The sequence below is a fragment of the Bacillus niameyensis genome, from assembly GCF_001375535.1.
Classification (GTDB): domain Bacteria; phylum Bacillota; class Bacilli; order Bacillales; family Bacillaceae_C; genus Lederbergia; species Lederbergia niameyensis.
This window is the reverse complement of the sequence record NZ_LN831197.1, coordinates 1455001-1507946: the sequence shown is the minus strand read 5'-3', so window position 1 is coordinate 1507946 and position 52946 is coordinate 1455001. Positions and strand designations below refer to the sequence as shown.

49 protein-coding genes, 4 pseudogenes and 1 riboswitch (1 of these 54 running past the window's edge) are annotated in these 52946 nt (G+C 35.1%); of the genes and pseudogenes, 44 read left to right on the top strand and 9 right to left on the bottom strand.

Features of this window, described 5'->3' with window-relative positions; all coding sequences use genetic code 11:
- The first annotated feature begins 420 nt into the window (after positions 1 to 420).
- The 13 genes and pseudogenes from BN1243_RS07420 (at position 421) to BN1243_RS07375 (ending at position 12934) form a co-directional block, all read left to right on the top strand.
- Positions 421 to 672 carry an HPr family phosphocarrier protein gene (locus BN1243_RS07420; protein WP_062105574.1) on the top strand — a complete coding sequence of 84 codons (252 nt, stop codon included), beginning with the start codon at positions 421 to 423 and terminating at the stop codon, positions 670 to 672.
- Between the two features lie 316 nt (positions 673 to 988).
- Positions 989 to 2227 carry a serine/threonine transporter SstT gene (gene sstT, locus BN1243_RS07415; protein WP_062105572.1) on the top strand — a complete coding sequence of 413 codons (1239 nt, stop codon included), beginning with the start codon at positions 989 to 991 and terminating at the stop codon, positions 2225 to 2227.
- A 561-nt stretch (positions 2228 to 2788) separates the two neighbouring features.
- Complete coding sequence (locus BN1243_RS07410; protein WP_062105571.1) at positions 2789 to 4849, top strand: DUF4179 domain-containing protein; 2061 nt, start codon at positions 2789 to 2791, stop codon at positions 4847 to 4849.
- A gap of 183 nt (positions 4850 to 5032) precedes the next feature.
- Positions 5033 to 5206, top strand: coding sequence for a hypothetical protein (locus tag BN1243_RS22515; RefSeq protein WP_230200124.1), 174 nt, complete (start codon positions 5033 to 5035; stop codon positions 5204 to 5206).
- Between the two features lie 3 nt (positions 5207 to 5209).
- Positions 5210 to 5417, top strand: a pseudogene (locus BN1243_RS22020) (hypothetical protein); the annotation flags it as partial.
- An 18-nt stretch (positions 5418 to 5435) separates the two neighbouring features.
- Positions 5436 to 5735 (top strand): annotated as a pseudogene (locus BN1243_RS23010) (SRPBCC family protein); the annotation flags it as partial.
- Positions 5736 to 5740: 5 nt separating this feature from the next.
- Positions 5741 to 6001, top strand: a pseudogene (locus tag BN1243_RS23005) (dihydrofolate reductase); the annotation flags it as partial.
- 64 nt (positions 6002 to 6065) lie between these two features.
- Positions 6066 to 6755 (top strand): FAD-dependent thymidylate synthase, encoded by a 690-nt coding sequence (gene thyX / locus BN1243_RS07400; protein WP_062105567.1) that lies wholly within the window; start codon positions 6066 to 6068, stop codon positions 6753 to 6755.
- Between the two features lie 105 nt (positions 6756 to 6860).
- On the top strand, positions 6861 to 7331 hold the full coding sequence (locus BN1243_RS07395) for a GNAT family N-acetyltransferase (RefSeq protein ID WP_062105565.1): 471 nt from the start codon (positions 6861 to 6863) through the stop codon (positions 7329 to 7331).
- A 111-nt stretch (positions 7332 to 7442) separates the two neighbouring features.
- Positions 7443 to 7925: an HIT family protein gene (locus BN1243_RS07390; protein WP_062105563.1), complete on the top strand. Its 483-nt coding sequence runs from the start codon at positions 7443 to 7445 to the stop codon at positions 7923 to 7925.
- 55 nt (positions 7926 to 7980) lie between these two features.
- Complete coding sequence (locus BN1243_RS07385) at positions 7981 to 8958, top strand: ribose-phosphate diphosphokinase (RefSeq protein WP_062105562.1); 978 nt, start codon at positions 7981 to 7983, stop codon at positions 8956 to 8958.
- 447 nt (positions 8959 to 9405) lie between these two features.
- Positions 9406 to 11184 carry an ABC transporter ATP-binding protein gene (locus BN1243_RS07380; RefSeq protein WP_062105560.1) on the top strand — a complete coding sequence of 593 codons (1779 nt, stop codon included), beginning with the start codon at positions 9406 to 9408 and terminating at the stop codon, positions 11182 to 11184.
- A gap of 1 nt (position 11185) precedes the next feature.
- Positions 11186 to 12934, top strand: coding sequence for an ABC transporter ATP-binding protein (locus BN1243_RS07375; RefSeq protein WP_062105558.1), 1749 nt, complete (start codon positions 11186 to 11188; stop codon positions 12932 to 12934).
- A 164-nt stretch (positions 12935 to 13098) separates the two neighbouring features.
- On the opposite strand, the gene BN1243_RS22505 is transcribed toward BN1243_RS07375, so the two are convergent.
- The 3 genes from BN1243_RS22505 to BN1243_RS07365 all read right to left on the bottom strand — a co-directional run bounded on the left by BN1243_RS22505 (position 13099) and on the right by BN1243_RS07365 (position 14111).
- Positions 13099 to 13278 (bottom strand): hypothetical protein, encoded by a 180-nt coding sequence (locus BN1243_RS22505; protein WP_230200123.1) that lies wholly within the window; start codon positions 13276 to 13278, stop codon positions 13099 to 13101.
- A gap of 256 nt (positions 13279 to 13534) precedes the next feature.
- A complete protein-coding gene (locus BN1243_RS07370; protein WP_062105557.1) occupies positions 13535 to 13882 on the bottom strand; it encodes a hypothetical protein in 348 nt (115 codons plus the stop codon).
- Positions 13872 to 14111, bottom strand: a complete 240-nt coding sequence (locus BN1243_RS07365; protein WP_062105554.1) for a helix-turn-helix transcriptional regulator — start codon at positions 14109 to 14111, stop codon at positions 13872 to 13874. The genes BN1243_RS07370 and BN1243_RS07365 overlap by 11 nt, the downstream gene beginning before the upstream one ends.
- 380 nt (positions 14112 to 14491) lie before the next feature.
- Between BN1243_RS07365 and BN1243_RS07360 the strand changes: the two genes are divergently transcribed.
- The 18 genes and pseudogenes from BN1243_RS07360 to BN1243_RS07285 all read left to right on the top strand — a co-directional run bounded on the left by BN1243_RS07360 (position 14492) and on the right by BN1243_RS07285 (position 30249).
- A complete protein-coding gene (locus BN1243_RS07360) occupies positions 14492 to 15037 on the top strand; it encodes a hypothetical protein (RefSeq protein ID WP_062105552.1) in 546 nt (181 codons plus the stop codon).
- Between the two features lie 501 nt (positions 15038 to 15538).
- Entirely contained in the window at positions 15539 to 16279 is a 741-nt protein-coding gene (locus BN1243_RS07355) for a metallophosphoesterase family protein (RefSeq protein WP_062105550.1), read from the top strand.
- 99 nt (positions 16280 to 16378) lie between these two features.
- Positions 16379 to 16888: a DUF402 domain-containing protein gene (locus BN1243_RS07350; RefSeq protein ID WP_230200122.1), complete on the top strand. Its 510-nt coding sequence runs from the start codon at positions 16379 to 16381 to the stop codon at positions 16886 to 16888.
- 149 nt (positions 16889 to 17037) lie between these two features.
- Positions 17038 to 17418, top strand: coding sequence for a hypothetical protein (locus tag BN1243_RS07345; protein WP_062105546.1), 381 nt, complete (start codon positions 17038 to 17040; stop codon positions 17416 to 17418).
- 105 nt (positions 17419 to 17523) lie between these two features.
- Entirely contained in the window at positions 17524 to 17622 is a 99-nt protein-coding gene (locus BN1243_RS21610; protein WP_084781842.1) for an NAD(P)-binding protein, read from the top strand.
- 265 nt (positions 17623 to 17887) lie between these two features.
- Positions 17888 to 18424: an oxidoreductase family protein gene (locus tag BN1243_RS07340; protein WP_230200121.1), complete on the top strand. Its 537-nt coding sequence runs from the start codon at positions 17888 to 17890 to the stop codon at positions 18422 to 18424.
- A 139-nt stretch (positions 18425 to 18563) separates the two neighbouring features.
- Entirely contained in the window at positions 18564 to 19223 is a 660-nt protein-coding gene (locus tag BN1243_RS07335; protein WP_230200302.1) for a carbon-nitrogen hydrolase family protein, read from the top strand.
- A 109-nt stretch (positions 19224 to 19332) separates the two neighbouring features.
- Positions 19333 to 19911 carry a hypothetical protein gene (locus BN1243_RS07330; protein WP_062105542.1) on the top strand — a complete coding sequence of 193 codons (579 nt, stop codon included), beginning with the start codon at positions 19333 to 19335 and terminating at the stop codon, positions 19909 to 19911.
- Positions 19912 to 20037: 126 nt separating this feature from the next.
- Positions 20038 to 20658, top strand: coding sequence for an NUDIX hydrolase (locus BN1243_RS07325; protein WP_062105540.1), 621 nt, complete (start codon positions 20038 to 20040; stop codon positions 20656 to 20658).
- Positions 20659 to 20704: 46 nt separating this feature from the next.
- Positions 20705 to 20872: pseudogene (locus BN1243_RS22500) on the top strand (radical SAM protein); the annotation flags it as partial.
- A 154-nt stretch (positions 20873 to 21026) separates the two neighbouring features.
- Positions 21027 to 21716, top strand: a complete 690-nt coding sequence (locus BN1243_RS07320) for a response regulator transcription factor (RefSeq protein ID WP_062105538.1) — start codon at positions 21027 to 21029, stop codon at positions 21714 to 21716.
- Positions 21713 to 22972 carry a HAMP domain-containing sensor histidine kinase gene (locus tag BN1243_RS07315; RefSeq protein WP_062105536.1) on the top strand — a complete coding sequence of 420 codons (1260 nt, stop codon included), beginning with the start codon at positions 21713 to 21715 and terminating at the stop codon, positions 22970 to 22972. The genes BN1243_RS07320 and BN1243_RS07315 overlap by 4 nt, the downstream gene beginning before the upstream one ends.
- Positions 22973 to 23408: 436 nt before the next feature.
- The gene (locus BN1243_RS07310; protein WP_062110474.1) at positions 23409 to 24173 is read left to right on the top strand and encodes an ABC transporter ATP-binding protein; all 765 of its coding nucleotides are present in this window, start codon (positions 23409 to 23411) and stop codon (positions 24171 to 24173) included.
- A 1-nt stretch (position 24174) separates the two neighbouring features.
- Positions 24175 to 26520, top strand: coding sequence for an ABC transporter permease (locus BN1243_RS07305; protein WP_230200120.1), 2346 nt, complete (start codon positions 24175 to 24177; stop codon positions 26518 to 26520).
- Positions 26521 to 27269: 749 nt separating this feature from the next.
- The gene (locus tag BN1243_RS07300; protein WP_062105534.1) at positions 27270 to 27608 is read left to right on the top strand and encodes a hypothetical protein; all 339 of its coding nucleotides are present in this window, start codon (positions 27270 to 27272) and stop codon (positions 27606 to 27608) included.
- Positions 27609 to 28110: 502 nt separating this feature from the next.
- Complete coding sequence (locus tag BN1243_RS07295) at positions 28111 to 28692, top strand: DUF4256 domain-containing protein (RefSeq protein ID WP_062105533.1); 582 nt, start codon at positions 28111 to 28113, stop codon at positions 28690 to 28692.
- 173 nt (positions 28693 to 28865) lie between these two features.
- A complete protein-coding gene (locus tag BN1243_RS07290) occupies positions 28866 to 29456 on the top strand; it encodes a hypothetical protein (RefSeq protein ID WP_062105532.1) in 591 nt (196 codons plus the stop codon).
- A 166-nt stretch (positions 29457 to 29622) separates the two neighbouring features.
- Entirely contained in the window at positions 29623 to 30249 is a 627-nt protein-coding gene (locus BN1243_RS07285) for an ECF transporter S component (RefSeq protein ID WP_062105531.1), read from the top strand.
- A 184-nt stretch (positions 30250 to 30433) separates the two neighbouring features.
- Here BN1243_RS07285 and BN1243_RS07280 read toward each other — a convergent pair whose 3' ends face one another.
- A complete protein-coding gene (locus BN1243_RS07280; RefSeq protein ID WP_062105530.1) occupies positions 30434 to 31645 on the bottom strand; it encodes an MFS transporter in 1212 nt (403 codons plus the stop codon).
- A 12-nt stretch (positions 31646 to 31657) separates the two neighbouring features.
- The gene (locus BN1243_RS07275; protein ID WP_230200301.1) at positions 31658 to 32077 is read right to left on the bottom strand and encodes a MarR family winged helix-turn-helix transcriptional regulator; all 420 of its coding nucleotides are present in this window, start codon (positions 32075 to 32077) and stop codon (positions 31658 to 31660) included.
- Positions 32078 to 32323: 246 nt separating this feature from the next.
- On the opposite strand from BN1243_RS07275, the gene BN1243_RS07270 reads away from it, so the two are divergent.
- From BN1243_RS07270 to BN1243_RS07255, 4 genes are all read left to right on the top strand, one after another.
- Complete coding sequence (locus BN1243_RS07270) at positions 32324 to 32917, top strand: class I SAM-dependent methyltransferase (protein WP_062105529.1); 594 nt, start codon at positions 32324 to 32326, stop codon at positions 32915 to 32917.
- A gap of 42 nt (positions 32918 to 32959) precedes the next feature.
- Entirely contained in the window at positions 32960 to 33895 is a 936-nt protein-coding gene (locus BN1243_RS07265; RefSeq protein WP_062105528.1) for an aminoglycoside phosphotransferase family protein, read from the top strand.
- A gap of 219 nt (positions 33896 to 34114) precedes the next feature.
- Positions 34115 to 34216, top strand: a riboswitch (purine riboswitch).
- 208 nt (positions 34217 to 34424) lie between these two features.
- On the top strand, positions 34425 to 35729 hold the full coding sequence (locus BN1243_RS07260; RefSeq protein ID WP_456061829.1) for an NCS2 family permease: 1305 nt from the start codon (positions 34425 to 34427) through the stop codon (positions 35727 to 35729).
- A 15-nt stretch (positions 35730 to 35744) separates the two neighbouring features.
- Positions 35745 to 37526, top strand: a complete 1782-nt coding sequence (locus BN1243_RS07255; protein WP_062105526.1) for an adenine deaminase — start codon at positions 35745 to 35747, stop codon at positions 37524 to 37526.
- A 297-nt stretch (positions 37527 to 37823) separates the two neighbouring features.
- On the opposite strand, the gene BN1243_RS22495 is transcribed toward BN1243_RS07255, so the two are convergent.
- Complete coding sequence (locus tag BN1243_RS22495; protein WP_268258081.1) at positions 37824 to 38372, bottom strand: LLM class flavin-dependent oxidoreductase; 549 nt, start codon at positions 38370 to 38372, stop codon at positions 37824 to 37826.
- Positions 38373 to 38632: 260 nt separating this feature from the next.
- On the bottom strand, positions 38633 to 39031 hold the full coding sequence (locus tag BN1243_RS07245) for a hypothetical protein (protein WP_062105524.1): 399 nt from the start codon (positions 39029 to 39031) through the stop codon (positions 38633 to 38635).
- A 327-nt stretch (positions 39032 to 39358) separates the two neighbouring features.
- On the opposite strand from BN1243_RS07245, the gene speG reads away from it, so the two are divergent.
- On the top strand, positions 39359 to 39874 hold the full coding sequence (gene speG / locus BN1243_RS07240; protein ID WP_062105523.1) for a spermidine N1-acetyltransferase: 516 nt from the start codon (positions 39359 to 39361) through the stop codon (positions 39872 to 39874).
- Positions 39875 to 39995: 121 nt separating this feature from the next.
- Here the strand turns inward: speG and BN1243_RS07235 are convergent, their stop codons facing one another.
- Entirely contained in the window at positions 39996 to 41900 is a 1905-nt protein-coding gene (locus BN1243_RS07235) for an endonuclease MutS2 (RefSeq protein ID WP_062105522.1), read from the bottom strand.
- A 692-nt stretch (positions 41901 to 42592) separates the two neighbouring features.
- On the opposite strand from BN1243_RS07235, the gene BN1243_RS07230 reads away from it, so the two are divergent.
- The 6 genes from BN1243_RS07230 (at position 42593) to BN1243_RS07205 (ending at position 50364) form a co-directional block, all read left to right on the top strand.
- Complete coding sequence (locus BN1243_RS07230; protein ID WP_062105521.1) at positions 42593 to 43033, top strand: hypothetical protein; 441 nt, start codon at positions 42593 to 42595, stop codon at positions 43031 to 43033.
- A gap of 56 nt (positions 43034 to 43089) precedes the next feature.
- Positions 43090 to 44361, top strand: a complete 1272-nt coding sequence (locus BN1243_RS07225; protein WP_062105520.1) for a hypothetical protein — start codon at positions 43090 to 43092, stop codon at positions 44359 to 44361.
- Between the two features lie 155 nt (positions 44362 to 44516).
- On the top strand, positions 44517 to 47561 hold the full coding sequence (locus BN1243_RS07220) for a beta-N-acetylglucosaminidase domain-containing protein (protein WP_062105519.1): 3045 nt from the start codon (positions 44517 to 44519) through the stop codon (positions 47559 to 47561).
- A 176-nt stretch (positions 47562 to 47737) separates the two neighbouring features.
- Complete coding sequence (locus BN1243_RS07215) at positions 47738 to 48634, top strand: M23 family metallopeptidase (RefSeq protein ID WP_230200118.1); 897 nt, start codon at positions 47738 to 47740, stop codon at positions 48632 to 48634.
- Positions 48635 to 48673: 39 nt separating this feature from the next.
- Positions 48674 to 49234 (top strand): GNAT family N-acetyltransferase, encoded by a 561-nt coding sequence (locus BN1243_RS07210; protein ID WP_062110466.1) that lies wholly within the window; start codon positions 48674 to 48676, stop codon positions 49232 to 49234.
- 44 nt (positions 49235 to 49278) lie between these two features.
- Positions 49279 to 50364, top strand: a complete 1086-nt coding sequence (locus BN1243_RS07205; protein ID WP_062105518.1) for a metallophosphoesterase — start codon at positions 49279 to 49281, stop codon at positions 50362 to 50364.
- Positions 50365 to 50427: 63 nt separating this feature from the next.
- On the opposite strand, the gene BN1243_RS07200 is transcribed toward BN1243_RS07205, so the two are convergent.
- Positions 50428 to 52104 carry a hypothetical protein gene (locus BN1243_RS07200; protein WP_062105517.1) on the bottom strand — a complete coding sequence of 559 codons (1677 nt, stop codon included), beginning with the start codon at positions 52102 to 52104 and terminating at the stop codon, positions 50428 to 50430.
- Positions 52105 to 52359: 255 nt separating this feature from the next.
- Here BN1243_RS07200 and BN1243_RS07195 point away from each other — a divergent pair, with 255 nt between their 5' ends.
- Positions 52360 to 52551 (top strand): helix-turn-helix transcriptional regulator, encoded by a 192-nt coding sequence (locus tag BN1243_RS07195; RefSeq protein ID WP_062105516.1) that lies wholly within the window; start codon positions 52360 to 52362, stop codon positions 52549 to 52551.
- On the top strand, positions 52544 to 52946 hold the 5' portion of the coding sequence (gene def, locus BN1243_RS07190; protein ID WP_062105515.1) for a peptide deformylase. The gene runs 188 nt beyond the window's last position; the window shows 403 of its 591 coding nt (coding positions 1-403); it begins with the start codon at positions 52544 to 52546; the stop codon falls past the right edge of the window. Before BN1243_RS07195 ends, def begins: the two co-directional genes overlap by 8 nt.

Here is a 52946-nt window from a genome sequence, read left to right as displayed (position 1 = left end):
GTTTCAGGGTTGGTGCTCATGCACATTGCCCCTTGTGGCGGGGAACACACCGCCGCTAGACCCTCGAACTTAAAAGTTTCTGGGTTTACGTGTCAGGATACTTTGGTTCAAACGGTTTCCCTGTTATTCGATTAACTAGGCTGAAACCTCACTTTTTCACCTTAACACTTACGTATAGAATTTTACCCAACAAACGATTCATTGTTGGAACCCTATATTCTATTGTACTTTCAAAGAACAATTGTCTTGAATATATTATAGCACAAGTGTTCTGGAGATTCAGCAACTTTGGCTAAAGCCAACTGAAAATTCATCCCATGTCTAAAGACGGGCTACTCCCTGCACGGGTGTTCTTTTCGGAAAATCATAATCTTTATAAAGCAATATATTATCATACATCTAGAAGGGAGATTACAAAACATGAAAGTCATTCGTTCAAAATCATTTACATATATGGAACCGGTTACTATAGAAAAAATTTATCAATTTTTTAATAAGCTGAAATCCTGCCAAGCTAACCTGTTTTTAAGTAAAAAAGGTTTACTTATAAATGGAAAAACTCTAGTTTCGCTCGTTTCTTTCTTCTTAATGTTGGAAAAAGGTGAGTCTTATATGCTCATATTTGAAGGAAAAGATGCGGATCAAGCTGTAGAGGTTCTTTCTGAGATATAAATTCTCTTGATATGAAATCAATCCGTCATTCGCTATAAGTCTATAAAGCTATGTTAAGCTAATCAAAAAGTCCTTCAGTACTGTAAAACTTAACAGTACTAAGGGACTTTTTATTTTATTATATGTCGTTTCCAACTTTCAAAACTATTTTCCCAAAATAGTATTGTAATATATTTAATTAGAAAGTATAATTGTGTTTATTAAAGAGACATTTGTATTTTCAGGGTGGAAAATTTAGTTTTGCTTTATATTTACTTCAGATTAAATACCTATATGGATTACTAATTTGTAGTCTTAATAATGGAGGAACAAATTCATGAGTAGTTTACTAAGTAAGTGGAATCGATTAGGATTAGTGAAACAAATCGTGATTGGTTTAGTGACCGGTGTTATTTTAGCTTTAATAATCCCAGAAGCAGGAAAGCCAATTATTATATTTGGTTCCTTATTTGTAGGCGCCTTAAAGGCTGTTGCACCTGTGCTAGTGCTCGTCCTAGTTATGTCGGCGATCGCTCAGCATAAAAATGGCAATAAAACGAATATGAAATCAATCATTCTCCTTTATCTGATAGGAACTTTTTTAGCTGGTTTACTTGCTGTTGTTGTGAGCTTTGTTTTTCCAGTAAGTTTAACGCTTGTAAATAAAGCTGAAGGTGTAACGCCTCCGAGCGGTGTTGTTGAGGTTCTAAAAAAAGTGCTGTTAAACATTGTGGATAACCCAATTAATGCAATTACTAGCGCCAATTATATTGGTATATTAGCATGGGCCGTTGTCCTTGGTTTTGCGTTAAAAAATGCAGCAGATTCCACAAAAACAATGATTGCTAATCTTTCCGATGCTATTTCAAAAGTGGTGACATGGGTGATTAAGCTTGCACCATTAGGGATCATGGGTCTCGTATATGAGTCTATTACGACAAGCGGGCTAGCCGCGTTACGCAGCTATGGTACATTACTAGTTGTATTAATTGGTTGTATGCTTATTGTTGCTTTAATTGTCAACCCACTCATTGTGTTTGTACTAATTAGACAAAACCCTTATCCACTTGTTTTTAAGTGTATAAAGGAAAGTGGAATGACAGCATTTTTTACCCGAAGCTCAGCAGCAAACATTCCTGTAAATATGAAATTATGTGAGGATCTCGGCCTGAATAAGGATAGCTATTCAGTATCGATTCCATTAGGCGCAACGATCAATATGGCTGGAGCTGCTGTTACGATTTCTGTTTTGACGCTTGCGGCGGTTCATACTCTTGGTATCCCAGTCGATTTTCCAACAGCAGTTATCTTAAGCGTATTATCTGCAATTTGTGCTTGTGGCGCTTCGGGCGTCGCGGGGGGCTCTTTATTACTAATTCCTTTAGCGTGTAGTTTATTTGGAATTTCCAATGACGTTGCTATGCAAGTCGTTGGCGTCGGCTTTATCATAGGTGTTTTACAGGACTCTTTTGAAACTGCGCTCAATTCATCGACAGATGTTCTATTTACAGCCGCAGCTGAATATAAAGAATGGCGAAAAGAAGGGAAAACAATTGAAATGAAAAAAATGTCATAAAAGGAAAGCAATTAGGAGCTGCACCCAAGAAGCTTAAAAAGCATTGGGTGCGGTTTTTTTATCAATAAATTTCTACAACATTATAGTTAAGGACTTCAGGTCTTGATCACCTTTAACCTGTATTTAATTATCTTAGATGAGGTTTAGTTTTAAAACTTATGTATGTTAGATGTAATAAATTTCTCCCATAGAATTTTCCAAGAATGAAGTTGCTTTTTAGTTAAAGCGATTGTACTTACGGGGGCATTAAGAAAAGAAGGATTAACGCTATTTTTGTCGAAACTATTGTACTAACGAGGCAGAAAGCTAAATAAAGTATGCTTTTTAGGAGTGGACACATTTTCACTCTCCTCTCAATTGAAGGGAAATTTAGAAAGAAGGATTAAAAGAATTTTATTCATTTTAATCATTGCGTAAATTCCAAAGGGTTATCTGCGATGTATCAGTCTTATAAAAGTAAGTTCCCTAAATTCCTTATCAAACCAATCATTGAAGTTTGCAAAATTTAAGATGTAAATATCGAAAATGACTAATAGAGTGTAAAAAGGGGGGATCACATTTATGATTCCAGAAAAAATAGATCCCATGTCAATAACCACAATTAGAGAAAATAATGTTGAATCTATCTTTGATTGGTTCGATCAGCACAAAAAATTATTCTATATACTCGGGTGGTGCAATTTAAGGAATCAGCAGCAAATCGAAGAGCTGTTTTATCGTTCCATTATAAAAGCAGAGAAGGAATTGTCTCAATTAAATAGAGGAACATCATTTGATAGGTCGATAGCGTCCATTTTTTTTGATACTTGCCAAGAGCTTTCTGAAGGTAGAAGTTTACAAGTTTCTAAGGAAGGCGAATCAAAACAAGAATTATTTAAAACGCTTGATCAGTTGAATGAACATGAGAAAGAAGCGGTAGTTCTTACATATGTAAAAGGAATCTCACGGGAGGAAGCAACAAATCTTCTTCAAGTTTCAGCGAAGGAAATGAAGGGGCTTTTATTTTCGGGGGTTCAGTCTCTTAGAAAGGAATGGGGGGACGGATCGTTCTTTAATGGATGTAAAGAGTATCAACCGAACTATATAGATTACATAGAAAGAACTCTAGAACGGCCGAAAAAGATTGATTTTGAGATGCATCTTTTTCATTGTGAAAACTGTCGTGAGGATTTGGGAACCTTTCAGGATGTTATATTAAACCTTACTGAAAGATTTGAAAACTTCAGTGTCCCATCTGCATTAATGAAGAATATCCAAGACAGATTGTCCGAACAGGAAAAGCGGAAACACCAGAATAATAAGAAGCGTAAAAGAATGGGGCTTATTTTTGTAAGTGTTTTCACTACCTTGATAGGATTAGGAGTTTTTACAGGATATTTTACAAATCTCTACTATACATGGACAGAAGAAGATGACCAATTGCGTGCCTTTTTGCAACATGGCCTAGGAGAAAGGCTGAACTTGGAGGCAGAAAGCAATGGGGTGAAAATCAAGATCAAAAGTGCGATTGCTGATGACTTGCAAACACTAATTTTTTACGAAATAGAAGATTCCGCTAATAATAATCAATATGTGTTGGATTATTATGATGGTATTTATCTGGAGAACGAACATGAAATCATGGATCAAGATATGTATCCAAGGTATTATCCTCCTGACCTTAAATTGGATGAAAATAATAAAGAAAAGAATGTATTTCATGGAAAGGTTAGTTTCCCTCCACTTAAAAAGGATGATGGAACAATTAAACTTAAAGTTTCAAAGCTTTTTACAGTGATTCCTGATTCCACTGATGGGACTAGTTTTGGGGTTTACGATAACATGGAATATGAAACAGGGGAGTGGAACTTCGAGATTCCTGTAACAAAAATGCCGTCTATCGAATATGCGTTGGATGAAGAAACAGAGGTCGAAGGGATCCCTGTTCGATTTGATAAACTAATTATTGCTCCAACGGCGACGATTCTGCATTCTGCATATCCAATCGACCTGCCAAAGATGCATTTAAATAGTCTTAATTTAGACAATCTAAAGGTAAACAATAAAATAGTGAAAGCTGATATGTTTGGCAATTCTTTTTTATATCAAAGTAACCATAGAATCTCTTCTCAAACATACTTTGACCCACTTTTTGAAGAAACGCCAAAAGAGATTAACGTTCAATTCCAATCAGTTAATGTAACAGTAGAAGAACAAAAAACCATTGAACTGGATGTTTCAAAGGCATATCCTCAAACCTTTGAATATGCTGGCAGTACAATCTCGATAGACAAGGTGGAAGTTGGACAGCCTACAAATGTTGTTATAAGTAGTCATGACATCGAGAATCGTGCATATGAGTGGATTCATTTTGAGTTTTTTGATGAGAATGAACGTCTTGTTAGTTCGATGGCGAGGAATTCTGAAGGCGTACTTGTTGATAAAAATGGCATTGCATACGATATGAATGAAATGCCTTCCGTATATAAAGAACTCGAGCAGCCTCGCTACTTTTTTACAGTGGAAAACTTAGAGTTATATAGTGATAATGCAGAAGAAAATGTGATTCCTAAAAAGCTGGAGATTTATGAATACCACACAACAAAATATTTGGATGATATTGTGAAGCTTTCGTTGGAATAATATTTGGTGCTTATATTATAAGATGATCAAAGTTGAGGTCACATTATGAACTCCAACAGTCTTTTGAAGGACAGAAAATTATATTGTAATTTTATAATTCGAAGAATTGCCTCAAAAGTTATGAATGAGTATATTTTTTAAAAGTAGGTGTAATTTTTGTCCAAATATATTTCCATTTTTTTCTTGACTATATTTGTAAGTATTATTTTCTTTTATATAATTAGTTTCGTATTTATGGATGCGGGCGATGCAACTGAGGCAGCGGTTTACATAATTGGAACGATAATTATCTTGTTGCTTTCGTTTTTAATTTCACAGGTTTACTATCTAATAGATTTAATTAAGAAGAAAAGGTAATTCCAAAATGCAAATGGTCTCCACTCTCGAATGGAACAATGAATAGACCTCTGTGGCTACTAAGTATCTCGACAACTACCTTACGTGGTCCTTGTTTGTAGATAGTTGTAGTAACGAAATCATACAATTTATCAAAGATTTTCTATTATCGCCATTTGGGGTGTCAGTTAATTGCGATATTTTATTCTCTTCTGTTTTCAACACCATATAAATGAAAGGTAAATTAAATATGCCTTTAATTAAACACGATATTTTTATCGATGCACCTATCAATGTTTGTTTTGACCTTGCGAGAAATGTAGATGTACACATAGAAACAACAAGTAAAACAAAGGAAAAAGCGATTGATGGTGTTATAGTTGGGTTGATGGAAAATGGCGATACAGTTACTTGGGAAGCTACTCATCTTGGAGTAAAACAAAAATTAACTGCTAAGATAATAGAGATGGAAAAACCTTATAAATTTACAGATGTTATGGTAAAAGGAGCATTCCACTCATTTACACATACACACGAATTTATTGAAGATGTATTGAATTGTGTAAAAATGAAGAGGAAATTTTTATATTCGGAGGCGAACAGATATATAACCTGTTCATGCCTTACACGGAGAAAATGTATATTACAAAAATCCATCATGAATTTGAAGGAAATACTTTCTTCCCAGATGTGATTTATGATGAATGGAATGAAGTGTCAGTTAAAAAAGGGATTAAGAATGCCAAAAATCCCTATAGCTACTATTTTCATATATACGAAAGAAAAACTAATAGGATGGAAATCACTCCTTTGTAAAGAGATTCGTTAGAAAAAAGAAGGCAAGTTCATAAAAATATTTTATGCGAATAGGGGATTAAGAATGGAAAAGAAAAAGATTGAGGTTTTGGATAAAGGATATGTAAGACTCGTTGATAAAATGGGTAATGATCTAACGGTGGCAAATGCTGCCCGTGTTTCATATGACAAGGAAAGCACCGAACTTTCGATAAAGGACGAGCGGTTAATTAAGTTTCTGGCGCGGGAGGGACATACATCTCCATTCCGTCACGCAATGCTGCAATTCGAGGTTTATGCCCCTTTGATGGTAGCTCGTCAATGGTGGAAGTATGTCGTGGGATCGGACCACGTTATGGATGGCTGGAACGAATCGAGTAGAAGATATATTACTGAAGAACCAACTTTTTATGTGCCTAAGGAAGATGAATGGCGTTCTGCACCATTAAATTCGAAACAAGGGAGTGGCGAGCCAATAAAACCCAATGAAGGTGTATTCTTAACTGAAAAATTACTAAAGTACATCGAGAAAGGCGAGAAATTATATAGTGAGGCATTAGAATTAGGAATAGCAGCTGAACAAGCACGTCTATTCTTGCCTAGCTACGGAATGTATGTAAGATGGTATTGGACATCTTCTCTTCAGGGGGTCGCTCATTTCTTATCACAACGTTTGGAGCACGATGCACAGAAAGAGATTCAAGAATATGCAAAAGTCGTTAAAATTTTAACAGAGGAACACTTTCCAGTCACTTTAGGTGAACTTTTGAAGTGAAGAGTATTTATCAATTAAAGAAAATTGGTAGAATATGGAAAAATGCACAGTTGTACATAATCGTGAGACTAATCTTCTAAATCTAGATTGATTGGCGGTGAGAATATGGAGATAAGGATAGAAAAAGCAACAGATAATGATGCACAATTAATTTTAGATATGCAAGTTAAATGTTTTAAACCATTGTTAGATAAATATAAAGATTACAAAACCAACCCAGCAAATGAAGCTATTGAAAAAGTCATAGCAAGAATAAATAATCCTAATGGTTGTTTTAATAAAATATTAGTTGATAGCAAGCTAGCCGGTGCTATATGCGTTTATTGGAAAGAAGAAGCACAATTTTGGATTAGCCCAATGTTTATTTTGCCTGCATATCAAGGAAAAGGAGTAGCTCAGAAGACAATAAATTTAATTGAAGAAACGTTTCCTCAAGCAGCCACATGGAATTTAGCCACAATATTAGAGGAAAAACGAAATTGTTATTTATATGAAAAAATGGGATACAAAAGAACAGGAGCTAGTAAGAAGTTAAACGATAACACAACGCTTGTTTACTATAAAAAGGCCTGCTGAGTTATAGATATTAACAGGGGAGCAGTGATAAAAATACAGGCACTGTTACGATAACATAGGTTAGCAAGATAGTTATATTTGTATTTTTGAAAAAAGGGGCTGGTAAAAGAGATGAAATTCTATTCACATAGTCCAGAAGACTACGAATGTCCATTTTGTCGGGTTGTGTCAGGTATAGAAAGGCCTAATAAGGGAACAAAACAAAAAGACATTATTTATCAAGATCAATATGTAACGGCATTTATCGCAAGTAAATGGTGGCCTAATAATAAAGGACATGTTCTTGTTGTTCCAAATGAACATTACGAAAATATATATGATCTTCCAGCGGAGATAGCTGGAGAAATTCATCGTACTGCCCAATTGACAGCGTTCGCAATGAAAAACACATATGGCTGTGATGGAGTTTCTACTAGACAGCACAATGAGCCTGCTGGAAATCAAGATGTGTGGCATTATCATCTACACGTTTATCCGAGATATAAAAACGATAACCTTTACCTAACGAAAGGTAGTTACTCTGAACCTGAGGAACGTCCTTACTATGCAGAAAAGTTACGTTCGTGGATCCAGGCAAATGACAGAAATCACTAGTTTGTAAATGAAATTTAGTATTTGAACTACTATTTGAACTTAGGGGGTTATCTTTTTGTCGAATAAAGAAATCAAAATATTTGGTGGAAGTACAGGAAAGTCTTTTGCACAAAAAATGTGTGATTATATCGGAATCGGGTTAGGTAAGTCAGAGGTAATTAAATTTTCTGATGGAAACATTTTTGTGAAAGTCAATGAAACAGTAAGAGATAAAGATGTTTATCTTGTCCAACCAATAGGTTTGAATCCAAATGATGAATTTACCGAAATTCTTTTCTGGATGGATGCGTTTAAAAGAGCAAGCGCAAGCTCGGTAACGGCCATTATTCCATACTTTGGATATGCAAAAGGAGATAAAAAAGATGAACCAAGGGTTTCTATTAGAGGAAGGGTTTGCGCAGAATGCATTGAGTTAGCTGGGGCTGATAGAATATTAACAATGGATTTACATAGCCCACAAATTCAAGGATTCTTTAAAAAACCAGTAGACCATTTGTTTGCGCTTCCGATTCTTTGTGATTACATAAAAAGTTTAAATATAGAAGATTTGGTAGTAGTTTCTCCAGATGTAGGCTTTGCCAAGCAAGCAAGAAATTTTGCATCAACACTAAAGGTGCCAGTTGCAATAGGAGATAAAATAAGGAAATCTCACGATGAAAAGGCAAAGGTATTGGAAGTGATTGGGGATGTAGAAGGTAAAAATACACTTATTGTTGATGACTTTAGTATTTCGGGCGGAACATTAGTTGATATAGCAAAGGGATTGAAGGAAAGGGGAGCAAAAAAAACATACGCTTTATTATCCCATCTTATGCTAAGTGAAGAGGGGGCAGAAAAGATAAATAATAGTCCAATCGAATTGGTTATTAGCACAGATTCTGTCTCTAATCAGTCCATCATCGACAAAAAAATGAAGATTATTTCAGTAGCGCCACTATTTGCAGAGGCAGTTGTAAGAATTCATAACAGGGAGTCCATTAGCTCCTTATTTGATTCTGTTCCACAATCTTTAAAAACATATTCGTCTTATTAATTTAAAGTTTTTATTATAGAATTTCAATGTTGTTTATTCTTTGAACAAAGGACATTTGAAATTCAGAAAGTTTGAACGAAGAAAAGAATGGATCTGAAGATGTTTAATTATTTAACTTAATTTTCTACTTGCATTAATGGGACTCAACATAACAAGGGGGAGAGTTAATTAGCTTAAATATCCAAAGATTCGCGCATATAATGTATATTTAAGCTTGCCAGATCCTAAGGAGATAATGTCAAACGAGGATCTATTACTTCAAAAAAATTAAAGTGCTGTCAAAATTAAATTAACACCTCGTAGATAATATGAAGATAGAGTGAAAACTTTATAATACCTTAACTACAAATATCAGAGTTAGCAGAAATTAATTCCAGAAAATAGTATGAGTGTTGGAAAAAATATTTGAATTTATCCAGTAATCCATTCTTGGAAAGGGGATAGTAAGTGGCTACTTATACGGAAGTTAATAGTTCTAATAGAATATTAAAACAGAATACTCTAAGAAACACATATATATGGACACTTTCTTTTTTACGTCCATATATCAAAGAAGTAATACTATTTATTGCTTTTAGCTTAATAATTACAGGTATAGAGATATCAATTCCTAAACTAATTCAATACTTTGTTGATGTAGTTGTTCCTCACCAACGGTCTCACATTCTATTCTATATTATTTTATCGTTGGTCTTCCTTCTGATTGGTATGTTTTTTTGCAATGCATTGTGTAATAGGCTACAGGTAGTAATATCGGAAAAAACAGCCAGAGATCTTCAGTTTGCTATGTTTGATAAGCTGAGAGCGCTTGGTTTTTCATATTATGAGAAACATCCAACTGGTGAAACGTTATCATTATTTAATACAGAAGTACGCGCTGTCCAGCAAATTTATCATCGCTATTTTCCGAGACTCGTAACTAGTATGATTCTAGTGATCGTTGCTGCCTGTTTAATGGTTAGTATACATATACCGCTTAGTTTGATCGTCATCCCATGCTTTTTATCCTATTATCTCATCGGCCCTTGTTTTGAAAAGCGGGCAGCAGAGTATGGTCATGCATCACAAGAAAAACGAACAAATTTTAATCAAAAATTATACGATAGTGTCTCCGCTTTACTTGAATTAAGAGCTTCGCGTCGTGAGGAATGGGATCATAAACAAGTAAAGCAAAAGCAAAAGGTAATGCACGATATGATATTAAAACAGTATTTAATGAATTATTCCCGTGGGCTTGTACGGCGCGTTACTGTACAATGGGGAGCGGTAGCCGTATTTGCATATGGAGCTTACCTAGTTTTCAATGATCAGTTATCAATCGGAGCATTTATTGCTTTTGTTTTTTACTATTTTTTAGTGATTAGCCATCTCACAACTATTGTAACCAATACAACCGAACAAAAAGTTCTTATGTTTCAAGCTAATAAGATATACCAATTTATGCAAGAGAAAGAAGATGTGAAAGAAGCGGAAAATCCTATTACCTTAGAAAGCATTGAAGGTCATCTAAAATTTTGTTCAGTGGACTTTGGCTATCCATCAATTCCGTGCGTTATAAATGATTTTAACATATCGATTAAAGCTGGTGAAAAAGTTGCGTTTGTTGGAACGAGTGGAAATGGAAAATCAACACTCATTAAGTTAATTGGCCGATTTTATGATCCGGGTAAAGGAGAAATATTATTAGATGGAGTGAAGTTGAAAGAACTTGCCTTGCAACAATTGCGAGAGTCTCTCGGCTTTGTATTCCAAGAGACATATTTATTCGGTGACACTGTGATGGAAAATATCCGGTTTGGCAATCCTGAAGCAACAGATGAAGAGGTACGCCAAGCAGCAAAATCCGCGTATGCTGATGAATTCATCAATGATTTACAAGATGGATACAATACCTATGTAGGTGAGCGTGGAATTAGACTTTCCGGAGGGCAAAAGCAACGGATTGCGATCGCCAGAATGTTTGTCAAAAACCCAAAAATCATACTTTTAGATGAAGCGACCTCTGCACTGGATAATGAAAGTGAATATGAAGTACAGCAAGCATTACAGAATTTGTTTCAGGGCAGAACCACCATAGCCATTGCCCATCGACTATCAACAGTTAGGAATTTTGACCGGATTGTTGTTGTTGATAATGGAAAGAACGTCGAAGAAGGTACATATGATAAATTACTTATGAAAAAAGGCTCTTTTTATCAACTCGTTAATGGGGGAGGAGTTGATTAATATGAGCAATACAAGATGGATTTTTCAGCAGGCAAACGGAATTAAAAGGATCATAATATTTGCGGCAATTTTATTTATATTAGAAGGCTTCGCGCTAGTGGCACTAACAGGAGTACAGAAATTCATTATTGATGATGCTTTTTTGGGAAAGCACTTTGATTTGCTGGTACCCCTTCTTTGTGCGTTAGCTGCATTTGCACTAATTTATAATCTCTTACATTTATATGCAGCACACGTTGGTCATACGGGCGAATTTAAGATGCAACAGAAACTAGTTGAAAAAATAAATCGTTATTTGTTTGTAATTCCTGTGCAGGACTTTTTACAGGAACGAACTGGTAAATATATACAGAATTTAACTGATGATGCCAACCAAGCTAGTAGAGTTATTGCTCAGACAATTCCACAGGGTGCCTTACAGCTTACAACTACCGTACTATTATGTATTATTATTGGTATTTCAAGTCCAGTGATTTTAGTTAGTACCCTCTCGATTAGCGCGCTCTATATTATGCTTGGACGCTATTATTCACCAAAATTGAGACGCGCAGCAAAAGAAAAAGTAGAGAAAAGAACGGATGTACTTGTTCACATGGAAGAAGGTATCTCTTCAACACGGGAAATAGTCGCATTCCATCGTAATAAGTGGGAACGAGCAAAATTTAAACATTTATTCGATCAATATTTTGACAAATCACTGGAAGAGAGCAGGTTGACGAACAAGCAACTGTTTATTTCTCAGCCATTGCGCTGGAGTATCACTCTTATTGTCTTTGCTTATGGAGGTTATCTTGTTCTTCAAGGAATTATGAGCATAGGTACGTTCGTAATTATTTATCAATTTTCGAGCCAGCTCTTAAATGCGATTCAAGGTTTATATAACTTTACGATGGGGGTATCTAGCAATGTTTCGGCAATCGAAAGAATTCGTGATGTAATAGAAGGCGAACAAGAAATTGACGGAAACTATCCATTAGACGGTCGGGTTGAACAATTGGAATTTGAACAAGTGGAGTTCCAATATGTAGAAAGTGATAAGTCAGTGCTTAAGCAGTTGGATCTCTCATTTCCAATTGGAAGAAAAATAGCTTTGGTTGGACAAAGCGGAGGCGGTAAATCTACGGTTGCACAGTTACTATTACGTTTTTACGAGCCAAACTCAGGAGAAATACGTGTGAATGGTATACCGTTAAATGAGATTCAGCGTTCCGAGTGGCTCGAACAAATCTCAATTGTATTCCAAGATCCTTATTTATTCCCTGGTACTATCCGAGATAATTTATTACTGGGTAGAAGGATTGGAGAAAATATCATGCAAGAAATGTGTAAAAATATGCATATTGATGATTTTATCACATCTCTTCCTCACGGATACAATACTAATGTAGGTGAACGAGGTATCAAGTTATCGGGGGGACAACGTCAGAGAATCTCTTTAGTTCGTGCTTTGTTAGGCGAACCTGAAATATTAATATTAGATGAAGCTACTTCAGCTCTCGACTTGGAAACCGAGCGGAAAGTTCAAAGTTACCTTGACCAGATTCGTAAAGGTAAAACAACTATCATCATCTCCCATCGATTAGCTACTGTCATAAACTCAGATAAAATATATGTAATCGCTGATGGATCTGTTGCGGAAAGCGGAACCCATGATGAATTAATGGCAAAAGGTCGTTTATATCATAAGTTAAACTTATATCAAGATGATAGGGGAGTTTCCAATACAGCTATTGCCAATAGTGCTCACTAATAATCAGTATGTATTGCACAATACTGTGTTTGTAGTTAAAGTTTTGAAGGTCAAAATCAATCCCCTTTTAGAGTGTGGTTCGTTCCCCTTTGGATGGACAGAAAAATGTTCACCCAAAGGGGAGGATTATTAGCACGAATTAGATAGACAAGAAGAAATAGGGATTAGAGAACATAAAAGATGTTTAATTGGGTTCGTCTTTCCGTATAATGCAAACCTAACAGCTCTTCATTATCCATATCCCCAGTAATTTCCAAAATCTCCTTTTCTTGAGAACGTTGTATAACATCGCTTATCGCATGTTCAAGTGATGATTCGATCCGTACGTTAAGAAGTATGATCAAAGTGCATTTGGAGAATTTTTTTGCAAACGAATCATTCGATTTCCTCTGTAAACGAGCCTAGCCTTCGATTTTTTTACTTTTTTTAAGGACAACCACAAACAAAAGAATTAGTGTTAGGCAGCCAATTAAATATTGTAGAAGTGAAAGCGGATTGGATCCGACCGTGATTGGATAGAAATATACGGGAAAGTTTTCAATCAACGCTGAAAGAAACTTGTTATGGATGACACCTTGGAAATTAGCCAATATATTTCAGTTAAAAAAAATCTTTCTTATACCGAACAGCTAGATAGATTCCTGAAGCAAGGAATGCAAGCGCGTATTTAAATAAGAAGAAAACTTGCCACATATATTCTTTCGGGAAAATCACGTCGCACATTACTATTACGGACAACATTATGAGGGAACCTTTCAAAGATATTTGCGTTGTTCGTTCATCTGCTTTTCCCATTTTTTTCCGAAATACGAATGTTAGAAGTCCGCCGACTAACACCAATACAAAACCGCTAACAATGAGGATATTCCAATTCCCCTGAGATTGTTCAGCCCAGGTCTGTAAAGGGGAAAACATGGCGTTAGAGATATCTGAGATATTAATTTTCATTTTGATCATTCCTTTTCACATAAGTAAAAATATCGTTTACATCAACATTAAAAAAATCGGCAATTCGAAAAGCTAACAGCAGAGTCGGAACATAATTTCCCTTTTCCATTACGAAGATGGTTTGTTTAGAAACCCCGACTTTCTCTGCTAATTCTTGCTGAGTCATTCTGGCCAGCACACGATATTCATACACCTTATTTGATATCGAATCACCAAAATCTTTCTTCATGACCATCACCTCTTGAATCAAATTATAAACTTACCTTTAATAAAAGTAAAGTAAACTTATATAAAAGTATAAAAAAAGTTACTTTTGTTTAAATTACTTTGATTGAACAATAATCTAAATGTAGAAAGAGCCTGATGAAATTCATGATTTCTTCAGGTTACATACTGATTAGGTGGCAGTCGGGTATTGACAATAAAGCCTCTACAAGGAATTGTTCTAAGAAATCACACAGGGTATCTGCCTTTTAAGTCTCAAGGCTGAGCTTAAAATACATCTGGAGTTCATTACTTGAAATTCGGCTGTACGGTAAAATGTATTGACGTATAACATTTATTACTTAATGCCAGGTAGTTCTAGTAAATAGATTGGAGAGTGGGTGTGTGAAAAGAGATATTCGTCTTTCAGAGAAATTTTTAATTTCGGGCTACGCTTTTATTTTGCTATTCATGTTAGTCCAGGATTTGGTGCCATTGGGGACATTAAATGACATAAAGGCTATTGCTTCCGTACAGTCATTTAATGAAACAATAATTGTTACAATGATAGGCGTAGTTCAAATAGTGGTTTTAATGGGTGGGGTACTATTTTTCATTGGAAAAAGATACCCTGTTTTGATAAAGGCTTGGTTGATCATTCATCCATCATGCATCTTATTAGGAGCAATCAAGTCTTGGTGGATCCCGTATTTTTTTGGGATAGGAGCTGAGGAAAAAATAGAAAGATACAATCTAATCTTTGGAAATACCCATGCTTTCTTACCTGTCATGAACGGAATCGTACCAAATACTCTTCACACTATTTTTCACTTAATATTGCTTAGTTGTATCATTTTAACTTTCTATATTTTTCTAACGGATAAAATGACAAAGAAATTTTCTTTCCAATCGTCTTCTTCATTAGATGAAGATCAAAAGCCTAATTCCTAACTATCTTGAAATTGGAATAGGGCTTTTTCATTTCCATCCGAATTTAAGGGGATTTGTATTCATATTTTTAGTAGCTATCCATACTAATAGCAGGATAGTGTTTTATTAAAGGAATTTTATTACAGATGGCGAACAATATGTAAGATAGGAAATAAGTGTATAAAATTACGGAGTTAAATGGATATGAAGATGTAGTGAGAAAGAAGATTATAACAATTATTTTTAACAAGATGATAAAGTCAGTTTGCGTGCTATTCAATGTTATGTTTTTTGCCCATTGGATTGGAAAAAAGGTAATATAAAACTACTAATGCTTAATGAACAAACGGCGGCAAGGATTAAAAAGCAACACTTTCTAAAGTATTGCCCCAGTAGTGACTCTAGTAACACCCCTTCAAAAGCTCCCTTTTCTCATATCCCATTAGACTTCGAATTACTTCGAATGGGTTCCGTTGTTTAGTAAATGCCTTTTAAAAGATTGCCTTTTTAGGAGAGATCGAAATGCGAATTGGAATTATAACAGATATACATGGTAATTCAGCTGCACTCAAAGCCGTACTTGACGAACTTGATAATTTAAAGCATGTTGATCATATTTACTGCTTAGGGGATATGATCGGCATCGGCCCCGACTCTAATGAAGTATTGGACATGATGTTTTCACGGAATGATATTTCAATGATTACAGGTAACCACGATGAAGCAATTTTGGCATTAGCTACAGATGAAGAATATCCAAAAAGTCATTCCCATGTTAGAGAGCACCATCAATGGATTTTAGACAGAATGGATAAGGTCTATTTGCCAAAGTTAGCTCAATTACCACGCTTGATTGAGCATACCATTGAAGGCACTTCCATACTTTTTATACATTATCAAATGGATAAGGGAAAACAAAATGAGCCAATAAGCAAGGATCCGTTTAGTTCAATCGTTGAGCCCTCTCTTGATAATCTCAATTCTTTGTTTAAAGGTAGAAATGAAGACATCATCTTTTTTGGTCATCATCATCCCCTTCAATACTTTAGGGGGGAAATGAAAATATTCTTGAATCCAGGTTCTCTTGGCTGTAATAATAAGCCTAAAGCTCCTTATTCGGTTGTAACCATAAACGATGGTAAGGTCGAAATAGCACTTGAGGAAGCAAATTATGATAACCGTATTTTCTTAGAATCGTACAATAGGCTAAAAGTACCAGATTGCGAATTTATTTTAAAAGTGTTCCACGGAAATCAAATTTAGTAAGTGAAGCAGATTTGTTCGAAAGTACAGATCCAAGAGGAGTAAACTCCTAATATTTAAATAAATAAAATAGTTAGTAATTTGCTGAGGATGATAAAATTGGATAACGTTATAAAAATAAAGGCACTTAAATTCCCCAATATTCCTCACTATGAGTGGGAGGGAGAATTAATTCAACACAGCCCAGATTATGTACTTGTTTTATGTAAACGAGGCCGAAAATTAATTCATCATACTAAAAATAAAGTGTTCACTATTAATAATACTTCTTTAGAATATTTCTCTTTAAAAGAATGGTTCACTGCTGCGCTGGAAGTAGAAGATGGAAAGATTGTTTCTGCTTATTGTAATGTAGCCAAACCATCAGTCTATTATCATAATCAAATAAGTTTCGTTGATTTAGATTTGGATTATATTAAGGAAAAGAATAAAGAATGGAAAGTCGTTGATGAAGAAGAATTTGAAACCAATAGTGTTCAATATATGTATCCAGTACAATTAAAGAATGATGCTATGAAAGCGCTAGATGAGTTAATGGAAAAGGTTAGAAAAAGTGAATTCCCTTTCAATAATCAAATAGTGTCTCTACTTGAAAACTCCGATTTATAAAAATTCACAATCTACGCTAATCTTATTGTTTCCGTAACGTTCCTGCTGAGCAGTTTAGCTATTATAACGAAAAAGAAGGAAATTCCTTCACTGGATTTTTCAAATAACGGATCAGTTGTAAATGCATTTATGGATTAGGGGGCAAAAAGTTGAAAAAACTTGGATTAATTCTTGTGATTGTAATCGCCTTTGCAGCTGTGTTTATAATTTTTAATAAATCATATTATCCATCTCTCCCGATAGATGGTTTATCAGCAAAGCAAGTGATTCAAAAATTGGAGGAATCCGATAATGAAGTAGTAGAAATAGCAAAAGATGGTGATATGACTTGGTATATTACACGCAGCGGAAATGAAGGTATTTTGCATGCGGATGAAAATATTAAACAAATGATTGCTTCAAATGGCTGGGAATTCAAAGAGAAAGATGGTAGTGGGCTATTCTTTAAAAAGGACGAGGATAGATTGATAGCTACTACTCAAATGTGGACTGAAAAATATGTTCTCGTAAAAGTGCAAAGTGAATTGTAAAAATTAAAACAGGGGTTAACCATCTAAAAATGTTTTTATTTTTTTGTCACAAAACTCCCTCCTCATTCGTTTTGATTACAAACAAATGTAGGAGGGAATTCTTTTATGTATAAATATGATGTTACCATTGTAGGTAGTGGATTGGCAGGATTAACAGCCGCGAATTTTTTGGCGAAGAATGGAAAAAAGGTAGTTTTTTTTTAGAAAAATCAATCGTCCTGGTGGAAAAGGCGATCTCAAATAATAAAAATGGGGTTCTTATGAACTTGGGACTGCTTTGTGCCTTTCTGGGGATGCCACAAACATTTTAACTGAACTTGGAATATCACTACCAGGTGGAAATGCTTCGAAAGACGCTCGTCTTCATGGCATTTTGAACAATTCTGTTCATGTCATACCGACAAATATTTCATCAATTATGACCTCAACACTAATATCATGGAAAGTTAAATTTGTGTTCGGTAAATTAATGTTAAAGATTATTAAAATAAATATTAATTCGATTCGGGAAGTAAGCCTAGCGGAATGGGTGAATTTAGGTAGGTTACCACGTGTCCTTGCACACCAAGATCTAAGTAAACAAAATATGTTCATAAATAAACATAAAGGTGCGAAAAAGCAATTATCGTTAATTGATTGGCAATTTTTAAGTATATCAGGGCTAGGTGAAGACTTAGGGAAACTATACGGTGTTGCATTGAGCCAACAAGATATTCCTATCGGAAAAGCGGAATATTATAAGGAATTACTCTTTACAAACTATATAGAAGGTCTAAGAGAAGCAGGTTGGGATGGGGATGTTACGTTACCAAAATACGGATTTTATATAACATTTGCCTTACGAAGTGCATGGGAGGTACCGAAACTAATTAAGCTAGCAGCAGATTATATTGTGAAGTCTAATAAGGAAAAGAAACATGCAATAGAGTTACTGACACGAATTACAAGTATGCAAGTGGAATTAGGTAAAGAAGCAGAACTAATTTATCCGATAGCATATAATTAAAATGAACACATTATAATAATACGATTGAGTATGTTTGGGAACTGGCTCATTATTATCATCACAGTTAAGTATCTAAACAAAAGGGGCGTAACTTCAAGAAGGAGATCGCTCCTTTTTTATAAAAAACTATTTGCGGAAGGTGTTTACAATTAACATATTAATTATTCAACCGAAACTTGAAAAGGATATTAAGCAACTCGAAGTAGAACTGATGAACAACCCTGATGCTGATATAATCATATTCCCAGAGGGTTACTTGAATGAAAATGTGAAAGAAGCCTGTAGTTTAGCAAGAAGGTATAATACTGTACTTATTGGGGGATACAGAAGGTTTCAAGAAAGTCCAAAAGATAGAGCGATAATAATAAATCGTCATGGCGAGGTAATTTTAGATAGAGTAAAATATAGCCAAACTTCATTTGTTTTGGTAGAAGGCCTGAAAGTTGGTCATATTCTTTGTGACGAATTAATTGTTCAAGGGATTAATGGTGATGATTATAATAATATCGACTTAATTGTTCATCCAATTGGTGTAGGGATGTTTAGCAAAGAACAATTTAACGAATGGATAATTGAAGCTACAAAAATAGCAAGTAAATACAATACGATGATTATAGGAACAAGTCATGCCGATGGTTCTTTTCGAAATATGGAAGTTTCTATACCAATTGCTTATTGTATTAATAAGAATGGTTCAGTTATTTTTATTTCAGAGGATGATATTCGATCTCGTATTCTGAATCTTGAAACTAAGGAAGTGTCATTTCCAAAGGGAGCAAATATAATTAGTTCTAACTGAACAAAAGGAGAAGTTAATTAAATAAGTATTACGACTTTTTATGTTACAGCATTAGACTTATGAAGCGACCGAAAGTGGAGGTTATGAGTTTTCAGGAAGGAGTCCAGAGATGAAAAAATTGATAGTTGTAATCCCGTTATTAATTGCAACCATATTGATATTTTTTATAAGCGGGAATAGGTTTACGGCGCTAAGTGCTGCTAAAAATAACGCTTACCTTTCAAACGATGCAGAGCTATTACAACAGTATGATACAGGTTCATTTAATATTTTTTTATTTAGGAGCGATGAAGAAGGGATATATCAAACGGTACTGTCTGAAAAATCAGGTCCGTTGTACCGCAGCAATGCATCAACAAATATTCCGTATAATTCTGATCCTATTCAAACTGTTGGCGGCATTAGTTTTACAAGTGAAAAAGATACAGTTACTTTCCTAAGTGTAATCTCATATGATGAGGAAGTTGCATATATAGAGGCTGGGGTCGAGCCGAATGTGGAAAGAAAAGAAATCCGTAAAGGAGAACGTATCTCTTTCATGTTTCCATTCAGTGAGCAAATAGACTTTCTCTCTCCAACGGCATTTAATAAAGAGGGGAAAAAGCTTTATTATTATGGATATCCGAAAGATACAAATGTAATTCAGAGAGAAGATTTAAAGTGGCATAAAATTAACGAACCTTACTAAAGATTTTTCTCAATAAGAGGAGCAATAGTAGAAAGTGTAGCGGAATTCTAATTCTCCCTTAATGCACACGATGTGGATTTGTTAAAAAGGTGGTAGGAAAAAATGGGGAATGTGAGGAATTAAAAGGTGGAAAATGAATACTTTAAAATATTTGATAATGATAGAAATGAAATAGGAATCGCTTCCCGTAAAGATGTGCATAAACTTGGATATTGGCATGAGACTTTCCATTGTTGGTTTGTAACTAATTATAAAGAAACGGATTATATTTATTTACAGCTTCGCAGTGATACAAAACAAGACTATCCGAACCTTTTAGACATAACAGTCGCGGGTCATTTAATGGCTGATGAAAGAGTTCAAGATGGTATTAGGGAGATTAGAGAGGAAGTAGGTATTCATGTTCCTTTTAATGACTTAGAGAAATTAGGAATAATAGAGTATAGTATTACAAAAGAAGACTTTATTGACAATGAAATAGCACATGTCTTTCTGTATAAATGTGAGCATAATCTTAATGATTTTTTTGTCCAACAGGATGAAGTTTCAGGTATTGTTTTAGCTGAATTTAAAGATTTTAGTGAACTTTGGTCAGGGAAAAGAGAAACAATTAAGGTTAGTGGATTTAAAATTGATACAGAAGGTAATAGACACAAGTATTATGATGACGTTGGGAAGGACAAATTCGTCCCACATCAAATTTCATTCTATAAAGAGGTTATAAAGAAGATAAAGGAACGAATTTAAAATGAATTGCCCAAAAAATGTCTAGGACCTGTTTAGTGATCGAACTATGAACATCCAGTTAAAAGAAATAGTTTCGAGGAAGATCTTAACTAAGGCAAAAGGATATTTAGATGTTGGATTTACCCATTCCTTGAATCCGTATAGTGGATGTGGTTTTTCTTGCCTGTATTGTTATGTTAGAGAAATGCCGCTTCAAAGATTTCCATGGGGAGATACGAAATGATACGAGTTTCCAAACAAGAAGCATATTTAGAATAAGATTAAAGTGGGAATAGTTCCATTTCCTCAAATCTACTTATTGGAAATATAATGTATACTGTAGATATCTAGCCTATAGACTTAGATAGTATTATTCTAGGAGATTTGCGATGAAATTAGATTGTTTGATTGTCGATGATGAGGTTGCGTTAGCTGAAACCACTAGTGAATATTTTAATATGTTTGAGGTCAAAACAGCGTTTGTCACAAGTGCTAACGAATGCGAACGTTTTTTGACGGAACATGAACCCTCCTTGATTCTCCTAGATATTAATCTTGGAGATGCATCAGGATTTGATTTATGCAAAAAATTACGGAAAACAACAGAGATTCCGATTATATTTATAAGTGCACGTTCCAGTGATGACGATGTTCTAATTGCTTTAAATATAGGTGGAGACGATTATATACAAAAGCCTTATACATTAAGTATTTTGTTAGCTAAAGTAAAAGCTGTTTTAAAAAGATATGGTAGTGGCATGAACAATCAGCAAGAGGTGTTAGAATTTGGTCAGATCCAAATTGATACAAATCTTCATCGTGTCCGCGTAAATGGTGCTGATATTCAATTAAAAACGATGGAATATAAACTCTTGTCTTATTTGGCGAAAAATAAAAATCGAATTATCGCAAAAGATGAGTTGTTTCAAAATGTATGGGGAGATTCCTTTGTAGGCGATGGAACTTTAAATGTACATATTAGGCATTTACGTGAGAAGATTGAAGATGATCCAAGAAATCCGCAATTTATAAAAACTGTATGGGGAACAGGATATGTTTTAGAGGATACTAACCAATGAGAATAAAAGGGCTAGTTGTTTTAATTCTAGTTGTTTTTAGTGCATGTATGATCCCACTCGTAATAATAATGAAGGATAAAAATATATCTGAAGTGGATCTTGTGGCTATTAATGAAGTGGTTAAGACTGTTGAAAAAAATTGGGGCAATGAGGAGTCATTTCGCAATATTAATTTTGAACAACCATTTTCCATTGTAGATGATTCGGAAAATGCGATTTATCAAACACCGGGCTATCATTATAATAATTTAAATGAGTCCATTAAAAATCGAGATACCATTATCGACGTGAGGAAAAATGGCGAGATCGTAGGAAAAGTTATTCTCTATAACGATGAAAAAGAAATAATACAGCAAATGAAAAGTGAACTGACTGTGTCCGTAAGTTTGATAATGGGTCTATTAATGATGATTAGTCTCGTATATATTCTATATATTCATAGAACGTTATTGAAGCCATTTCAACAGCTCCAAAGCTTTGCGGCGAATGTGGCTCGGGGCAACCTAGATGTACCTTTAAATATGACCCAGAACAATTACTTTGGCGCCTTCACGGAAAGTTTTGATTTAATGCGTGAAGAACTGAATGCTGCCCGTCAAAGAGAGTATGAATCCAACCGCAGTAAGAAAGAGCTTGTAGCTACATTAAGTCATGATATTAAGACGCCTGTAGCTTCGATCAAAGCCGTTAGTGAATTAATGCTTATGCAAGCAAAAGATGAAAAGCTTATGAAGCAAGTGAATACGATCTATTCGAAAGCAGAGCAAATTAACTTACTTGTTACGGATATGTTTCATGCTACTTTGGAGGAACTGCAACAGTTAAAAATAAACATAATAGAGGAAACGAGCGAAGAACTGGTTGGAATGATTGAAAATGTCAATTATGATAATCAAATTTTCTGTAACCCCATTCCGCCATGTATATTATTAATGGATCCCCTCCGTATGCAGCAGGTAATCGATAATATTATCAGTAATTCATATAAGTATGCGGGAACAAGTATTACAATTACGTCTCAAATAAATCAAGGGTATCTTGAACTACATATTTTAGACTTTGGACCAGGAATCAGCAAAGAAGAATTACCACTGATTTTTAATAAATATTATCGTGGGGGAAATGTCCACGGTAAGAACGGTTCAGGTCTTGGGCTGTATATATCCAAATACTTTATGGAAAATATGAATGGTCAAATTAGCTGTTTTAACCGCCATAATGGTTTTACAGTCGTTTTGAAAATCAAGCTAGCTTAAGATTTTAGAATTAATTAAGAATTGCATAAAGATTTAATAAGGGTTTATTTTGTATGCTAAGACTGTAATCAAATTTACGGTCTTTTTTGTTTTGAGGTCTCGAAGACAAAGCTGAAGAGATCATGCCAATTTTGTCCCTGATCGCTTGTCTCAGAGACAAAATCATAGAAAAACTGTGGATATTGTCTTTGAACAGGTTCTCGAAGACAAAATTAAAGAAAACGAGCAAATTTTGTCCCTGATCGGTTGTCTCAGAGACAAAATCATGGAAAACTGTGGATATTGTCTTTGAACAGGTTCTCGAAAACAAAATTAAAGAAAACGAGCAAAGTTTGTCTCTGATCGGTTGTCTCAGAGACAAACTCAAATGAAAAATGAAGAATTTGTCTCTGACCAAGTTAATTTGGTTGAAAATTAAGGAGAGTGACTTTAAGTGATGAAGAAAACCATTATTAAAACGGATAAGCTGTGTAAAACCTTTTCTAGCGGTGGAATTCAGCAACATGTATTAAAAAATCTAGATATTCGTTTAATAGAAGGAGATTTTACGATCATTATGGGTAGCTCAGGATCGGGGAAATCTACCTTGCTTTATGCCATTAGTGGTATGGATAAGCCAACATTGGGTGATATCGATTTTGCTGGGGAAAATTTATCAAAATTAAACAATGATCAACTCGCAATATTTAGACGAAACCATTGCGGCTTTGTATTTCAACAAATTTATCTGCTAGATAATATGAGTGTACTCGATAATGTAATGGCAAGCGGCCTATTAGTGAAAAAAAATAAGCGGGAACTTGCCAAAAAAACGAAAGAACTGCTAAACCAAGTAGGAATCAATGAAAACTCATGGTCTAAATTTCCGACACAGCTTTCTGGTGGTGAAGCTCAACGGGTTGGGATTGTCAGAGCCTTAATTAATAGTCCGAAAATGCTTTTTGCAGATGAACCAACTGGGGCATTAAACTCTAGCTCAAGTGAGCGTGTATTAAATGTATTTTCGAATGTAAATCATAGTGGGCAGAGTATAGTCATGGTCACACATGATATTCAAACAGCACTACGTGGAAATCGAATTCTTTACTTACGGGATGGCGTCATTTGCGGGGATTTGCAGTTAGGTGGATATAACAGCGAGAAAGAAAATATTGAGCGTCATGAAAAACTGAGGACTTTCCTTACTGAAATGGGGTGGTAAGATGAGGATTATGAATTTGGCAATGGCCAATATTAGAAAAAGCAAATCTGCCAGTGTCTCGTTATTTCTCTTTATCTTAGTTGCTGCGGTCCTTTTAAATATTGGTCTAATGGTTACTACCCATATAAGCACGTTTTTTGATAGTAAAGTTGAACAATTAAAAGATCCTCATGTAACGATTGTAATGAATAATGCTAATTATCATTCAACATATGGGGAATATATAGTGAATTATCCAGGGGTAATGGAATTAGAAGCTGAAGAGATTATTCATATGTCCATTGCTAAATTTAATTTTGGCAATGGTGAACTGTCTAATAATGTGGTCATTTTTAATGCGGATGCAAACCGGGATATTGGATCATTAAAGTTGATAGAGAAACTAAATACTGCAAATGCTAATGAAATTTTTGTTCCATATAGTTTTAAAACAAACGGTGGGTATGAACTAGGTGATGATTTTCCCATCACCTATCAAGACAAAGAGTATAAGTATCAAATTGGCGGATTCTTTGAAACAACGATGATGGGCATGAGCAACATGGGTGTTATGAAATTTATGTTGCCGGAAACTTCCTATTTAAAATTGTTAAATGATCTAGACAAAGAGGCGGAAGGAAGGATTGTATCCGCCATAATGGAAGACCAGACACAATCAGCGAGTTTAGAAAATGATTTTATCCAAAAATTTCAGCATTCTATCGAGGAAGAAGGAGCTTCTTATATTTGGGGATTTAATGTTGAGATGGTGAAGGATGTGAATACCTTAACCATTAATATAGTAGCAACTATATTAGTAGCTTTTGCGATTATTATCGTACTCGTTTCACTAATTGTCATTAAATTCAGGGTTTCAAGCAGCATTGAAGATGGAATGGCGAATATCGGTGTCCTTAAAGCGATTGGCTATACAAGCCGGCAAATTCTTTCTTCTATTATTCTGCAATTTATCTTAATTTCTATTAGTGCAACCTTGCTAGGAATTGCTTTGGCATATGTTCTAATGCCTTTTTTTGGCGATATTATTTCATCCTTATCTGGATTAATTTGGCTTCAAAGCTTTGATATCATCATTCATTTAGTTAGTATTTTATTTGTTGCTGTTTGTGTTGTGAGCGTGACTTTACTATCAGCCTTCCGTGTTCGAAAGATCCCACCTGTTGAGGCGTTGCGTGGAGGAATTCAAACACATAGCTTTAGAAAAAATTACTTTCCGTTAGAAAAAACACGTGGTGGACTTCAATTCTTACTTGCTATTAAATCCATGCTTGTAAATGCAAAACAAAATATGATGATTCTCTTAATCACGATTGCTTTAACTTTTGCTTCTATCTTTGCGGTGGTTCTTTATTACAACATCGCTTCAGACAAAACGGCTTTCGTTAACCTATTCGGGGCGGAACCAGCAAATGTGTTTATCGCAACTAGCGCCCAAGCAAATACGAATGAACTTTTGCACAATATAGAAGAAATGGATCATGTAAGAAAAGTAAATCTATTTGACCTCATCGAAACAAGAATAGATGGTCAAACCGTATATACAAATGTTGCTGTTGATTATAACTTGTTAGAAAATAATATTGTCTATGAGGGGCGTCAGCCAAAGTATGATAACGAAATATCGATCTCCTGGATTGTATCCAGTCAAATTAATAAGGGGATTGGTGATACGGTTGAAGTGGAATATGGGAATGAAACAGGCCGTTTTTTAGTAACTGGCCTTAGTCAATCAATCGGTAATTCAGGGCAAGTAGCCGCCTTAACATTGGACGGAATTCAACAGCTACAATCCGATTATAAAGGCTCAGTCCTCTATGTATATTTAGATGGTATAGCAAGCAAAGAATTTATAAATCATGTCCAGCAACAATATGGGGATGATATAGTGGATACATTAGATATTGATGAAAATATAGAGAGCCAAACAGGTATGTATACTGCTGCTGTGTTTGCTGTTATGCTGGTCGTTTTGGCAATTACTGTTTTAGTTGTTGTGATGATTCTGTATCTCGTTATCAAAACAATGATTATTAAGCGCAAAAAAGAGTTTGGCATTATGAAAGCTATAGGCTATACAACATTTCAACTGATGCATCAAATATCGATTAGCTTTCTTCCGGTAATCATTACGGGTGTTATCATTGGGGGAGTACTTGGCTTTTTTTACACAAATCCTATGCTTTCCGTATTACTTTCTAGTGCAGGGGTTAAACGTTTAGATTTTATCATTCATTTACCGACTATTTTAATGATTTGCGTAGGAATTTCTATTTTAGCTTACATTGTCTCAATGTTTGTATCTCGAAGAATCAAGAAAATTTCTGCCTATGGTTTGATGATAGAGTAGTATGAGTTAAATCCTAGAAAAACTAATTAGCTTGATAAAGCGACTGATCTTAATATTCTTGGCATTTCAACGCATTTATTTTATATAGGCAGGAAAAAAGCAATCCATATTCTTATTTGGCCAATCTGCAAAAAAGGATCGCATCTTGAGTGGACATGGTGCTGGGCACTATGTTCCGCTCATACTTGGGAACTAAATTTTTTTAATTTATGATATAACGAAAAAGTAATAAAGACAGGGAACTTTGATAGAATAATTATAATAGGCAATTGAATTAGCAAGTCATACATTTCCAAAAGCCTTGCGGATCTAGCAGACTTCATTTTCCGGCTGGAAGGCTAACTTAAAGCGAATGAGCGGTGATGAACTCCATAGACTATGTGCTAGTTCAATTGAACTTTTGCTGTTTTTCATTCCGCAAGTTTGTAACGTGTTTGGGGAAGCTGTTGAAGGTAGGATTTCTCTTCTTTCTTTATCGCGAATTTTGTCGAACGATGAATATTGACATGATTATGAGTCTAGTAAATAATTAATGGTAGAATATACCCTTTTCTATCAATTACCTCAATGAAAGCCTCTAACCCTACACTAATGGAAACGAACACGACTAATTACTCCTTCGAGAATTTATCATCCCTTGATAGCCGCCACAACAACTAATCCTATTTTGTACAATACGTCAGCTCACTTTATTGCTCATTAGATTGGGCATATAAAAAATCTCCCTATTGAAAGGGGGTGAACTCATAATGGGGCACGATATTAGCGGATACAATAAAGCGAATGAAAAAATTTGCTATATTCGCTTTAATATGAGTAATCCAACCGCCTTTCTATTTTATAAATTATTAGACGCTCAAGATTATAATGGCGGCGTAAGTGGAATTGGGGCATACGAAACATATGAATTACCAGATATTGAGAAGGCATTGGATCATTACTATGAAATCTTTGGTAATGAAGGTGATATCATAGATCAAAAGAATCTTGACTTTGCAACATGGCAACGAAGAGAAATACTAAAGTTTATTAATAGTTGTCTGGAAACTGCCATAAAAGAGGGAAGTGTAAGAGTTGCTTTCGCCTAATTCAAACTATGATTAAAACATGGATGCGAGAATTGATGAAATGAGGTATATTCGCATGCTTAGGTTTACTCTAAAAAGTCGATTATTTTTTTAAATGCAATGTAAAATGGAAATCAAGTACCATAATGAATTTTTCGGTACAAGATTGATCTGACACTATAATACCTACTGCATATCCACGCAATCTGAATCCACATGATGAAATCAAAAAATTTCTTTGCAATAGCTGCATAGGCTGGGCTGTAACTTTTCCTTAAACCGTTTTTATAAATTGCGTAATTTCATAAAAAAATATCAAAATCTATTTACTGGATAGGTTTTAAATGATTCTTCGGAAGAACCCACTCTTATGTATTTTTGGCAAGTTCACAAAAATATTCAACCATAGGGAACAGATAGCAAAGGAATCGTTTTACTTAACTATATAATTTTTGTAAACTTAATTAACAAGCAAATTAAACGACTTTTATACACTAACTTAGTGAGAAAATGGGTGATTATGATGACAGATAGAGATAAAGCTAGCTATCAAAAGGAATTGCCACAAGAACAACGTGAAGAATTACTTATTATATTGAAAGCCCGATTTGAGAAACATATGCATCGTCATAAAGGGGTTGAATGGGCTAGCGTCCAAGCAAAGCTGGATACTAATTCTGAGAAACTGTGGTCACTAAGTGAAATGGAAAGAACTGGCGGAGAACCAGATGTTGTTGGTTATGATGAAGAGAATGATGAATACATTTTTTATGATTGTTCAACAGAAACTCCTAAGGGGCGCAGAAGTATTTGTTATGATCGTAAGGCTCTCGAAGCAAGGAAAAAACATAAACCAGAAAATAGCGCTATTGATATGGCTGCTGACATTGGTATTGAAATTTTAACAGAAGAACAATATCGGGATCTGCAGACTCTTGACAATTTCGATATGAAAACGTCGAGTTGGGTACAAACACCGGCTAGTATTAGAAAGCTTGGCGGGGCTATCTTTTGTGATCGGCGCTATGATACTGTTTTTGTGTACCATAATGGAGCTGACTCCTATTATGGTTCCAGGGGTTTCCGCGGTTTGCTACGGGTCTAAATTTAAAAAATAAAAGCTTGGAAATTTTTTGAGTATATATATCGCCACTAGGGAACTAATCCTAAGTACGGTAAAGTTTGACCGAACTAGATTAGTTCCCTTTCTTTCAATAAGAGCATAATTTGATGGGGCTAATGGGAATTCAATTGGGGAAAATGAGAGGTGTTTCATGAATGTTTTCTAAAGAACAATTACAGGCCTTAATTGACGGGGAAATTGTAGGAAACGAGTTCCCGTATGATACTAAAAATGAGCAAGAAATTGAAGCTCATATTCGCCGATTATTTTATCGGATCAACCGCATTCCTAATATTGTCTGTGAAGCAGAATGGAATCATTTTGGAAGTGGCTACGCCTCCTTTGTTGAATTTTTTTGTTATCAAAAAGATGATGTTTTAATCGTTGAAGAGAAGTACGATCTGCGGGAGATAAAGACTGAAGGGATCATTTTTGACATTTGCCGTTTAGCACCTGTTGCAATCATGGGCGAAGATGACAGATATAAAACAATTCGAATCGAAACGAATGAAGATGTTAGTGGTGCCTATGGTTCCTTGATTGATGGCCAAAATCGATTATGTATAAGTGAGAGATTCCAAACTATGGAGGAAAAGTTGAAACAAGCGTTAATGGAGTTTGAATATGAACTGCTAGAGGTAGAACTAGTAAATCAACCATTGCCTTTTCAAACGAAAATCCCAACAATCTACAGGAAACCAAACGAGTATTTAGTCATGGATGCTATTTTTTATTGGGAAGATTAACTCAAATGTAAAAAGCACATATATGGAGTAACTGCATTTGAATATTTGATAAATATAAATTAATATGAAGGAATTAAGAGGATCTTTGAAAAAGTTGTAATGGAAAACGTACTTTTTTGAAGTCTTTAGGGTAATGTGAAAATTAGATTACTAAAGGGGTTTGAACTTGAAAATTAAAGACTTTACTTTAGCCGCAATTTTTTTATCTATTATTTTATTACTTGCTTTTACACCATTTGGGTTTATACATTTAGGTGTTATTAAAGCGACTTTGATTCATATTCCAATAATTATAGCTTCGATTATTTTAGGACCAAGAATTGGTGCTTTTCTAGGACTTATGTTTGGCTTCACTAGTATCGCAACAAATACGATCAGCCCAACATTACTATCATTTGCTTTTTCACCGGCAATTCCTGTTTTAGGAACAAGTCAGGGGAGTTTTTGGGCGCTATTTATTGCCATTGTTCCAAGAGTAATTATTGGATTTATTCCTTACTACATATTTAAGGTTGCTCAGAAAGTTATAAGAAGGAATGAGTCGAATCAAAAGCCGGCGTTACTGTTAACTGGCATACTTACAACGTTCATTCATACATTTTTAGTTATGGGTTCTATCTCTTTGATATTCAATGAAGCCTATGCTCAAGCAATAAATGCCGGTAGCATGAGTGCCATTTATAAAGCGATTTTAACTGTGTTTTTTACAAATGGCCTTGCTGAAGCAGCACTTGCTGGAATTGTAACAATGGCAGTGGCCCCGCCGTTATTGAAAATATCAAAAAGTAAATGACTAAATAAACTCTTATACAATTTTGGAGAGAAAAAGTGTTAGTAAAATGAAAGTAAATATAGCCATATTAAAAAGAGGTGACAGCTTAATAATCGCATCACCTCTTTTTTAAATCGACCGTAGACTCCTACTTCAAAATTCGCGAAGAAATCAAAGTAGGGGATAAACGGTAATTGTAGTTCTGTTATGCTATTGATTTAACGTCTGCCTGTAATGTATATTCCTTTTTACCATGCAAGAAATAATATAGTACGGTCGATATAAGCACAGCTAATCCAAGGATGATATATAATGGTCGATAACCTGTTAAAGGAATGATAAATCCAAGTATATATGGCCCAAAACCAAGTCCGGCATCAAGTGCGATAAAGAACGTTGAAGTGGCCAATCCCATCCGGTGTACTGGTGTTAATTTAACTGCTATCGCTTGTGTGCTTGACTGCATATTACCAAAGCCAAGACCGATCAGAGCTCCGGCCATGAGTAACATATAGCCTGTGTGAACTGTACTGAGGAGCATCATTCCACCAGCTAAAATGATGAACCCAGGATACATAATATAGTTTGCCCCTTTCGTGTCCATTAAGCGTCCGGTAAAGGGGCGTGAGAATAATACGGCGATCGAATATACAAGAAAGAAGAAGCTTGCCGCACTAACTAGGTTAATTTCATTTGCATAGAATTTGATAAATGAAAGAACACTTGAATAACAAAAAGCAATAATAAGTGTTATTATTGCAATCGGTACAGCGTTTGGCTCAATAAAGTTTGATAGCTTGAAGCCTTTTTCTTTCGTTTCAGAATGTTGATTGGCCGTGACTTTAACAGCAGGAACATATACAAACAATGATGTAATGAAACTAATAATTCCTAAAATGACGGAAAAAATAAAAATCAATTGGAATGTAGTATGCTGCGTCATAAATAGGCCGATGAACGGGCCAATTGCTGTAGCCAGAGTCGTACTCATACTAAAGTAACCAATTCCTTCTGCTTTTCGTGCCGCTGGAATAATTTGGGCAGCGATCGTTCCAGTAGCGGTGCCGACAATACCAGCAGCAACACCATGTAATAACCGGGTTGTTAGCATGATGCCAATATTAGAGCTTATTAAATATAGAATTGTTGTTAAGATAAAGAAAAAAAGGCCAATAAATAACGTTTTTCTGCGCCCAATTGACTCAATGAAACGACCGGTAAAAAGTCTGCCGATTAAAGAACCGATAATAAAAATACCTGTGACGAGACCTGCAACACTTGTGGATGCATGAAATTGTTCAACCGCGTATTCTCCAATAATGACGATTAATAGATAAAATACAAGATTTATTAAAAAATTTATTCCTGAAACTATAATAAAATCTTTTGACCATAATGTTTGTCTAGATGAATTCACTTTTTTAACTCCTTATTTTGTGATGTTGTCTCGAATCTCCCCCATAATCCGAATAGTCTCTATTTGTTCTTGTTCAGTGATCCCCTTTAAAATCTCCTCTTCATATTGATCGATTGTTACCCGGACCTCTTTATATACTTTTTGTCCAGCTACTGAAAGCTTCATTCTTTTTTCCCGTTTGTCCTTGCCTGGAACATATTCTACATAACCTAGTTCCTCTAAACGGTTCATCGTTCTAGTGACAGTTGGCTTCTCAACACTCATATAATGGGAAAGTTCCACTAGTGTAGCAGTCCCATTATTGGCTAAATAATATAAAATGCTCCAATGTGCTCTATAGAGTCGGTGTTCAGCAAGGTGGATATTAAGTCTGTTTTCAAAGGGACGGTACAGCATAAGAAATTGATGAAAGAACTTTTGAGAAGTTTTAATAGAAAGCACCTCTTTTATAAAAAATGTAGTTACCTAAGATAATAGTTATCTTGGGTAACCTTTTTTAGTGTATCATATTAGCTTGCGGATGTCATTCCTATTTGTGAAATTAAGAGTAAAAATTCATTCAAAACAAAACTGAATTGTGTGGAGTTTTTCGTGTAAATCGACAACTGATAAGCTAGAATATGATTAGAGTTTATAAATTTTAATAGACATGAAGACAAATTGATAAGGAGAATAAACATGGACAAACACCAAAGTGATATGGAAGAAAGGCAACGTTTAGCACGAAAAATAGAGTTTTTGGACAATCCTGAAAGATGGGATCTTTTACCGCCGGAAAAATTTTTGGAATTGCTGCCTATAAAAAAAGGAGATCATATTCTTGATTTAGGTGCAGGTACTGGATATTTAGCGCTTCCAGCAGCTCGAATGGTTGATGGAATAGTATATGCACTTGATTTTGACCCCAACATGTTAGAGATGATTGATTCCAGAGCTAAAGGTGAAAATATAACGAATATACAATTGCTTGAAGGGAGTATTGACGATATTCCACTTGCAGAAGCTTCAGTTAATATTGTACTAGCTTCTTTAGTTTTACATGAAGTGAAACCATTATCAAAAGTATTGGAACAAATTAAACATGTATTGAAAGAAGACGGGTATTTACTATGTTTTGAGTACGATACAAAAGAAAGTCCTGTTAATCGTCCACCTATGCACGTAAGAATTCCATCATCTACTATGGAAGAGGAATTAAAAAATGCTGGGTTTAGTATCGTACAAAAAATATTCCCTGAAGATTATTTGTATATATTTATTGTTAAGAAGTAAGAAGGCGAGCCGTGACTGACCTTATTCAAAGAGGAGGATTTGATGAAAGTTTTTTATCAGTTCAAACAAAATGAATCGGAACAGATCATCAAACACTTTGGGAACGTTTTTTATGAGAAAGTATTAAGGGATATTAGTCTATACGTAGACAAATGGGCCTTATCATTTTTTAAATTTATTCCTTCCTATTCTGCAAATATTGTCTTTACTTGTTTTTCGGAAATTTATGGAAGCACTGTGCTTAAAATAGGTAAGTCTCCTTCTAGAGAAGTTTTGACAGAGTTCAATACTTTAAAAGAATACGAAGCCTCACGATTTTGTAAGGTTTTTGATGCTGATATAGAAAATGGGGTTATTTTGGAGGAGTTCATCGAGCCTGGAATTCCATTAAGAAATGAGAGATCACTAGATGTAAGGTTGTCTGTATTTTGTAGCTTATATAAAGATTTACATATCATGCCTGTTAATGCGGAATTATATCCTACATATACAGAATGGGTATCTAGAATTACCGAATACATAAGCCGCAGGGAAGATTGTAAGGAATTAACTTTGTATATGAATAAGGCTGAAGAAATTTGTTTAAGTCTTACTAGTTTGTATCCGGAAAAAGTGCTCCTACACGGTGATTTCCATCATGATAATATTTTGTTGGGAAAAGATGGTACATATAAAATCATCGATCCGAAAGGGGTTATAGGTGATCCCATTTTTGATATACCACGATTTATTTTAAATGAATTTGATGATGAACTTACGATGGAAACGTACAAAAAAATAAATGACATCATCGGTTATTTAGAAAAAAAGCTAATGATTCCGAATAACATTATAAGAGAATGTTTATTTGTGGAAACAGCAATGGGCATTTGCTGGTGTGTAGAAGATGGGGCAACTCCAGAAGAGTACCCAGGTTTAGTAAAAACGGTTGCGTTTGCGGAATCTATTTTGAAGAATGGGCCATTTAATCTGGTGTAATATATTTCTATTTATGGGTGGCGCCGGAGGTAGTCAAGGTCATCGAATGATTTCAGGAATGATTCAGTTGATATAGAATATATAGTTCGTATTTTAAGAAGAAATTGTGTGTTGATAAAGGTTTGTAATGTTAATGTTCGGAATTTAGTCTGTCTGAATTATTTTATTTCTTCCTTTTTTATTGTAATCTAGGAACAATGTGCTAAAATAAAACCACAAAATAATTAAATAACATTCACTCATATAATAGCGAGGATATGGCTTGCAAGTTTCTACCGGTTCACCGTAAATGAACTGACTATGAGAAGCAAAAAAATAGTAATAGATTGAAATTTTCTATTATTCTATTTATGATTTCTTTCGTAAAGTTCGAAGGACTTTTGCTCCACTCGTAGATGATTGGATGGATTAGTTCTTCGGCTTTTTTTGTTTTTTTTAACGAGAATTATTCGAAGGACTAAGTAGTTTGTACACCAAGGGAGGTTAGCAGAAGTTGAAAGAGGAGAAATTAGTAGGAAAAAAAGGCTGGTTGGAACCCGTTTTTCATTTAGATGAACTAGGAACAACCGTGAAGAAAGAGATGCTCGCAGGACTCACAACATTTATCTCAATGTCGTATATTTTATTTGTTAATGCCGACATATTAGGAGATGCCGGAATGGATAAGGGAGCTGTATTCACAGCAACAGCCATTTCAGCTATTATCGGCTGTCTGTTGATGGCATTTCTAGCAAACTATCCAATTGCAATCGCTCCTGGGCTGGGAGATAATGCCTTTTTTACATATTCGATTGTTATTGCGATGGGTGTACCTTGGGAGACAGCATTAGCAGGCGTTGTAGTTGCTTCTCTTTTATTTTTTATTATCTCATTTATGAAAATTCGGGAAATCGTAATTGATGCAATTCCTCATGACTTAAAATTGGCGATGTCTGCAGGTATTGGAATTTTCATAGCCTTTGTAGGTCTCCAAGGAGGCGGCATCATTGTAAAAGAAGATTCCACGTTGGTGACGATCGGTTCATTTACGAATGGTGAAATTTGGTTAACGATCTTTGGCTTTATTGTAATCATTATTTTGATTGCACGTAAAGTTTCTGGTGCTATTTTTATAGGAATGGTAGCAACAGCTATTTTAGGCTTGGTCACTGGCTTAATCCCTTTACCAAGTAACATAGTCTCCTCCATTCCTAGTTTGAAGCCAACCTTTGGAGTAGGATTAAAGGAAATTGCTAACATTAATACATTGCAATTATGGTCGGTTGTCTTACTTTTCCTTTTTGTTGCTTTCTTTAATACGGCTGGTACATTAATTGGTTTAGCTGAGCAAGCTGGCTTTATTAAAAATAATAAGATGCCGCGAATCGGTCGGGCATTGACAGCTGATTCTACATCTATGTTAGCTGGTTCTGTTCTAGGTACTACACCTACTGCAGCATATGTAGAATCATCTGCAGGGATTGCGATTGGCGGACGTTCTGGATTAACAGCACTTGTAGTCGCTGGACTCTTTTTTCTAAGTATGTTCTTTTCCCCAATGTTGACAGTATTTACGTCACATGTAACAGCGCCTGTATTGATCGTTGTAGGAATTCTGATGGTGCAGCCTTTAAAAAATATTGAATGGCATAAGTTTGAAATTGCTGTTCCTGCGTTTTTAATTTTGGTAGGCATGCCACTAACATACAACATTTCTTATGGGATTGCTTTTGGCTTTTTGACGTACCCGATATTGATGGTAGCAGCTGGTAAGTGGAAAAAAGTTCATCCAGTCATGTACGTTCTATTCTTTATCTTTCTACTATTATTATATATTCTAAATCACTTGAACTAATTGGAGGAAAATAAAATGAAAATGACAGCAGCATTATTAAAGGAATATGTTCAAGCCGGCGGCGCGAAAATTCCTTCTGATAAAGTAATTAAAAATGGGCAATTAGTTAATGTTATGACGAGCGAAGTGTATCCAGCTGATGTAGCGATTTATAAAGGAAAGATCGTTGGAGTAGGGGACGTAGCCTCGTACATTGGTGAGAAGACTGAAATTATTGATGCAAACGGCAAGTATCTTGTTCCAGGATTAATTGATGGTCACATTCATGTTGAGTGCAGCAAGATGAGTATGACAAGTTTTTCTAAAGCAGTAGTTCCGTACGGTACAACGAGTGCAGTATCTGGTCTTGATGAGTATATTTCTGTTGTAGGTATGGATGGATTACAGGAAATTTTTAAAGAAATTGAAGAATTGCCGCTTCGTCTTTATTGGGGAGCACCTTACAAAACACCTTACACGATCCCAAAATCAACAATTGCTTTCAACATCACACCTGAGGTGCAAAAAGAAGTCCAATCTTGGCCACAATGCTTTGGCGTTTGGGAAACAGTTCGCGAGGCAGTTCAAACCCTTGATGAAGATACAATGGAAACATTGTCGATTGCTCACAATAACCATTTGCCAATCTTTGGGTGTGCACCGATGGCACGCGGAATTAATTTGAATGAGTACTTATCAGCAGGAATTCGTTTAGACCATGAAAGCTATGACCATGATGAACTAGTGGAGAAAGCCCGTAAAGGAATGCACGTATTAATTAGGGAATCATCTGTAACAAACTTTTTAAATGAAAATATTCGTGCGGTGACAGAAGTGAATTCAGCTATTGGTCGTAGAACAAGCTTTTGTACGGATGATGTGCATGCGACAGATATTTTGAGTAAAGGGCATGTCGACCATTTAGTTCGATTAGCAATTGGAGCTGGAGTAACACCGATGGTTGCTATTCAAATGGCTACTATTAATAGTGCCGAAGCTTATCGTATCGATGATCAAGTTGGATCCATTTCTCCGGGACGATTTGCAGATATTCTGTTTGTGGAGTCTCTTGAAGAATTCAAAGTGGATACGGTTATTAGTAAAGGGGATATTGTTGCTAAAAATAACCAAATGGTCGTTGATCTTCCAGAACCAAAACGCAGTCCGCTATTGGCTTCAAAATTGAAATGTGAAAGAACTACTAAAGAAACGTTTGAATATAAAGTGGGAATTGATAAAGGAACTGCAAAAATTCGTGCAATCGAAAGCCACGGTGCCTTCGTAAGGAAAGAAAAATTCGTTGAACTAGATGTTGAAGATGGAAAAGTTGTTTTAGATGTAGAAAAAGATGTTGCTATGGTCTCTGTTCTTGAGAGATTTGGTAAAAATGGAAATCAATCATTAGGATTCGTCGCTGGTTGGGGATTAAAACGCGGGGCAATGGCCTCATCTTCTGCGCCAGATGATAACAATTTAATTGTAATGGGAACAAACTCTGAGGATATGTCATTAGCTATCAATACACTAATTGACTGTGGTGGCGGACAAGTTATTGTGGTCGATGGTGAAGTTATTAGTTTGTTGAAATTGCCAATTGGCGGAATTGTAACGGACGAAGACCCAGAAACGTTAGTAGCGAAAGAAAAAGAATTACATGAGGCGATTAATGTTCTAGGCGGAAGCGTTCCTGACCCGATGTTTTACATGAGTTTCCTTCCAATTACAGCTATTCCAGATCTGGCCATTACGGATGTAGGAAACGTTGATTGTGTAACTTTAGAAATTTTTGATCCGATTACAGAATTGATTCCAGAATAATAGATTCAATATGAAAGAAGAGTAATAGTAGAATTTAGATCGTCTTCTTGATGGCTGTCTATAAATTATGTATTACAAGGGTCTTTCTCCTAGTGCGCTGAAACATAAGTATTAGGGGAAAGACCTTTATCTATGAAGTCAATCCAGTTTTGCTGAATTAACATGTCAGAGCAGTTCTTCGGCAATCAGCTGATATGATTTTATTCGGTCTTTAGGGGAATCAGTAATTGTAAAGATCATAATTTCATCTGTATTATATTTTGTTTGTAACTGCTGGAATGCTTCAGCAACTTCTTTCTAGTTACCGATGATCATATTTTGTTTCATTATTTTTAGTTTATCTTTTTCCTTATCAGTTAGATCGTATTTTTTGGCTTCTTCGATTGTTGGAATCGATTGTCCTTGTCCTTTTTCTGTCTGTAGTTGCCAAATGAGTGAACTTAAGGCGATTTCTTCAGCCTCCTCGGTTGTTTCTGCACAAATCGCGGAAACGGTTAAAAGGGATTGTGGAAGTTGATCTTTCTTTACAGGTTCAAATGCATCCACGTATTGTTGGATGATTTCAGCACCATTTTTCTCGCTTATAAATTGGCCAAATGCAGACGCCATCCCGTTTTTTGCAGCAAGAGCAGCACTTTTTTTGCTAGTTCCTAGTAGCCATATTTCTGGTGTGACTGGTGGCAATGGTGAAGCAGTCACTTTTGAAAATTCATGGTCTTTAGGAAAGTCATTATTGAAAAAATGAAGCAAATCTTTGAGCAGTTCCGGCATTTTATAAACTTTCTGCAAAAAGTTATCGGATAAAGCATTAGTGGCCTCTGCAGATCCACCCGGTGCACGGCCAATACCAAAGGGCTTGTAACTTTTTAGCCTGTTTTGAAAAAGTAAATATGTTGAAACTAAAAGATTATTGATATACCTCTACTAAGAACTTCCGTTATCGAATTTACTGATTATCGGTGATATTTTTTTAGCAGACAAAATGATCTTGCATTTTAAGCTGGTAATCGTCATTGCATAAAAGTAAACAATGGATCATATACAAAAATGATTAACTAAAAACGCTTACCTCATAATAAAGGAGAGCGTTATAATTAAGAATGTTTTTAGCTCTGTATTTTTAAAAGAGCACTAGCAATAACCCCCGCAATTAATCCCCATATAGCGTTGGTGATCAAAACACTAATGAAAGCAAATGGATTGGTTAGAGGACCTTGCAAATGTCCGGTTAAAATGGGTGAGAAGATCCCGCTAATAATAATTGCTAATATACCATAGCCAATCCCGACAAAAAGTAATGTTAGTATAGGTTGAGAATCTCTTCTGATGAAAACTGTTATGCTCCAAACGATTGTAATAGCAATTGTTGCAGTAATACTCGCGATTGGTTGCCCTATGACTTCGGATATTCCCAACATACTCATAATTGGCCTGACTAAGGCAATGAGAGAGAGTATCAGAATAAGTTTCCAATTCAATTTTTTTGTTGTAACCCTATTTGACATATTGGTCGACCTCTTTCTATTCCTAGTTGAAAATCTTACTATACATACAATAAACTCAACAGCTTATAATAATCTAAACCATTTATTAAATAATTCTTAAATATGATCAATTGTAATTCTGGATGACTCCCCCTAACTATTAACTAGCGAGTGTGTTCTATTTTTAAGTAGTAATGGAGCTGTAGTTTAATCCGTTTTTTTATAAATGCGTGATATCAAAGTCATTCGAATAAAAAAGAAATGAGGTCATATATAGGCGGACAAGAGATAAAATCTTTCCTGGAGTTCTACTCTAATACTGGATTCAGGATTCGGAGGATGGAAAAAATGAACGATATAAAACTAAGACCATTAGAAAGAGTTGATTTAGGATTCGTCCATAAATTAAATATTAATGCTAACATTATGTCTTATTGGTTTGAGGAGCCCTATGAATCATTTGTTGAATTACAGGATTTGTATGATAAACATATTCACGACCAGGGGGAGAGACGGTTTATTGTACAGAAAGGTACTGAAATGGTAGGACTGGTTGAACTAGTGGAGATTGATTATATTCATCGTAGGGTTGAATTCCAAATTATAATTGACCCAGTCCATCAAGGAAATGGGTATGCGAAGACTGCTACATATCTTGCAATGGATTATGCTTTTTCCGTATTAAATATGTATAAATTGTATTTAATCGTAGACAAGACTAACGAAAAGGCAATTCATATTTATAAAAAACTCGGTTTCCAGTTCGAAGGTGAATTAATTGATGAGTTTTTCGTTGATGGTGAATATCATAATGCAATAAGAATGTGCATGTTTCAGCATCAATATTTTAGTAGGGATTCATGAGAGCTGAATTCTATTATAAAAGGGTAATATAATGAATTTAAAAAAGACCTTAAAATATTAAAAGGATTTAAGGTCTTTTTTGATTTCTCTTGTTGCATTCACAAAAGCAAGCTTATCATATTTATTTTCTGTCTTTTTTTTGTAAATCCTTTTGAATTTTACGAAGAGCTTTTTTTGAACCGCGTTCAATGTCATGATTTAGTTTCCTCGTTTTATAATCAATGAATAAAGTATCTAAATCATAACCTTCTGGATATAATTCCATTGCTTTTAAATCTAACGCCAGTCGTTTTTCATTTATTTCAATAAATTGATCTTGATATAACACAGTAATGTTATGATATTCGTCTTTTTCTTTGTACACAATTCCAAAGTCATTATGGTCTAGTAGTTTTACGCGGTCACCTTTTTGGTATTCAATATGTTTTTCTGTATTCACAACAGTAACTTTTGCCTTGCGGACTTTGCATTCATTTACTCGTTCTACTTGATAATCTTTATTTTTCATATACTCTTCTGCTCTTTTTAGAACATTTTCTGGAACATTCATCTTTCTTGAAATCCATAAGGCGTTACTATCTCCAGATTGTCCGATGAGAAGTTTAAATAATGGTTCTAATGTTTCATGATTAAATTGCATGGAAGCGTTCATAAAGTCGGTATGCATTTCGGAAAATCGTTTTATTTCTCCGTAATGTGTGGTCGCAACCGTTATACATCCCTTAAGGTAAAACTCTTCTAAGAGCGAGATTGCCAATGCGGCTCCTTCGTTAGGTTCTGTTCCACTGCCAATTTCATCGAATAGTAACAATGTATTGTTATTTACTAGTTGTAGAATCTCCGATAAATTTTTCATGTGAGATGAGAAAGTGCTAAGCGCGTTCTCTAAACTTTGGTTGTCGCCAATATCTACAAATATGTGATCAAATACGGCAATTTCGGTTTCTTTCGCGGCTGTAATATGAAACCCGGACATCGTTGCTAATGTAACAAGACCGATTGTTTTCAATACAATTGTTTTTCCGCCAGCATTAGGGCCAGTTATGATTAAACTACGAAAAGGACTTCCAATATGAAGTTGAAGCGGAACAACATCACCTGATAATAATGGATGCTTGCAATTTATTAATTTTATATGCCCATAATCATTTATGTTTGGTTCTATTCCATCTACATGCTTACTATATTTAGCTTTAGCAAAAATCATATCGTATTGCGCGATAAGTTCGATATTAATTTTTATTGGTTGGATATTTTCTGCCACTAGCCCTGTAAGAGTTGCTAATATTTGATATTCTAGCATTGCTTCTTCAGATTTTAATGTGGCTAATTCTACACTCAATTTTCCTACTACATTAGGTTCCATAAAGACTGTTGATCCTTTAGAGGACACTTCAATAACAGTTCCCTGTACTTGGTTTTTATAGGAAGCTTTTATTGGTATCGTAAAGCGGTCATCTTTTAAACTAATAACGAATTCTTGAATGAAATTTCGATTTACACTGCTGTTTAAAAATTTATTTAAGCGATCTTTGATTTTTTGCTCAGTGGTTTGGAGTTGGTACCGCACACGTTTCAGTTCTCTATTTGCGGCTGAGTCTACTTGATTATTTTTAATCGAAAAATTAATCTCTTCCTCCATGTTAATGAATTTGGTCATGGAAATTGCATACGACGCTAATGTCGGTGCAAAGAAGTCCTTACCGCTCATGAAAGTTTTTATTCTTCGGCAGCCCTTTAAAAAATCAGATATATTTAATAGTTCCGATGGATCTAAAATGATGCCTTTATCTACTTTTTCGATTGTTTGTTCAATATTAGAAACGCCCATGAAAGGTACTTTTCCACCTGCATCTACAATAGCACGTGCCTCAGATGTTTCAGTTAGTCGATGTTTTACGACCTTTAAATTGGAACTTGGCATTAAACGATCAAGAAGCTGTTTACCGAGCTCACTGACACAATACGATTGAACGATCTTTTTTAGTTCGTTGTATTGTAATTTTTCAAAAGTGTTTTCATTCATGTTTTCATTCTCCTCAATGTGATAATGGATCATCAATGAAGAAACCTACTTGCTGAATTTCAATGAGTTAATGAGAATAAAAGTGGAAGAGAAACTCCAACATCATGCACAATGTTATAATTTTTATTCGCACTATTTTAAAACAATAAAAAAGCTGCGGCAGATACCCGCAGCTTTACGTTTATAAGACAAAAGAAAACACGTTAATAAAACTATATTTGATAATAGTTCTATACATAAAACAGTGCTCTCGTTTATAAAGTAGGGTAGGTATCCTCATAGGTAGAAATAAGCTCATAACAAAATAAGGGGTATGAAAAAACAGAAATCCCCAATTGTTAATACTGCCTTATTTCAGTTAAATAATTATCCTAATTAGAAACTACCGCACTCACAAACAGCACCTCTTTATATGAATAGTATGCTCATTGAAATCGCCTACAGAATTTATTATACAATGAGATATCGAAGATGTAAACACGTCAAATACCTAGAAATGATGATGTTGCTTATGAACTTCTGGAAATTCAAACTATGATGGGCTGTTAGCGAATTATTGTCGTTTAGATAAGATTCGAAATTCAAGTCATTGTTCAAATCAGGTTAACCCTTTAGAATTTAGTAATAAGCTCTTAATTCAGCGGCAATTGGAAGGAGGCTGTTTAGTGAGATGAAAGAGGTGAGGGATACGAGTGAATCAGATTAATTTGTTTGATTGGGTATTAGAAGTTGATATGAAGAAAACGAAGGAATATTATGATAAAGATATTGACCTATGCGATTGTCTATACTGTGAAAATTTTAAGGAGTCAACTAAGCGTTTTGATCCGCGAATAATGGAAATGTTTTTTTCTTTAGGAATTAATCCTTCAAAACCAAGTCCTTTATCTGAGTTTGGTGAAATAAAAGATGGATTACATTTATACGTTGGAAGTTATCCTATAGTTGGCCATTTAGTTGAGGGAAAGTATTGTTCAAATTCTGTATGGAATGAAGCCAACACAGTTGGAATTGAGAACTTTACGTTTGGATTTGGAAAAGAGATATCGCTTGTACATGACGATTTACCTAAACCTGTTTTGCAATTAGAATTTGAAGTACTGATTCCTTGGATATTCACTGAAAAACCATAGTGTTAATGGTACATGAGTGACAGCAGGTTGAAAAAATATAAGTGAGGTTATATTTCGTGGATACAAGAATGGTGGAATTAATTAATTTATCAAAGGCAAAATTTGGCTTGAGCAACTACTATTTACACCGACATAGTTTTTATCGAAACGTTGATATTTTCAATAAAACTAACTATATACTGTCCATGGAGTGGTTTCCAAACGATGTAACTGAACAAGTTGATGAAGACACGAACCCTGATGGTACAGCATTCATTGAGATCAATGTGAATAGTTGTAAGTTTGAAAGTGCTATTTTTGTCATGGGTAAGACATATGCAGAAGATGGGATTACATTTGCTAATTCGGATACAAATGACATTATTAAATGGATTGAACAGGAAACAGGGTTGATATATAGGAGACAGTTTCAACTACATAAAGAAGCCGAAGGAGAACTTCAATTTAAAGAATGTATTGAAGGTGTAGCGGTATCTCCATCTGGATTTATTGACATTAAATTTAACCAAGAAGGGAAACTTACCTCTTTCTCAGTACATGGTCAATTTCCTTCTAAAGAATTGGTTAGAGAAGAAACTTATAATCTTTCTCTTAATATGGTAGAGCATCTGGAGAAGGAACAATTGAAAATGGTAGAATTCCCTTCCCATGAACAGAAAAAAATATTTCCAGTTTATGCAGTGGAAGAAATTTACGTCAAGAATGATGGAATGACAACAATTCCATTTGAATTTATTACTGATGTAAGATCATATTTAAAAATAGACAAAACTTTTTATTGGGATGAACCAATCGATGAAACATTTGAAAGAAAAGAGATTAGATGGATTGAAGATATTACTGCAGAACAAGCATTTTCATGCGAACCCAGTCCTGACTCATTTCCGATAACAAAACTAGAGCAAGATAAATGTATGACGATAGTCAAAAACTTACTACGACAAGAATATCCAAACGACTCAGGAAAGTGGATGCTAAAAACTCTTAATCGTGAAAAAGGGTATATTCATGCCATATTGAGAGCCAACTACCAGGACAATCGTGTCTTTCAAAGAAAACTGATGATCATGATTGATGCGAGTAGCTTTGAAGTAGTAAATTACATGGATAACAAGCTAATGTTCGAGATCTATGATCAATTTCAGGAGCCTGATAAAGTAACGATTTCGAAGGAAGAAGCATTTGCCAAATTGAAGGATTTATTTGAGTTGAAGCCGTATTACGTATATGATTTTGAGCAAAAACAATATGTTATGTGCGGAAAAATAGATTGTCATTATGGAGTAAATGCAGCAAACGGTGAGGTTATTGCATTAGATGATTTGTAGTTATATAAGTTAAGAGGATTTTGGAACGGTGAATATAGCAAAAACCTAGATGTCATGGATGCTTGTAATTGTTTTGGAAAAATGGTAATGCTAGAATAAGTCGTGTAATCAAAGGTACAACATAAGATCATTTTGCAGGAAGGCGTGGACGTAAGGTGAGTGAAAATTCAAGAAGTTTTTCAGAACAGTACGAAATTTATCCAGTACCACATAGCGTAATTTATAGCAAAGGTGTAGTTTTATTGGATAAAGAAATACAAGTTACATATGATGACACGATTGACGATGTTACGAAGAAAAAAGTAGAAAAAGTACTTAAAGAAAATAGTTTGCCGTTTTCAGTAAGTACAGAGTTAACAGCAGGTGAACTTCATTTGCTAGTTGGTACAAAAGGTTCTAATGGCCCTGTCGATCAATATGCAGCCAAACAATTAAGTAGTAAAGATTTTGATTTTGAGAAGAATGATGCCCATCTATTACAAATTCAGGATCAAACCATTACGATTCTAGGAAAAGATACAGACGCAAGTTTTTATGGTGTTGTGACACTAGAAAACATTTTAGCCCAGTTAACAGATCATACACTAAGAAGTGTAAGCATATATGATTATTCTAACACAAGGGTTAGAGGGGTTATTGAAGGCTATTACGGAATTCCTTGGAGTAATGAAGACCGTATTTCTCTCATGGAATTTGGTGGTCGATTTAAAGCTAATACTTTCGTCTTTGCACCAAAGGATGATCCGTATCATCGCGAAAAATGGGGAGAGTTATATCCTAAAGAGATGTTAGATGAACTTGGCAAGCTGGCTCAAGTAGGGAATGAGACGAAAAATCGTTTTGTTTGGACGATATCTCCATTAGGGGAAGTAGCTCAACTTGCGCGCAGAGAAGGACAAGAAGCTGTTATGGCCATGCTAGAAGAAAATACGGAAAAAATGCTCCATAAATTTGACCAATTATACGATGTTGGCGTTCGCCAATTTGGTGTATTAGGGGACGACGTTGGTAATCTACCATTAGATTACGTAGTGCAATTGATGGATTCTGTTTCTACATGGGTGAAAGAAAAAGGTGACGTATATGATACGCTTTATTGCCCAGCCAGCTACAACTCAGCATGGGCTTGGATTCCCGCTGAATTAAACGCATATGAAAAGGGATTCGATAAGAATATCCATATTTTCTGGACAGGCTCCACAACATGTGCTCCTGTCGTGCAGAGTACGATTGATGTTTTTAAAAATAAAGAGAATGACGGGTTAGTGAGAAGAGATCCGCTATTCTGGTTGAATTGGCCTGTAAATGATGTTGATATGTCTCGCGTGTTCCTTGGAAAAGGGGAAATGCTAGAAACGAATATTAAAAACCTTGCTGGTGTCGTAACAAATCCGATGCAAGAAGCAGAAGCTTCTAAAATCTCTATTTTTGCTATCGCTGATTATGCTTGGAATACAGAAGGTTTTAATGACCAAAAAAGTTGGGAAGATAGCTTTAAATATATTGAACCGGACGCAACTGAGGAACTATATGTATTAGCAAAACATATGTCTGATGCGCACCCTAATGGAATTCGCCTTTCAGAGAGTGAAGACATTAAAGAGTTATTAAATGATGTTACAGAGAAGGTCGTCAATGGTTTATCGATTAAAGAAGATGCAGATGAAGTCATCTCTGAATTATCACAAATAGCAACGATGGCAGATCAATTTTTAGTAAAAACGAAAAATGATAAGCTAAAAGAAGAATTAACACCATTTGCACAGTCATTACGTGAATTGGTTTTAGCTGATATTGAATTTATTAAAGCTAAACTGGCTACTGAAGTAGAGAATAAGGCAGAAGCATGGAACAAGTTTGCCGAAGGGCTGTCACTGCGCGGACAAAGCAATAACTATGATCGACCAATGCTTATCGGGACGAAGAAAACAAAGCCTGCTCAGAAAAGACTCCAGCCATTTACAGAAACGCTGGAAGAAAAAGTTTCGCAAAAGGTTGCCGACCTAATAGGAATTGAAGAACCAGTACAAAAGGCAACTCTATTCACCAATGCTGAAAAATACAAGGAACTAGCTGTGGCGGAAGAAGTAGGCAACACTTTAATCGTAGACGGAGGAAACATTTCATTAGCTGGCAACGAGTATATCGGATTGAAATTAAGTAGGGTGAAAGAAGTAATTGCCATTGAAACACCTTCAGTGGAAGGACTTAGCTTGGAAGCTTCTTTAAATGGTATCGAATGGTCTCAAGTAGACAACCAATATCATGGGACTGCACGATATATCCGTTTGCAAAATAGTGGATCATCAGCTATTGACTTTGCCCTAAACAGTTTTAAAGTGATTTCTCATGAGATCCAACCAAAATCTGTGAAAAATACAAACTATGAAGATCATGAAAATTTATTGGCTCTTTTTGATGGTGATTTATCGACTAATGCCTACTTTAGAGCAGGCCAAAAAGCTGGAAAATATGTTACTTACGATTTAGGTCAAGAAATAGCGATTAATAATCTAAAAATATATGTCGGGGAAGCAGAACATGATTTTCCACGCCACGCTATTTTGGAAACATCTCTTGACGGAGAACAATGGACAACAGTGATGGAGCTTGGTAAACAAGACGGACCAAACCCAGGAGAAGCAACAGATGGGGATCGAATCGATGCGATTTTTGATCAATTAGTAGTACCATATCGTATTAAAGAAGCTGAGAATGTAAATGTTCAAGCAAGATACTTACGTTTTAGAGTCACAATGGATAAAGTAGGAGCGGAAAAATGGATTAGGCTACATGAAATTATGATTAATGATGGGAAATATTATCCCGAATTGAATGATCCAACTGTCATCACAGATTCCACGGTTAATACCGGGTATGAAATCCATCATATTAATGATGGGAAATTAACTACAAGCTTTAAACCGGGAAATAGGGAAAAGGGTTATGTGCTCTATCATATTGGCGAGATAGAATACAATATTACAGGTATTACGATATTAGAGGATCCAAGAAATTTATCCGGGAGCACAGTGTCTGTCAGAACTCCAAACGGATGGACACATATAGGAAAGATGGAGTCCGCTTATCAATTCTTTAATACAGGTGCTGTTTCTGACATTCTAGATTTGAAAATAGAATGGGATGAAGGAAAGGTACCAACTATATATGAGGTAAAGCTTGATCGAGAGGTCAAATAGCTTTGTGATGACGGGTGCTGGGTATCGAAACAATACTGCATTGTTTCGGCACCTGGCACCTTTTAATTGTCTTTCACTATCAATAGCCCTGTGTTATAGTGTAAGCGAACGCAACCTCCAAAAAACCACCAATGACGTTCACGAATTGATAAGAATTCAAAGGGGGATGAGAATTAGTGGATCCGATTTTATATTCCGTTGGCATGCTAATTGTATTGCCTGCTGTCTTTCTTTTTTTATTATGGAAAGCTTCTTTCAAAAGTAAGCTTGAATGGCTGTTAGACGGACTGGTGACGACGGTATTAATCGTTTGGTTATTCCAATCGGGAAACTGGAGCTGGATAGGATATTATTTCCGTTTCTTATGGTTAATTCTCTTAATACCCGTTATTATTCTATCTTGGAAAAAGGTACATCATTTGCCGTTTTTCACAAAATATTCGATAAATCAAAAGTTCTCAATCGGTATTCATATTGTCCTTTTAGTAGTTTTTGGTCTATATAATGTTTTTATCTTTAAAAGTTATACAGTTAATGAAAAAGCGATTGAACTAACATTCCCGCTTAAGGATGGCACCTACTATGTTGGGCAAGGTGGAAATCAGGTATTAATGAATTATCATCAAGCGTACCGAGCACAGGAATACGCTTTAGATGTTTTAAAAATAAATATATTTGGAGTTCGTGCAAATGGATTATACCCGAAGGAACTTAATAAGTATCAAATCTATGCGGAAGAACTATATAGTCCATGTAATGGAAAAGTAGTCAACGTACGAAATGATTTGTCAGATCTAATTCCACCGAAATCAGATCCAGAAAATCCAGAGGGTAATCATGTCGCCTTAATATGTGAAAACTACGACGCTACCATTTTATTAGCCCATATGCAAAAAGGCAGCATTGTCGTGAAGGAAGGTGAAGACGTAAAGACGGGGCAAGTACTTGGGAAAGTAGGGAACTCGGGAAATACAAGTGAGCCTCACTTACACATACATGCTGAAAAAGACGGACAAGGTGTTCCAATAACATTTAATAATCGATTTTTAGTAAGAAATAGTTTAATTCGTTAATTATAAGTTAGATTAATTGGAAAGATGGTGTGAAAAATGATAAATCCGTTGCTAATAGAGTTTCCGGAAGAATTTGCAACTGAACGTTTAGTTATTCGAATGCCGAGACCAGGTGATGGTAAAGTTGTGCATGCAGCTATAATGGCTTCTATAAATGAACTAAAGCCTTGGATGCCGTTCGCGCAAAAGGAGCAGTCTGAAGAGGATGTTGAATTAAATATAAGGTCCTCCTATATTTCCTTCTTGCATAGAGAGGATTTAAGATTACTAGTATTTTTGAAAGACACAGGAGAATTTGTTGCCTCTTCTGGCTTACATAGAATAAATTGGTCCGTACCTAAATTTGAGATAGGATATTGGATTGATAGCCGTTTTAGTGGAAAGGGCTATATGACCGAAGCAGTTAAGGGAATTGCTGATTTTGCCTTTCATCATTTGAACGCTAAAAGGCTTGAAATTAGATGTGACGCAAAAAATGCGAATAGTAGAGCAATTCCAGAGAGGCTAGGGTTTTCTTTAGAAGGTATTTTAAAAAACGATGATGTATCTCCTGATACGAATGAATTAAGAGATACATGTATATATGCAAAAATAGTTTGAGGCTTTCATTTTTACCATAGTAAGACAGGAAAGGAGGGAAAAGGTTGAATACATTTTATTTCGTAATAGCTCTGTTTCTTATCATCTACTGTTTACTCTCAGTATATGTCGGCTATAACGGCTGGGTGTGGATTAAAAAGACATTTCCATATAGGAATAAAATGATATATGTTGTCTGCATTGTCTTTTTATCAATGAATCTATTTATTGAACGCTTTTTTTCATCTAAAATCCTCGCCTTTTTAAGTGGCATGTGGATGGTAATCATTGGGTATAGCATCATCCTTTTACCGATCGTGAATTTATTATACTTTATTTTGAAAAAGAGGGGGGCGCGAGTTTTAGGAGGAGCCGTAATAGCGTTCTTTATTTTTGTATTTGCATATGGATCTTATTTAGCCTGGAATCCTGTTGTACGTACATATGAGATGACAGTAAACAAGGCATCCAATATCGATAAGCTTAATATTCTAATGGTTTCAGATTTACATATTGGTAAGATGATAGGAGCCACTCATATTGGAAAATTGCTGGACATAACGAAAGAGAGAAAACCCGATATTGTAATGATACCTGGTGATATTATTGATGATAATATTGAGACGTTTATGGCCGAAAATGTAGGCGATGTCATTGCCCAAATAAAAGCACCGTTAGGTATATTTGCGACATCAGGTAACCATGACTATTATGGTGGAGATCTTGAGCGATTGTTTACGGAGATGGAAAAAGCGGGAGTAACGATGTTAGCAGATAAAGCTGTTGAGATTGAGGAGAGTTTTTATATCGTAGGCAGAAACGATGATACAGATGATCAAAGGAAAAATATCGCGGACGTTGTGAAAAGATTAGACGAAAAGAAGCCCGTTATTATGATGGATCATCAACCAACAGAAATTATCGAAGCCAGTGAAAATGGAGTAGATGTATTGTTATCTGGTCACACTCATCGTGGACAGGTTGCACCAGCTAATCTTATTACAAAATGGCTGTACGAAAATGATTATGGATATTTGAAGATAAATAACTTACATTCAATCGTTTCATCCGGTTATGGATTTTGGGGACCGCCATTTCGAATTGGTAGTCAGTCAGAAGTTGTAGAAATAATCATTCGCTTTGAGGAATAGATAGTATTAACGAAAAGAAGACCCTACTCATTTTAGAGAAAAGTGGGGTCTTTAAATCTATTTTCATGGCTGGATCGATGGTCTATTTTTAAAATGAGCGACATTTTTATACATTTGCTGCTGAAACAAGAAATACTGTACCCATTTTAACGGAAATTTAATAGCCAGCTCATATTTTTGATTATATACAAAGACATGTTTTTGATCATACTCAATTTTTCCTATATTTCTCAATTCAACATTGCTTTGTTTAGCCCCTTTTTTTACGATTAGCTGATCACCTGTTATGATCACTTTTCTCTTTTTATTCAATCTCACTTGATTTAGAGACAAGCCGACCGCCAATAAGATGATCAACAAAATATTGAGGATAGGCAAGTCAAATAAATAATAAGATAATCTTATTGCGAATGGAACTATTATTCCGATTGCAAACCATGTACCTGCACCAAGTTTTGGTGAACTTTCATAAAAAATATGATTCTCAATTACATTCTTGTATTCTGTTTTTCCTTTCAGAAATTGCTGCTTATGCTCTTCAATACTTAGAGAATCAAATTCAACAAAATCTGTATAGGTTTCATCCCAAATCGTTCCTTCCGGATCTTCAGTATCTGTTGAATAGCCTCCAGCCCAACCTGTGTAATGGACATCTTCTATTTCGAATCTCATTAAATAATAGCGTACTAGACGGCCATGCACATTCTCTGTTTCGAGTTGGTCCACGATCTGAATTTTGTCTGCATAATGCCAGTTACCTTCATTATTCGAATTCTTAACTACATTGAAAAGTCTTGTTTTCGCTAAATGTTGTTGAACTCCCTCTTTGATCGGATATAAATGTTCACACTTTTGCTCAAGCAAACTCCAGTAAAGTAATTCAGCACTTTCAATGTGATTCGCCGTTTCAACTAGGACGTTTTCTTCATAAGGTATACTTTTTGCGATGCAAATCATGAATGCATCTGTCTTAAGAATAGGGTCATTGAACTGTAAAGCCTTTAATAATTCTTTTTCTACTTCTTGAGAGAAATAATATACCATTAAACTAATCAATAGTCGCATCTTATTTCTGATAAGTAAATAACTATCTTTCCATGCAGTATAGACAAACTTTGTTGAATAGTCTTTGTCAAACTTCGTATATTCCTCCAATACTGCTCGATAGTCTTCTAGTAATATAGGAAGAATGAATTCTTTTTTATATCCGTGTTCTAAACCAGATTCGTTAATGGAAACTAATAAAGAATAATACATAAATTTGTATTGTTCGGTATGTATATATTCCAGAGTTTCATTTAAAATATTTTTGGCTAACACAGGATAGGAGCCAAGTTTCCCCATTCTTGAAAGCTCACCAGCTTGGACTAATTCAATTATTTTTTCCTCCAAGAAATAAAAAGCTTTTTGGTCTTCGGTTGATAATATAAATTCAATTACACGCTCTTTTGCCAAAATGTTAAATTTATTGAAATTCTTCATAAGAGCTTCCAGAACTTGAGGCATCGGAAAATCACATGCAAAATCAATCAAATAGTACGATGGATTATCCCAATGGTCTACTGGCTCTGGAAATTTGGAGGCAGCAGCTTTAACACAATCAACAAGCACCTCAATTTGCACTTGAAGGTCTTCCTGTCGTTTAAATTGATTGAGCTCACTGAGTGCCTCATATCTCTTTCGCGGATCTTTACTCTTTAGCTTTCTTAAAATATTTCGCAATTTTAATTCAATCTTCAATTGTCCCACCCAGTCATCAATTATGTTATTACTATTATTCTATACGTTTTAGGAAAAGGATAAAACTAGCCCTTTTTCCTAATCGTTTTAATGGTATAACAAAATTCAAGCGAACAACCTAGCATTCCAAGTGCTTGCAAAAACTTTTAAAGGTTTATAAAGAATAACTTTTGATAAAAATGTCCAAAGTTATTGACATTTTACTCAATATTGTTAAAATGAAAATGTCCAATACTTTTGACAAAGGTGATATTGTTGAAAAATAAAATAAAAATAGTGCGGAAAAAACTGGGGATGACGCAAGAGCAACTGGCCGAGAAATGTGGGGTCGTTAGGCAGACTATCAATAGTATAGAAAATGATAAGTATGATCCAACACTGGAATTGGCATTTAAATTGTCAAAAACATTAAATATGAAGGTAGATGAATTGTTTTATTATGAATAAATTTCATACGAATTATATCATTACGATGAAGGATATTGTGAGGGAAGGGGATCCCATATTACATCAATCTACAAAGGATGTAGAGTTGCCTCTTTCTAATGAGGATAAAGAGACATTAATTTGCATGATGAACTTTTTGAAAAATAGTCAAGACCCCGAACAAGCCATAAAATATAAATTGCGTGCAGGAGTGGGGTTATCTGCAAATCAGATCGGTTTAAATAAGCGAATGTTTGTCGTGTATTTATTGGATGAAAAAGGCGCTAAACATGAGTACACCCTTATAAACCCGAAAATAGTTAGCCATTCTGTGTCCATGATTTATTTACCGCAAAGTGAAGGCTGCCTTTCTGTAGATCGTGATGTAAAAGGTTATGTTCCAAGATATGCGCGAA

Bases quoted from the DNA above. Each gene is read 5' to 3' on its own strand.
- sstT (WP_062105572.1), top strand. From the start codon at position 989: ATGAGTAGTTTACTAAGTAAGTGGAATCGATTAGGATTAGTGAAACAA.
- BN1243_RS07370 (WP_062105557.1), bottom strand. From the start codon at position 13,882: ATGAAAATTAATATCTCAGATATCTCTAACGCCATGTTTTCCCCTTTA.
- BN1243_RS07305 (WP_230200120.1), top strand. From the start codon at position 24,175: ATGAGGATTATGAATTTGGCAATGGCCAATATTAGAAAAAGCAAATCT.
- BN1243_RS07300 (WP_062105534.1), top strand. From the start codon at position 27,270: ATGGGGCACGATATTAGCGGATACAATAAAGCGAATGAAAAAATTTGC.
- BN1243_RS07340 (WP_230200121.1), top strand. From the start codon at position 17,888: ATGTTAAAGATTATTAAAATAAATATTAATTCGATTCGGGAAGTAAGC.
- BN1243_RS07315 (WP_062105536.1), top strand. From the start codon at position 21,713: ATGAGAATAAAAGGGCTAGTTGTTTTAATTCTAGTTGTTTTTAGTGCA.
- BN1243_RS07290 (WP_062105532.1), top strand. From the start codon at position 28,866: ATGTTTTCTAAAGAACAATTACAGGCCTTAATTGACGGGGAAATTGTA.
- thyX (WP_062105567.1), top strand. From the start codon at position 6,066: ATGGAAAAGAAAAAGATTGAGGTTTTGGATAAAGGATATGTAAGACTC.
- BN1243_RS21610 (WP_084781842.1), top strand. From the start codon at position 17,524: ATGTATAAATATGATGTTACCATTGTAGGTAGTGGATTGGCAGGATTA.
- speG (WP_062105523.1), top strand. From the start codon at position 39,359: ATGAACGATATAAAACTAAGACCATTAGAAAGAGTTGATTTAGGATTC.
- BN1243_RS07235 (WP_062105522.1), bottom strand. From the start codon at position 41,900: ATGAATGAAAACACTTTTGAAAAATTACAATACAACGAACTAAAAAAG.
- BN1243_RS07410 (WP_062105571.1), top strand. From the start codon at position 2,789: ATGATTCCAGAAAAAATAGATCCCATGTCAATAACCACAATTAGAGAA.
- BN1243_RS07355 (WP_062105550.1), top strand. From the start codon at position 15,539: ATGCGAATTGGAATTATAACAGATATACATGGTAATTCAGCTGCACTC.
- BN1243_RS07265 (WP_062105528.1), top strand. From the start codon at position 32,960: ATGAAAGTTTTTTATCAGTTCAAACAAAATGAATCGGAACAGATCATC.
- BN1243_RS07320 (WP_062105538.1), top strand. From the start codon at position 21,027: ATGAAATTAGATTGTTTGATTGTCGATGATGAGGTTGCGTTAGCTGAA.
- BN1243_RS07375 (WP_062105558.1), top strand. From the start codon at position 11,186: ATGAGCAATACAAGATGGATTTTTCAGCAGGCAAACGGAATTAAAAGG.
- BN1243_RS07270 (WP_062105529.1), top strand. From the start codon at position 32,324: ATGGACAAACACCAAAGTGATATGGAAGAAAGGCAACGTTTAGCACGA.
- BN1243_RS07420 (WP_062105574.1), top strand. From the start codon at position 421: ATGAAAGTCATTCGTTCAAAATCATTTACATATATGGAACCGGTTACT.
- BN1243_RS07390 (WP_062105563.1), top strand. From the start codon at position 7,443: ATGAAATTCTATTCACATAGTCCAGAAGACTACGAATGTCCATTTTGT.
- BN1243_RS07245 (WP_062105524.1), bottom strand. From the start codon at position 39,031: ATGTCAAATAGGGTTACAACAAAAAAATTGAATTGGAAACTTATTCTG.
- BN1243_RS07310 (WP_062110474.1), top strand. From the start codon at position 23,409: ATGAAGAAAACCATTATTAAAACGGATAAGCTGTGTAAAACCTTTTCT.
- BN1243_RS07295 (WP_062105533.1), top strand. From the start codon at position 28,111: ATGACAGATAGAGATAAAGCTAGCTATCAAAAGGAATTGCCACAAGAA.
- BN1243_RS07365 (WP_062105554.1), bottom strand. From the start codon at position 14,111: ATGAAGAAAGATTTTGGTGATTCGATATCAAATAAGGTGTATGAATAT.
- BN1243_RS07330 (WP_062105542.1), top strand. From the start codon at position 19,333: ATGAAAAAATTGATAGTTGTAATCCCGTTATTAATTGCAACCATATTG.
- BN1243_RS07395 (WP_062105565.1), top strand. From the start codon at position 6,861: ATGGAGATAAGGATAGAAAAAGCAACAGATAATGATGCACAATTAATT.
- BN1243_RS07255 (WP_062105526.1), top strand. From the start codon at position 35,745: ATGAAAATGACAGCAGCATTATTAAAGGAATATGTTCAAGCCGGCGGC.